We start from the raw sequence: 57,671 nt of genomic DNA on the forward strand, positions 1-57,671 counted from the left end.
TCCCGCCTGACGGCAACACCGACGACACGGCGCTGGTCGTCCTGCGCCTGTGACCCGCACCGACGGACCTGAAGGAGTTCGAGACGGGGCAGAGCACCGTCGCGGAGTTCCAGCGGGCCAAGGAGAAGATTCTCCACTGAACCCGCTCACACGGTGCCTCGCCGCCGGCTCCGGGCGGCGCGGCACCCGGGCAAGGGCATGCGCCCAGGCCCCGTGGATCGGATGCGACGGATCACTCACCCGGGGGTGGGGTGCTGGTGCGGCCGGTGCCGGTCGGCGATGCGTGGGAGGGCGCCGGTCCCGTGTCGAGGAACTCCCGGATGGCGAAGCCGACCAGGACCACGACGACGATCCAGATCACCACCGCCGCGGTCGGGTAGCTCCACGTCGCGAGGACGACGGCCGCCACGGCGAGAATCGCGGCCCCGATCCACCGCTTGTACCGGTTCACGAAGTGGCCGACCGGCCCGAGACGGAGCCCGTGCGCCGTCGAGACCTCGCGAAGCCCGCCGATCGCCGACGCGCAGGCGGTGCGGATCGCGACGGCGACCCTCGACGGGCCGATCAGGAACGCTCCGACGGCCGTCACGAGTGCCGTCACACCGACGGCGCGGATGCTCGCGCGCAGGAAACGGATCAGGGCGTCGTAGATCGAGCCGGCGGCGGCCTGGGACGCTCCCGGTGGCAGATGGTCGAGGTAGAAGGACCGGAAGACCGTCAGGACGACGCCCAGGAGGAGCATGGCGACGGCCACCCCGGCCGCCGCGCCGATCAGGCCGCGCCGCCGGTTCACGGCGGTGAACACGCCGGCGGCGGCGACCAGCACGGCGATGATCGGCAGCCAGGTGCCCATGATCTGCAGGATCCGGAAGTAGGTCTTGACCTTGCCGACGTCCTTCGAGGCGAACACCACGAAGTTGGTGTGCACCTCAGGGATCTTCGCCGCGGGTCCGAAGCCGGAGCTCACCAGCTCGTCCTTCACCTTGGCGACGAACGGCCCGATGTCGATGGCGACCTGGTTGTTCTCCAGCGAGACCGCGCCGCCGCCCTTGCCGGTCAGCGCCTTGTCGAGCGAGGAGTGCACCGCCCGGTTGGCGTCGACCCACAGGGTGGCGAACTGGTCGCTGGTCACCACCTTGTTCACGGTGCTGCTGACCAGCTGGGTGAGGCCGCTGGTGATCGGGCCGGTCAGGTCTCCGATCAGCTTGCCGAGCCGGGGCGGCGCACCCTGCTCGGTGGCGGCCTGGGAGAGCTGGTCCACCACGGCCTTCACGTCGATGTGGGACAGGACCTCCGAGGTGACCCGGCTGGTGACCGCGGCCTGGACATCGGGGTCGCTCGCCAGCGGCGCGACCGTCGCGACGTACCGGTCGGTGTCGCCGACGATCGAGTCGGTCCACACCGCGACGACCGCGAGCAGCGCCAGCACGGAGGAGATGACGATCAGGACGACCGAGCCGGACGTCCGAAGAAGGTGGTGACGTGCCCGGGGCGGTGGCTTCGATGCCTCGAGTGCGGCGAGCCGCTGCCGCAGCTCGTCGAGCTCGGTGCGGTCGCCTGCGGTGAGTGGGGGCTCGGGTGCGGCGTGCGGGGGCCGGCCGGTTCCAGGCGGTTCGCCGTCGGGCCGGCCCTGCTGCGGGCTGTTGTCGCCCGTCGGATCGGAAGCCGGATCGGGCTTGCCGCTCGGCATGGCATCTCCCTGCGTCGGGTCCTCTGACAGAGGCGGGGGCGACGGTCGCACTGACATCGCACCCGCTCCAGGAGATACCGTGAGTGACACCAGTGCCACCGCTTGTGCTCGCCCGGGTGAACCCGCCCTCCGCCCGCTGCGGCCGCCGACCACCGCCCGGAATCGGACAGGAGGCGGCGGCCGGGCGCGTGTGGAGGACCGCTGTGGGTCGCGCCGGTCCGGGAGCGGGGACGACTGTCAGCCGAGTTCGCTCGCGGCTTCCCGGACGGCCTTGTCGATGTCCTTGGAGCTGACGTCGAGCTGCTTGGCGATCTCCTTCTCCGCCTTCAGCCCGGCCTTCTCCACGGCCTGCGCCAGGGTGCTCTCGCCGACGATGACGAGAGCGGCCTGCCCGGCGTCGATGAGCTCTCCGAACTCCTTCACGTCCGCCCGCGACATGCCGCGCCACAGGTGACCGCTCACCCCGCCGACGGCCGCGCCCACGGCGGCGGTGCCGATGATCGCGGGAGGGAAGAGCAGGCCGATGAACGCGCCGACGGCCGCGCCGCCCCACGCCCCGTGCCGGGTGGCCATCTCGTCCTTGTTCACGTGCACCTTGCCACTGTCGTCCTTCGTGACCACCGACGCGTCGTAGGTGCCGACCGCGCCGACCGCGTGGAGGTCCTTGACGATGTCGTAGTCGGCCCTGGCCGCGGCCTCGCTGGGGTAGGTGCCGATGTAGATGAACACTGCTTCGGGCTTCGCCACTGTTCCTGTCCTGTCTGTCCTCACCGCGCCCGGAGGTACGCGGCGACGAGGGATGAGGCCACACCACGAAGCCGCCGGCCGCCGTAGTTGCGGCGGTGCGAGGGCGTGCGGTCCTCACGTGTGAGGCCAGCTTGCGCACCGGCGACCGGCCCGGCATCCGGGAGACGGCCCGGGGCGCCGGGCGACGACCAAGGGTTGATCGCAGACCGCCACCGGGGCAGGGGTATCCGTCTCGGCTCTCCGGTCCGCTTTCGCGTCCTTGGTGGTCCGGCGACGGAGTGAACGGCGTCCGACGCGCACCGCGTGGCAGCAGCCGGCTCGGGCAGCGGTTGACGGGCCGGGTGCAAGCTCCGGCCCTCAGGTGTTGCTGTTGCGGCAGGACACGCCCCGCGCGCATGATCCGCTCGCCTCCGCCGTCTCCCGCCTCCTGGCTGCCAGACTGCGGCCATGAGCGAGGAAGAGGTCAGGGAGGACCGGACCCGGCGTCAGCTGCGCACCTCCCGGATGGAGGCGTTCAGCGACGGGGTCTTCACCATCGCGGGCACGCTGCTCGTCATCGAACTCGCCGTCCCTCCCGGCTCCACGCACCTGTGGGACGCGGTCGTCGAACAGTGGCCCTCCTACCTGGGCTACCTGGTCAGCTTCGCCACCATCGGGGCGATCTGGCTGGCCCACTCGGTGATCACCGAATACCTCGACCACGCGAGCCTGTGGCTGATGCGCGTGAATCTGATCCTGATGCTCACCGTCGCCTTCCTGCCCTTCCCGACCAAGCTGCTGGCGGAGTACGTCCGGGAGAGCGAGTCGGAACGCGTCGCCGCCACCCTCTACGGCGTCAACCTCCTGCTGACCTCCGCGCTGCTCTACCTCTTCTGGCGGTACGCCGTCCGCCACGGACTCGTCCGCGACGACGCGGCCGAATCGGACGTGCAGGTCCTGACCCGGCGCCTCCGACCCGGCCTCGCCGCCTACGTCGCGCTGATCGTCCTCGGCCTCTTCGTCCCCGTCGCCGCGGTGGTGGGCTACCTGGCGATCGCCGTGTACTACCTCGTACCCCTCGGACGGGCCAGGCGCCAACGCCGCATCCGCCAGGCGATGGCGCCACACCGGGACCAAGGCCAGAAGTGACCGGCCGGCCACGCGGGGCTCGCCCCGAGACCTCGACCGCGTCCGACCTGCGACCCGGCCGGCCGGCCACCAGCCCACGCGCTCCGGCCGGGCATCGCGTCAGCAAGCAGTCGGAGGTGGCACGATGACGGCGTGGGACCTGGCGATCGTCACCGGTCTGGTCTTCGCCTGGGGGATGCTCTCGGCGCGACTGGAACGCTTCGACATGACCGCGCCCATCGTGTTCACCGCGGCCGGCGTCCTGCTCACCCACGGCCCGCTGACACCGCTCGGGATCACCCCCAGCCCGGAACTGGTGAAACTCCTGGCCGAGGCGACCCTCGCCATGGTGCTGTTCTCCGACGCCTCCCGGGTCGGACTGCGCCAGCTGCGCCCCGACCTGGGACTGTGCCTGCGGCTGCTCCTCCTCGGACTGCCGCTGTCCATCGCCCTCGGCACCGTGACCGCCTTCATCCTGCCCGGGGTGGGCGTCACCTGGCTCGCCCTGCTCGTCGGCGCCGCGCTCGCTCCCACCGACGCCGCCCTGGGCGCGGCGGTCATGGTCAACCCGTCCGTCCCGGCCAGGATCAGACGGCTCCTCAACATCGAGAGCGGACTCAACGACGGAATCGCGACCCCCGTCGTGCTGATCGGCATCGCGGGGGCGTCCACCGCCGAACACATCGGCGACACCGGACCCGGCAAGGCCGTGGCCGAACTCGCCCTTGGCCTGCTGATCGGCATCGCCGTCGGCGCGGGCGGCGGTCGGCTCATCAAACTGGGCCGGGACCGGGGCTGGGTCGCCGACGGCTTCGCCGGAGCCGCCGTCCTCGGCCTTGCCCTGTGCTGCTACACCACCTCCGTCGCACTGGACGGCAACGGGTTCATCGCGGCGTTCACCGGCGGCCTGGCCTTCACCGCCGCGGGCGGCCCCGCGGCCAAGCTCGTTCCCTTCCTTGAAGAGACCGGCGCACTGCTCTCCCTGCTCGTGTGGCTGCTCTTCGGCGTGATCGCCGTGGTACCGGCCATGGAGGCCCTGACCTGGCAGACCGCGCTGTACGCGGTACTCAGCCTGACAGCGGTCCGGATACTGCCGGTGACGGTCGCCCTCGCCGGCACCCGCCTCGGCCGGCCCGCCGTCCTGTTCGTCGGCTGGTTCGGACCACGCGGCCTGGCTTCCGTCGTCTTCGCACTCCTCGCCCTCGAAGACCTCAGCGGGCCCGCAGCCCGGCCCGCGACCACCGTCATCGCCTTCACCGTGCTGCTCAGCGTCCTCGCCCACGGCCTCACCGCGGACCCCCTGGCCAAACGCTACGGCTCCCGCCTTGCCCCACCACAGGAAGTTCCGGCACCGGCCGCGCCGGCCGACATCCCCGAACGACGCCTCATCCGCCGCACCCCGACACACCACCGACCCAAGGCGTAGGCACCTCTGCTCCTCCCTGTGCCGACGGGTGGTTCGTGCGGGCGTTGTACACGCCGACCGCTTCTCTGGCCCGGCGGTGAGCCGGTTCTGATCACGCGCAGTGCGGAGTGGGCGGTCCACGCAGAAGTGCTGACGGTGTCGACTTGGACCGTGAGCTCTTTCCGAGCCGGCGATGCTGACCGCGAGCCGGACATGTCTGCACAACGACGAAGCTTCTGGTAGACGGGTTCTCGACCAAGATCACCCGTGTCTGCCAGGAGCTTCGCGTGACGGCACCTTGCTGCCGATCGACCGCATCGCCGCCGACACCCCCTATTGCTCCGGGAAGCACAAGCGCCACGGCATGAACGTGCAGGTCCTCACCGATCCGTTCGGACGGCTGCTCTGGGTCTCGCCGGCTCTGCCCGGCTCGACCCACGACCTGACCGCCGCGCGACACCACGGCGACACCACCCACGCCAAGATCCTTCCCCAAGCTCTCGGCTTCGCTCGAGCAGGGGAGGCCCCATCCTCGGCGAGCAGGCCGTGGCCACCCTCAAGGGCTGGCGCCTCTCATGGTCTAGCTCGAAATGAGGGAGGCATGCGGCGTCTTGTTTCAGCTCCGTGAGCGAGGGGTGCGCGATGGCGTCGGTGCTGGGAATGCTGGAGGAGCGGGAGGCGGCTGCCCGTGTGCGGGTGGAAGGGTTGCGGGTGGAAGGGGTGCAGGTGGAAGGGCTGCGGGAGGAAGTCGCCCGGTTGGCCGGCGTGTTGGAGGCTGCGGAGATCGAGATGGACCGGCGGGTGATCGCGCGGGAAGAGCTGGTCGAGGCCCTGGCAGCCTCGGCTGCCGAGACCACCGCCGTGACCGAGCCCGCGGAGAAGCAGGAAACCGCGCCTGCGCCGGTGCTGGGCTCGATCGCGCCACCCTGGCGCGAAGGATTGCCCGTGACGGTGCTTGCGCCGGACCACCAGCGGATTTTGGGCGTGCTGGACGAGCGGCAGCCGGCGGGCAAAGGACCGCTGAAGGCCAGGGAAATCGCGGTGGATCTGGGTCTGGGGACGACGGCGGCGAAGGTCGAGGGCGTGCGCTCGAAGGCCAGGCGTCTGGCGGAGCGCGGGTGGCTCCTGCAGGAGACGTCGGGGATGTTCAGTGCCGGCCGGCGGCCCGTGGCCGTGCCAGGCGCCGCCCCATCCGCGTGACCATCGACCACCGGATCATCGCCTCACTGCTGGCTGGCAACGTCTCGTAGTCCCGGGCCAGCCGGCGCGAATGCTTCAACCACGCGAACGTGCGCTCCACCACCCAGCGTCTCGGAAGCACCACGAATCCCTCCATGGCGTCGGTACGTTTGACGATCTCCAGGGTGAGGGCGAGTTTGTGGTGGCACCGGTCGATGAGGGAGCCGGTGTAGCCGCCGTCGGCCCATACGAGGGTGATGTCGCGGTGCAGGCGACGCAGCCGCGAAAGCAGGCCCGCCGCGGCGTCCCGGTCGCCGATGTTCGCGGCGGTGACGGCGACGGCCAGGAGCAGGCGAGGGTGTCGGTCACGATGTGCCGCTTGCGGCCCGGCACCTTCTTCCCGCCGTCGTAGCCGCGCGAGGCGGCCGGCACCGTCGCGGCGGCCCGCACCGACTGCGCGTCGATGATGCCCGCGCTCGGTTCCGCCTCGCGGCCCTCGCGCTCACGGACCTTCCCGCGCAGCCGGTCGTGGAACTCGGCGATCAGCCCGTGCTCGCGCCGGCGGCGGAAGAACGCGTAGACCCGGGCCCATGTGGGGAAGTCCGCGGGCATCGCCCGCCAGGAGATCCCGCCCGCGACCAGGTAGCGGATCGCGTCCAGCATCTGCCGGTGGCAGTGGCCCTCGGGCTGCCCGCCCCGGCCCTGAAGCCAGGCCGGCACCGGAAACAACGGCCGGATGGCAGCCCATTCCGCGTCCGTCATGTCCGAGGGATGCCGGCGTTCCCGGTCCAGTTGATCGGCCGCGTTGCCGTACGGGTGAGCGAGGCAGTCGCACGACGCGGCGGAGGAGTCGAACTCGGTGGGCGCGGGCGCGTACAGCGACGGCAACAGGGCCTCCCGGCATCGCTCGGTCAGATTCGCACCCCCGAGCTACCGAGAGGCCCTGCCTTCATGCTCGTACGGCCGGAAGATCACCCGACCAGGAACCCTGTTCGGCCTGCACGTTCCGGTGATCGGTTGAGACACGGCTTCTGAGGCTGATCGCAGTGCCGGGTCGCGCTCTGCTCTGGCCGGATTCCGGAGATTTGGGGACAGCTGCCCGAACTCGCGACTCGTTGTAGGGCGTGGAAGCAGCCCTTGACCTGCAAAAACGCAGGCAGGGAGCCTATGTCCAGGAGTAGCTCGATGATGCGAACGATATTCAAGTCCAAGATCCGACTATGCGGCCGGCTGGCATGTCGACAGTTCGATCAATGTGCGTATCGTCCCGCGGCTGGGATCGCGGAAGCTGAACTCGGTCACACTGATGGTGGTCGAGCGGTTCCTGGGCGGGATGGAGAGCGACGGGGTCGGCTGAGGAAACCTGTCGAGGACTCACCCGCCGGAGAGGTGTTCCTGACCCGCAGGACGGCAGAGGTACCTCAGGACGCCACTGCCATCGATCGGCATCACGCCGTACTTGCCTGTCTCCATGTACCGCAGGGCGACCGTCTCGATGAGGTTGCTGTGGTGCGCCTGGGCGAGGTTCCGGGTTTCGGCGACGTCCTGGTCGACGGGGTAGAGCTCCCAGCGGTGGGCGTCGAGGTCATCGAGGCCCGCCATGGCGATCGGGGCGCCGAACGGTCTCCCGGCCTCGGCGAAGTCGAAGTCGAAGTCGGGGTCGGGCCAGGGGCAGACCGCTCGCCATCCGTCGTGGTCGATCGCCCCGTGTCCGAACATCTCGTAGTGCTGGGTGCGGTGTCGGGTCGGCGCGGTGCCGTCGTCGAAGGTGCGCGCCATGTCGATGATGTGCGCGAGCTGGTCGCGGACCTCACCGCGAGCACGGATGGCTTCCGGCCAGTGGACGACGAAGGGGTCGCTGACGGGGGAGCCACTGGTCTTGTGTAATAGATGTTTCATTCGCTGCTTGTGTGTTCTGTATGTAATGAGAGATACTTCGGTGGCGGTCGCTGTAGGGCGGCCATACATGATGTCGAGTTCGTACGGAGGTGCGCGCCGATGAACGTCCGACGCGAAGAGAGCGACCTGATCGGCAGTCGGGACGTACCGCCTGACGTCTACTTCGGCATTCATACGCTGCGGGCGCGGGAGAACTTTCCTCTCACCGGAGTTCCGTTGTCCGCTCACCCTGAGCTCGTGAGGGCGCTGGCGAGCGTCAAGGAGGCGGCTGCCCTGGCTCACCGTGAGCTGGAGACGCTGCCCGCGGCTCGTACCCGGGCCATCGTGGCGGCCTGCCGCGAGATCCGTGCGGGAGGGTTGCGCGACCAGTTCGTCGTCGACGTCTTCCAGGGCGGTGCGGGAACGTCGTCGAACATGAACGTCAACGAGGTGATCGCGAACCGCGCTCTCGAGCTCCTCGGTCATCCGCGTGGCGCCTACGAATATCTGCACCCCAACGACGACGTCAACCGCGGGCAGAGTACGAACGATGTCTATCCGACGGCGGTCAAGCTGGCGCTGCGCGATGCCGCCGGTCGGCTCCTGGACGGGATGAGCGTCCTTGCCAACGCCCTGACCGACCGTGGCGGTGCTTTCGCGAAGACTTACAAGCTCGGCAGAACGCAGCTTCAGGACGCTGTGCCCATGACTTTGGGCCATGAATTCGACGTGTTCGCCCTCACCGTTCGCGACGATGCCGTACTCGTTCAGCGCGCGGCGGAGGCGCTGTGCGAGGTCAACCTCGGCGGCACCGCGATCGGTACCGGCCTCAATGCCGATCCCGGGTTCGGGCGGGCCGTCATCGTGCACCTGGCCGCTGTGACGGGCGCTCCGGTCCATCAGGCCCGCGACCTGATCGAGAGCACACAGGGTATGGGCGCGTTTCTGCAGCTCTCCGGCGCTGTGCGCCAGTTCGCGCTACGGCTCTCCAAGATCTGCAACGACTTGAGGCTGCTCAGTTCGGGGCCGACGGCGGGGCTGGGCGAGATACGGCTGCCCGCCCTCCAGGCCGGGTCCAGCATCATGCCCGGCAAGGTCAACCCGGTAGTGCCGGAGGCGGTCAACCAGGTCTGCTTCGATGTCTTCGGCGCCGACGCCGCGGTGTCCATGGCGGCTCAGGCGGGCCAGCTCCAGCTGAACGCGTTCGAGCCGCTGATCGCCCACCTGCTCCTCAACTCACTCAACCGGCTCGACTCCGCCTGTCGCCTGCTCGCCGAACGCTGCGTCCTCGGGATCGAGGCGAACGAAGGGCACTTGCGTGACCTCGTGGAACGGTCGCCGGGTCTGGCTACGGCTCTGAATCCGGTGCTCGGATACCAGCGGACGACCGATCTGGCTCGCCGGTCCCTCCTCGCCGGCCGTTCCGTGAGGGAGCTGGCCGGCGAGTCGGGGCTGCTGACGGACGAGCAGATCGATGAGCTCCTTGACCACGAACGCTTGGCGCGCCCGGAGCTCTGATCTGCTGTGTCCGGCTGTGGCGCCATGGCCGGGCTCCGCAGCCGGACAGCACGACATGCGGTACGTCCTGGTCGGGATGGGTGCTTGTCAGCTCTTGGTCAGGGTGCAGGTGTAGGTGGAGGAACCGGAGCCGCTGTAGGCCTCGACGTCCACGTAGTACGTGCCCGAACCGGATGCGGTCCTCGTGAAGGTGAGGGCTTCGTCCGTGCCGGCACCGTTGTTGACGGAGCGCTCGAGGGTGCTGCCGGAGGAGTCGAGCCAGTAGAGATCGGCATCGTAGGCACCCGGGACGGCGCACTGCACGGACGCGTTCTGCCCTGACGCGAGGGTGACCTTGAAGTAGTCACGGTCGCTGGTCGACTTCATGGTGCCGCTCAGAGCGGTGGGGGAGGAGAGGCCGGTGGCATCGTTCGCGGTGTCGCGGGTGTCGTTCGGTTCGGTCTCCGTCAGACTGCCGCCGGACGGGGAGCCGCAGTTGGTCACGGGGGTGCCGTTGTAGAGGTTGGGGTCGGGGACGCCGTTGGTGACGCTGCGCAGGTAGTAGCCGCACGTGGGGCGGTTCTTGAAGTCGAACGTCGCACCCGGAGTGAGGCGCCAGATCTTGAAGTTCGAGTACGTCAGCGGCTTACGGTCCGCGGCCTGCTCGGGCTGATGGTCGGCAAGGACGACGTAGGCGTCCTTGCCGTACTCGGTCGCCATGCCGTTGCGGTCGATGAACAGCGAGCCGCCGCCCTCCTCTACGCCGACGGCCCAGGCGGCGCCACCCGTGGTGAGTCCGTCCTTCACCGCCCGGGCGACGAACGCCATGCTGCGGCCCATGCGGTCGCGCGTCACGAAGTGGGAGTCGTTGATGACCCCGCCGTAGTTGGCCCACTGGAACATGCCGGTGGTGAAGCTGATGTAACGGTCGTAGGGATTGGCCAGTGCCTCGCTGGTGGTGACGCTGCCGTTGCAGGCGTCGTACACGAGGGGGCTGTTGATGTGATGGCCCGCGCTGCCTCCGCCCGATCCGCCACCCTTGGCCACCACGGACTCCACGGAGGCTTCGAGCGCGGTTCCCTTCCAGGCGGCGTACCGGCACTGGTCGCCGCCGGCGAAGTACACGAACTCGGCGTTCCGCACGTCGGTGTTCACCTGGCTGTTGTTGCCGTCGGCGGCTGCGGTGAGTGTCCAGGTCGTACAGGAGTTGACCCCTGCCAGGCTCATGACGGTGTCGCATTCGGGTGTCCGGCTGCCCGAGGTCGGCGCCGATCCGGCGAGGACGACGACGTCGATGCTTCCGGTTCCGCCGCGGATCTCCTCGATGGCTCTGTTCATGGAGGCGGGCACGACGGCACCGGCGCCGTTCATCGTGAAGGCGGGGCCGTTCCACGAGGTGCGGCTGACGTCCGCGGCCGAACCGAGCCGGACGCGATCGGCGGCTGCGTGAGCGGGTTGCTGCGTGGTGAGGGACATCGCCAAGGTCAGCAGGGTGACGGCCAGGGCCGGGGCGGATCTGCGGGTGGCGGGTGACGCCATGATGCGCTCCATGGGGGCAGAGGGATGGTGTCGGTGCGGGGGTCGCCGACTGCCGAAGTGACGTATCGGCAGAGTGCCTTCCTGGCATCCGAGTTGGTAGCGGAACTTACAGATAGTTCTGACCTGGCGGAAGATGTACGGCCAGATTTCCCTCTTCGTCGGTTTGCGGCGGCCGGGAGTGCGGCCCGAGCTGCTGAAATGGCCTCGTCGCGCGTGGAGTCGATCGCGTTACATCAAAGTAACGCGCGATACATCTAGCCAAGATGGCCTTTGATCTGTAACTTCCGTGCTGTGACCGGCGGCTTGAATCCGTCGGCTGGAATCCCCGAGAGGTTCGACCCCGATGAACGCTCGTGTTACCCGCTGCCTTGCGGCAGCCGCTGTCACGGCCACAGCCCTGGCGACGCTCGCCGCGTGCGGAGACGCCGATCCCTCCTCCGCCGCAGGCGGAACGGTCACCGTCAACGGCGTCCAGATCAAGAAGGACCCCGCTCTCCACGCGATGCTGCCGGACAACATCAAGAAGGCGGGGAAGGTTCGCGTCGCCACCGACGTGCCGTACCCGCCCTTCGAGATGTTCGTGAAGGAGGGCGAGACCGCCCTGACCGGGCTCGACTACGACCTGGGCCAGGCTCTCGGTGGAAAGCTCGGCGTGGCGTTCGCCTTCACGCCGCAGAAGTTCGACGGCATCGTCCCCGCGATCCAGGCCGGCAAGTTCGACGTCGCCATGTCGGCCATCACCGACAACAAGGAGCGCCAGCAGGTCGTCGACTTCGTCGACTACTCCCAGTCGGGATCCGGCATCCTCGTCGGCAACGACAACCCCGCACAGATCGCCACCCTGGACGATCTGTGCGGCAAGAAGGTAGCCGTCCAGACCGCGACCAACCAGCTCGACCTCCTCAAGGCCCACCAGGCCAAGTGCGCCGGGGCAGGCAAGGGCGCCATGGAGATCCAGACCTTCCCCAAGGACTCCGACGCCCAGCTCGCCCTGCGCTCCGGCAAAGTCGTGGCCCAGGTCCTGACGAAGCCGGCCGCCGGCTGGGTCGCCAAGACGGCCGACGAGGGCAAGGCCTTCGACCTGGTCGAGGACCCGGCCGCGCCCGGCGGCTACAACGCCTCACCCAACGGCATCGCCGTCAGCAAGCAGCAGCCCGAACTGACCGAAGCGATCCAGAAGGCCCTCCAGGCCCTCATCGACGACGGCACCGTCACCAAGATCTACACCAAGTACGGCGTCGCCTCGATAGCGGTCGAGGAAGCCACCAAGAACGCGGCGGTCGACTAAAGATGATCGACACCACGGCCTCCCCCAAGACCACATCCACTCTCGAGCCGGCCGCCCAGGACCTCGAAGTGGTCCCCGTCCGCAACTACGGACGCTGGATTGCCGCGACGGCCTCGATCCTGGCCCTCGTGGGACTCGTAGGCTCCCTGGCGAAGAACGACAACCTGCACTGGGATGTCGTCGCCAAGTACCTCTTCGCCGACCTGATCTTCGACGGCCTCGCCACGACCCTCTGGCTCACCGCCGCCGCCATGGCCCTCGGCCTCGGCCTCGGCACCCTCATCGCGGTGATGCGGCTGTCCACGAGTCCCGTGCTCTACGGACTCGCGAACGCCTTCGTCTGGGTGTTCCGCGGCACCCCGCTCCTCGTCCAGATCATCTTCTGGGGCTACGCCGCCGCCCTGTACAAGTACGTGAAGATCGGTGTCCCCTTCACCGACATCACCTTCTTCCAGGCCGAGACGAACTCCCTCCTCACCCCCGCCATCGCGGCCCTGCTCGCGCTCGGCCTGAACGAGGCCGCCTACGCCTCCGAGATCGTCCGCGCGGGCATCCAGTCCGTCGACCACGGACAGGCCGAGGCAGCGCACTCCCTGGGAATGCGGCCCGCGCTCACCATGCGACGGATCGTCCTGCCCCAGGCCATGCGCGTCATCATCCCGCCGATGGGCAACGAGACCATCAACATGCTCAAGATGACCGCCCTCGTCTCGGTCATCTCCGCCCACGACCTCATGTCGAACATCCAGGACGTGTACGCGCAGAACTACCAGGTCATTCCCATGCTGGTCGTCGCCAGCCTCTGGTACCTCGCGCTCGTGACCTTGCTCAGCATTCCCCAGGCATGGCTGGAACGCCGGTACGGACGCGGCACCGCTCAGGCAGGCCACGTCTCCCCGCTACAGCGGATGCTGGGAGGAGCCACGGGGCTGATCGGCAGGAAGAACAAGGAGACGGGCCGATGAACGCCCCCATGGTGCGCGCCGAGGGCGTGCGCAAGCACTTCGGAAAGCTCGAGGTCCTCCAGGGGATCGACCTCACGGTCGAGCGCGGCCAGGTGTGCTGCCTCCTGGGACCCTCAGGCTCTGGGAAGTCGACCTTTCTACGGTGCATCAACCACCTGGAGAAGGTCGACGGCGGCAAGCTCACCGTCGACGGCGAGCTCGTCGGCTACCGGCAGCACGGCAACAAGCTGCACGAGCTGCGCGAACGGGAGGTCGCAGAGCGCCGCCGCGACATCGGCATGGTCTTCCAGCGCTTCAATCTCTTCCCCCACATGACCGCGCTCGACAACGTCACCGAGGCCCCGGTCAAGGTCGGCGGGGTGCCGAGGGCGGAAGCCCGGGAACAGGCACGCCACCTGCTGGACCAGGTCGGCCTCGGCGACCGCGCCGGGCACTACCCGGCCCAACTGTCCGGTGGCCAGCAGCAGCGCGTGGCCATCGCACGCGCCCTGGCGATGAAGCCCAAACTCATGCTGTTCGACGAGCCCACCTCCGCCCTCGACCCCGAACTCGTCGGCGACGTCCTGGACGTCATGCGCCGCCTCGCCGCCGACGGCATGACCATGGTCGTCGTCACCCACGAGATCGGCTTCGCCCGCGAGGTCGGCGACACCGCCGTCTTCATGGACCAAGGCGTCGTCGTCGAAGCGGGCGATCCGCGACAGGTACTCGTCGACCCGGAGCAGGAGCGCACCCGCGCCTTCCTGTCCAAGGTCCTGTGAACGCGCCCACACGTCCGCCGCTCAGCGCGGAACTGCTGACCCTGGCGCGCGCTCGCCACACCCAGTACCTGACGGATCTTCGCGACCTCGTCTCGATCGACTCCGGCTCCTACAGCCCGAACGGCGTCAACAAGGTCGCCGACTGGGTGCAGCAGCGCCTCCTCCGTACCGGGTTCGACGTCGAGCGGGTCCGTTTCCCGGCCGACCACCGCTACCAGGCCGGCGACGCCGTCATCGGGCGCAAGCGCGGCCGGCTGGGCCCCGCCGCGGACGGCCGCAGGATCCTCCTCGCCGCTCACATGGACACCGTCTTCGACGACGGCACCGCGGACGACCGACCGTTCCACATGAACGGAGCCATCGCCTACGGTCCCGGAGTCAGCGATGACAAGGGGGGACTTCTGGCAGGCCTCGCCGCCCTGGAAATCCTCCAGGAGGCCTCCGTCCAGGATTTCGGCGAGCTCGTGTTCCTCGCCACCCCCGACGAGGAGATCGGCTCCCAGGTCAGCAGGCCGCTCATCGAGCGGACCGCGCGGGGCATGCACTACGGCCTCGGCCTCGAGTGCGCCCGGGAGAACGGCGACCTCGTCGTCGCCCGCAAGGGTGTCGCCGACTTCCGGCTGACGGTCACCGGCCGCGCCGCGCACGCCGGCATCGAGCCGGAACGTGGTGCCAACGCGGCCCTCGCCGCCGCCCATCTCACCGTGGAACTGCAAGGACTCAACGGACACTGGGACGACGTCACCATCAACGTCGGAGTCGTCCGCGCGGGCACCCGCCCCAACATCGTGTGCGCCGAAGCCGAACTGCACATCGAAGTCCGCGCCGCCACCACGGCCGACATGAAGCGTGTCACCCGAGCCATCCATCAGGCCGCTGCCTGCCCCGCCGTACCCGGCACCGCCGTCACCGTCGAGCAGATCGACCTGTGCCCCCCGATGGAGGACACCCCCGCCTCACGACGGGTCTTCGAAGCGGCACGCAAGGCCGCCTCCACCTACGGTGTGCAGCTGGGAGCGGCCGCTACCGGGGGAGTCGGCGACGCCAACCTCATCGCCGGTTCGGGCGTGCCCACGCTCGACGGCCTCGGCCCTGTGGGAGGGGCCGACCACACCCCCGGTGAATGGCTCGACACCTCCAGCGTCCCCCACCGCGTCGCGATGCTGGCCTCTCTGATCGCCTCGCTCGGCAGCGCCGGCAACGACTCCTGACCCGTACGACACGCCGGGCCGAGCACTGTCCTCCGCCTCGCGGACGGCCCCGGCGGATTTCCCCGTCGCCCTGCCGGGGCACCGACCAGGGCCTCCCGGCCGACCGCCGCGAGGCCCTGATCCCACCCCACTCACACCGCCCACGGAGGCATCATGCGCGCACGTACCCGACCCGCCCGCCGCGTCATCGTCGCCGGCAGCACCGCACTCGTCCTCGGCCTCCTCACTGCCGCTCCCGCGGCGCAGGCCACGTCCTTCGGCCCCCGCCACGCCGGCTCGCTCGTCCTGGTGGGTGGTGGGCTCAGGGACGACAACAGCCAGGTCTACGGCGAGATCATCAAGCGCGCCGGCGGCCCGAAGGCCCGCATCGGCGTCATCACGGCCGCCTCCGTGCCCGAGAGTCAGGACCCCGATGCCGCTGACCCGGACCGGTGCAGCAACTCCGCCTGCAACGGCGGCTACTACGCGAATCTCTTCAAGAAGCACGGCGCCGCCGACGCCCAGTGGGTCCCCATCGACCTCGACCACCTCGCGAACGCCGACTCCGACACCGTCGTCGCCCAGGTCAACGCCATGACCGGCTTCTTCTTCGGAGGCGGCGACCAGTACCGCTACGTCACCACCCTTCTGAACGGTGACAGGCACACCGACTCCAAGGTCCTCGCCGCCATCCGCGCCAAGCTCGCCGGAGGAGCCGTCGTCGCCGGATCCTCCGCAGGCGCACAGATCGCCTCCGGACCCGACATGGTCAGCGGCGGCGAGTCCTACGAGGCTCTCCGCGACGGCAGCAGCCCCGGCTACTTCGACGACGCGACCCGGCTCGGGTACATACCCAGGGGCGGCTTCGGCTTCCTGCGCTCCGGGCTCATCGACACCCACACAGGCGCCTACGGCCGTGAGGGACGTGCCCTGCGGCTGGCCAGTGACACCCGCCACGACCGGGTCTACGCCCTTGAGGAGAACACCGCCCTCGTCGTCGACAACCCCGGCAGCACCGACGAACGCCTGTCCGTCCTCGGCCCCAACGGCGTCGCCGTCCTGGACCTTCGCCGCGCGCACCCCCGCACCACCACGGCCGGCTGGTCTCTCAGCAACGCCCGCTACACCTACCTCACCCACGGAGACCGTTACACCGCCCGCACCGGGACCCCCCTGCCCGCGCCCGGCAAGAAGCCCGTGATCCCCGGCGACACCACCCCCGTTCCGGTCAACAGCGACGTCTTCTACTCGGCCGCCAACCCCGAAGGCAGGCCCTACGCGTTCCGGACCACCGCCCGCGAACTCGCCGCCCGCCTCCAGACCCGGGCCACGGCGACGACGTACGAGACCCAGCCCGGCTTCACCGTCACCTTCACCGAGCCGCGTGGCTTCACGGCCTGGTCCGACACCGCCGGCAGTCCGCAGACCCTGATCGGACTGCGTATCGACATCGCGCCCGAGTAGCCGCCGCCGCGCTCCGTGGGAACGGCCGTGCCGATCCCACGGAGCACTCCCCGCCGCGCGGCCCGGCGCGCCGGCGCACACGACCCCCGGGCTTTGAACGCCCAGACGTCACCCCGCATGAAACGGACGACATTCCGCATGGCTCAACGCCCGCTCGCCGACGACATCCGGCTGAAACTCGGCACTCTCAGCCCGGCGGAACGCCGAGTGGCCCGAGTGCTCCTTGCCGCCTACCCCTCCGCCGGCTTCGAGACCGTCTCCGCGATCGCCGAAAGAGCGGGCGTCAGCGCGCCCACCGTCCTCCGATTCGTCGGCCGCCTCGGCTTCACCGGCTTCCCCGACTTCCAGGGCGCCCTCCGCCGCGAGCTCGACGCACGTAACGCCTCGCCCATCTCGCTCTACGAGACCGCGGGAGAGCCCTCTTCCACGGACTCCACCGACGGATTGATCAGCCGTACCAGCGAGCTCCTGAGCGCTGCTCTCGTCAAGACCCTCGCCGAGGTACCACCCCACGACCTGCAGAGCGCCGTCGCGCTCCTGTCCGACAGGAAGCGCCGTATCACCCTGCTCGGCGGCCGCTTCACCCACCTGCTGGCCCAGTACCTGGGCCTGCACCTCATGCAGCTCCGCCGAGACGTCCGTTTCCTGCCCGACCGCGACGTCGAGCGAACGGCCGCCCTCGCCGCCCTGAGCCGAAGAGATGTCGTCGTCGTCTTCGACTACCGGCGCTACGAGGAGACCAACCTGGCTGTCGCCCGGCTGACGCAGGAGAGCGGCGGCAAGGTCATCGTCTTCACCGATACGTGGCTGTCGCCGGCCACCACCCACGCCGAGGTCGTCCTCTCCAGCCGGGTCGACAGCCCCTCTCCCTACGACAGCCTCGTTCCCACGCTTGCTGTCATCGAGGCGATCGTCGCCGGACTCGTCGGCACCCTCGGCACCGACGCTCACGAGCACATGAAGCACAGCGAAGACGTCGCCCGCCGGATCAACCTGGTCTGACGCAGGCGGCGTGTGAACCCGTACCTACCCACTGCCCCGCTCACCAGGAGAATCCGCATGTCAGCACGCCGATTGCCCCTCGCCCTTGTCCTGGCCACTGTGACGCTCGGCGCGTGTACCGACGGCGGAGCCCCACGAGACGAATCTCCCGCCAAGGCCGGCCCCGTCACGGTGATCCCCGGACTCACCGTCACGCCCGACCCCACTCTCCACGCGGAACTGCCCGCGGACATCCGCTCCTCCGGAGTCGTCCGGGTCGCGACCGATGTTCCCTACCCTCCCTTCGAGATGTTCGAGAGCGAGGGCAGCAAGCAGATCACCGGAATCGACTTCGACCTCGGCCAGGCTCTCGGAGCCCGACTTGGCGTCAGGTTCGACTTCCAGGCGCAGAAGTTCGACGGCATCCTGCCCGCCGTCGAGGCCGGCAAGTTCGACGCCGTGATGTCCGCCATGACCGACAAGAAGGCCAGGCAGCGGTCGGTCGATTTCGTGGACTACCTCAACGCCGGTCCCGGATGGCTGGTCAAGAAGGGGAACCCCGAGGGAATCACCGTCGTCACCGATGTCTGCGGGAAGGCAGTGGGGGTCCAGACGGGCATGAATCACCAGAAGCTGCTCGAACAGCGGCAGGACCTGTGCAAGTCCAAGAACCTTCCCCTGATCAAGATCCTCTCGTTCTCCAAGGACTCGGAAGCACAGCTCGCTCTGCGCAGCGGCAAGGTCGTGGCCGACTACCTCGACGAGGTCACCGCCGGTTACGTCGCCGCCAAGGCCGACGACGGGGCCGCTTTCTCCACCGTCACCGGACGAGCCGCGGTCGGCGAGTACAGTGCGTCGCCCATGGGAATCGGAGTGTCCAAGAACAGCCCGGGACTCAAGGAGGCCATCCAGGCCGCCCTCCAGTCCCTGATGGACGACGGCTCCTACGAGAAGATCCTGAGGAAGTACAACGTTCCCGGGATCGCCATACCCAAGGCCACCGTCAACGGCTCGCTGGACTGACTCCCCCGTACCGCCGTCGCCCTGGGGGCATCCGCTCGCGGTCACTGCCCCGTCGCCGCTGGTTCGTGCGGCACGTCGTCGGGAGGTATGTCTCCCGACGACGTGCCGCACGCCCCTCGACCAGGAGAGCGTTACCGGGGCGTGGCTTCTATACGCTGGTGGGGTGACCCATGGGCAGCAAGGCGGCGCCGAAGCGAGCGACATCAGAGCGGTCGACCTGCAGAGTTTCGCCGTCGCGCTGCGCCGGACCATCTCGGAGATCAGTCGCCTCGTCCACGGCTTCGCCGCCGCGCAGGGATTGCACCCCACCGATGTGCAGGCGCTCTCGCTCGTACTCGACCACCCGGATCCGCCCACGCCTGGTCTGTTGCGAGACCGTCTCGGCCTCACCTCGGGTGCGGTGACTGCCTGCCTCGACCGACTTGAGAAGGCCGGCCACATCTACCGCAGCAGGGACGACGTCGATCGCCGGGTCGTTCGCATCCACTACGCGGAAGGAGCCCGGGCGGCGGCGCGCTCGTACTTCATGCCGCTCGCGCAGGCGACCGAACGGGCACGCGGGCGGTTCACCGACGACGAACTCGCGGTGGTGTTGCGGTACCTCGGCGCTCTGAACGCCGAACTGGCCGAGCTTCGGGTCCCGAGGCGCTGACTCCCGGGGCGGCGTGAACCATCTTTTCGTGAATCGGGTGCATCCACGGAACGGCCCCGCACAGAAGCCCTACCGATCCAGAAGCTTCCGCCACTCGTGGGCAGTTGCAGGTACGGGTCATGGTTCAATCTATCTCAATCGTTGAGATTGTTTGTTGTCGAGAGATCCTTTCCGGGAGTTTTCATGTCCACACCCCTGCGGTGGGCCGGCCGACTGCTGCCGCTCCTCATGCTCGTCGTCTGGCTCGCCATCGGAGGAGGGCTGGGCCCCTACGCGGGCAAACTCGGAGAGGTCGCCACAAACGATCAAGCGGCCTTCCTTCCTCGCAGCGCCGAATCCACCCAGGTCCTGCTGGAGCAGGAAGCCTTCCGTCAGGAAGAGACCCTGCCCGCCCTGATCGTCTGGACAGCCCCGGGAGGTGGGCGACTGGACCCCGCGGTGCAAGCGGCGGCGACGCAATCGCTCGCATCGCTGAAGGGCGCGCCAGGGGTGATCGGCGTACCTTCTCCGGCGCTGCCGTCCACGGACGGCGAAGCCCTGCGGGGGGTCGTCCAACTCCGACCCGACCTGGGCGACGAACTTCCGGCGACGATCGAGAAGATCGATGCCACGGCGTCCGCCGTTCCGAACACGGAGGCATGGCTCGGCGGACCTGCCGCCACGCAGGCCGACCTCACCGACGCCTTCGCCGGCATCGACGGCCTTCTGCTGGCGGTCGCCCTGGTGACAGTCCTGGTGATCCTGCTCCTCGTCTATCGAAGTGTCCTGCTCCCGCTGATGATCATCATCGGAGCCGTGTTCGCTCTCGGACTGGCCTGCGCCGTCGTCTACTTCCTGGCCGACCATGACATCGTGCGCGTGGACGGCCAGGTGCAGGGCATCCTGTCCATCCTCGTCATCGGGGCCGCCACCGACTACGCGCTGCTGCTGGCCGCCCGCTACCGAGAGGAGCTCGGAGCTCGGGACGGGGACCGCATGCCCGCCATGCGGGCCGCGCTGCGGCAGTCCATCGGGCCGATCACGGCCAGCGCGGCCACCGTCGCACTCGGTCTTCTCGCGCTCCTCTTCAGCGACCTGACCAACAACCGCGCACTGGGGCCGGTCGGAGCGATCGGCATCGTGTGTGCCGTGTTGAGCGCTGTGACGTTCCTTCCCGCGGTCCTGGTTCTGCTCGGCCGTGCCGCCTACTGGCCCGCACGCCCCAAGGCGACACCCGCCGACGACGCGCACCCGATCTGGCGCAGGATCGCCGCCCTCGTCGACCGGGCACCCCGCAAGGTATGGGGAGGATCCCTCGCCGCCCTCCTGGTCTGCGCCGCCTTCTCTTTCACCCTCGACTCCAAGGGCGTGCCGCTCGACGAGATCTTCGTCAAGGACGCCCCGTCCGTCGCGGCCCAGGAGCGACTTGGCGAACACTTCCCCGGTGGTGCCGGTAATCCTGCCGTCGTCATCGCTGACGCAGGCGCCGCAGAGAAGATCCGATCGACCGCGGAGGGGGTCGAAGGAGTCGACTCCGCCACCGTCTTCACAGCCCCCGGGGCTTCCGGAACGACCAAGCCGCTCGTCGCGGACGGGCGTGTGCGTATCGACGTCACCCTCGCGGATGCCGCGGACACCGATGCGGCGAAGGGCACGATCGCCGACCTCCGATCGGCCCTCCATGCCCTACCGGACGCCGACGCCCTGGTCGGCGGGTACACCGCACAGCAGTACGACACTCAGGTCACCGCAGAACGGGACCGCAAGCTCATCGTTCCCGTGGTGCTCGCGATCATTCTGGTGATTCTCTTCGGCCTGCTGCGCTCGATCCTGCTTCCCCTGCTCCTGGTGGCGACGGTCGCGCTCAACTTCGCCGCCACCCTCGGGGTGTCCTCTCTCGTGTTCGAGCATGTCTTCGGATTCACCGGAACAGACTCGGCCGTGCCCTTGTACGGCTTCGTCTTCCTGGTGGCACTCGGCGTTGACTACAACATCTTCCTCATGTCCCGCGTCCGCGAGGAGACCGTCCAGCACGGTACGCGGGAGGGAATGCGGCGGGGCTTGATCGCCACCGGCGGTGTCATCACCTCGGCCGGTGTCGTCCTGGCCGCCACCTTCGCGGCCCTGGGCGTCATCCCGCTTGCCTTCCTGGTGCAGATCGCGTTCATCGTCGCCTTCGGCGTCCTTCTCGACACCCTGGTCGTCCGGTCGCTGCTTGTCCCCGCCTTGGTGCGTGACATCGGCCCCGCAGTGTGGTGGCCGGGCGCACTCCGGCACCGCCCTTGACGGCCGGCACGCGCGCCCGGCACTTACCTGCCTCCCCTCGCACCGCCCCCTTGGTTCTCGAGTCCGTGAACGAAGGGGGCGTTGTGGTCCGTGCCGCTCCATGCGCGCGTGCGTGGCCCGGCACGCGGGGTTCGACCCCATGTACTCCGTGCGACCCACCAAGACGGAGAATTCTCCGCACAGAACCTCCCGGAACGCGCGGGAACTCAACTCCAGGCGAGCGGGCTGCGCCGCCATCGCAGAGGCACGCCTCGCCGTCCCTGGTGGCTACTCACCGACTTCACCTCTCGCCCTCTCGCGACGGTCTCCCGACGAGTGGAGAGCGGCAGGGGAGCCTCCCCCGATCCGTGTGTCGTTCGCCGGCGGGATTCCCCTGCGTACCCAGCGCCGCACCGTCCGCGCGGTGAGAGCCCTCGCCAGACCCGACAGGGCCACCGATGCCCTGCGTCGTCTGCCGACGACGGCCCTTCGGTGAACAACGGCCTAGCCCTCCGCCTCGATCACGTCCAGGATGTCCCGGTACAGCACGAAGGCCGTGCGGATGCAAGGCGAGGACGTGGGATCGAGCAGCGCGATTCCGGGTTCCGCCTCTCGGCAGACGCGACGTGTGACGTCCGCGGCAGCTCTCATGGCGGACGTGATGCGCGAGTCCCGGCTCCCGGTCAGACGGCTCCACCGCAGGCGGTCCCGGTCCACGCCGTAGGCAGCGAGCAGGTCGGACGGCAGGTAGACCCTTCCGCGGTCCAGGTCCTCTCCGACGTCCCTGAGGAAGTTGGTCAGCTGGAAGGCGATGCCCAGGGCGGCCGCATGGGGTTCGGCTTCCTCTTGGGGCAGACGGTCCCCAGGACGGGGACCGTCTGCAGCCCGATGACGGCTGCCGAACCGTACATGTACGTGCTCAGCTCGTCGTGCGTCGCGTACGAGCGCACCGAAAGATCGCTGCGCATCGAGGCCAGGAAGGCGCTGAAGCTGTCTGGCGGAATGTCATAGCGGGCGCGGGTGTACGCCGCGGCCGCCACTGCCGGTTCACTGACCGCTTCCCCGCGGAGCGCCCTGCCCACTGTGCTTCGAGGTCGTCCAGGGCCGTCGACCGCTGAGCTTGCGAGGAGCGTCCGTCCATGTCGTCGTCGGCGTACCGGGCGAAGCCGTACAACGCGTGCACGGTGCTCCGCCGTTCCACGGAGAGGGGACGGGTGGCGAGAAAGTACGTCCTGCCGTGGCGCGCGTTGAGTCGTCGGCATCGGGTGTACGCGGCGCGAAGGAACAGATCGGTCACTCCTGCGGCGTCGAGCTCCCGGGCGGTCAACGTGAGGGCCTTCCGGCGCGAGGGGCGGTGGACAACGGAGGCGTCCGCTTGCCCCGCAGGCGGCTGCCCGCGCGCCGGACCTGCTGCCCTGCGATCCGCTGGGCAGCCCGCTTCCCCGGGATCAGCACAGGCGGAACACCTACACCCGGAGTGGTCCCGCATCCGGCGAGGACGACGTTCTCGGTGCCACGTACGAGGTTGCGAGGTCGGAACGGGCCGGTCTGGGCGAACGTGTGGGACACCGAGAAAGGTGTGCGCGCGCTGTGCCCCTGAGCCGTCCAGTGCGCGGGGTCACCAGGCACTCCTCGTCGATGGACCGATCCAGCCCGTGCAGGCCCCTGCGCTCCAGCTCGGCGAACAGCGAGTCGCGGTACCTCGGCCCGAGCTCGCTCCAGTGAGCGGTACTGGGGCGATGTCCGTGTTCGGGCAAGGAGGAGGACGTGGTGGAGGTGCTTGCCGGGTGGCGCCGGCATGGCGTCCGTCGCGGTCGGGCGGGTGATGAGGAACGACGGATCGCTCATGAGCGTTCCCGTACGCGTGAGCTCACGGAAGGTCGTCGACCAGCCTTCGCCGAAGGAGAGTGTGTGGTGACTGGGCACCGGCCACGTGCGGTCGATGCCCACGTGCAGGACCACCGCACTGAGGAAGTGCTGCAGCCCGGCAGGGCGACGGGGTTCGCGCCCGAGGAGTCGGTAGGTCACGGGAAGATCAGGGGTGAGTCATGGACCGCGGGCTGTGGAGCCGGACCCGTCACCCCGACTACTTCGGCGACTTCCTCGTCTGGTGGGGCCTCTACCTGACGGCCGCCGCAACCTGGCAGACCGCGGTTCTTTCGCTCGTCTCCCCGCTCGTCATGAGTGCCCTGCTCATCTGGGGCAGTGGCAAGCGCCTCCTCGAAGCCCACATGGCGGACCGCCCCGGACACGCCGCCTACCGGGCCCGCACCAGCGGGTTCTTCCCCCGTCCGCCACGTGGGCGGACGGACGCGCCGGCCCCCAGCCGGTACTGACCGGAAGAACGCCCTACGAGCAATCGCGAGTGCGCCCCGGGTCAGATCAGCCCCGTGCGCTTTGCCACGCTTTCAGACATCTTCATCCTCTCGTGTCCCTCGTCGCCGATCCGGTCCAGGACCGCGGCGACCAAGGACTCCACGAGAGCCAGGGCAGGCGTAAGGCTGTCGTACGGAGAGTCGGACGTCACCTGAGTGGTGAGGACGACGTCCGCGTGGGCCGCGGCCGGCGACAGCCACGGGTCGGTGAAGACGATGACTTTCCCACCACGTTCGCGGGCCAGTTCGGCCATGACGGTCTTGTCGGGTTCGTAGCGCCGGTAGTCGAACACCACGGTGACGTCGCGGCGCGCGAGCTGCGTGAGGAAGGAAGCCCGTTCCACATCCCTGTCGGGCAGGAAATGCACCTGGTCACGAAACTGCGTGAGATGCAGACCCAGGTACTGGGCCAGAAGGTGAGTGAACCTGCCGCCGGCAACGTGTACGCGGCGGCGGGGATCGCTCAACAGATTCACCGCGTCGTAGAACTCGTGTGGAGCGATCTCGTCGAACGTCTGCGACACGGCCTGCCGCACGAGCGACAGAGCTGCCCCGAGCCGGGCATCGGATGTTCCCTCGGGCCGTGCCGACGCGCTGTGCTCCGATGATCCGGAGTTCTCGTACAGGGTGATGGGTGAGGCCGTGCGCGCGTCGAGTTCGGAGCGCAGCGCCGCCTGCAGGTCGGGGAAGCCCTTGAAGCCCAGACGGGAAGCACAGCGCAGGACCGTGGGAGCGGATACCGATGCTCGCTCTGCGATCGTGGCGACCGTCTCGAAGACCGTCGCCGGATAGCCGGCCAGCAAGACCCGCGCGACCTTGCGTTCGGCCGGACTCAGATCTCCCAGTCGCCTGCGAATCTCGTCGGCCAGCGTATGGCTCATCGGCTTTCCTCCCTGGTGTGGTCTGATCGCGGCGATCTGCCGCTGCCACCAGCCGCGACCAGGCCATGCTCACTTCTCAGCCAAATGTACCGTGTGTTACGTGTGGGACGCCGGGGCCTGCTCGGTGTACGTGGGGACTGCTTGTGCTGGGCACGGGGGCCCTGCGTTCCGGGTCCGCCCGCGTCCGCACGAGGCGGTGCCTGCGCCGGGGCGGGTCGAGCGTCTGGCTGCTGGGCCCATGGGCTCGGAACGGCTTCCCCTCTGTGTCTTCAGCCTCCGAAAGGTCGCCCCCATGCCTCGTGAAGCCCGCGATGTCTGCGTAGCCGCCGACGCGCTGCTCCAGGGGCTCGGCGACGGTCGTGGAGCCGGAGCTGCTGATGCACACAGCGTGGTGGAAGCCAGGGCGAGTTCGAGGGTCGCCTCGGAGGCGCGTAGTCCGGTGGCACCGATCTCTGTTCGCGGGATGTCGGTGCGGCCGGGGAGGCCGTGGCGGGTGCCGGTGTCGCGGATGAGGGGGCGACCCTCGTGGCGAAGGTGGTGGCGTAGGTCGAGGCCGGTCAGGAGTTTTTGGGCGAAGCCGAGTTCGTGGTCGGCGAGAGCGGGGTTGGTGAAGGCGAGGGCGAAGGCGCACTGCGCTTGGGAGGTGATGCGTTCGTCGGCGACGCCGTGCTGTTCGGCCTCGGTGCGGGCGGTCTCGTAAGGGGGGACGGTGCGTTGCATGTCGCTGTGGGGTCACCGGATGTCGCCGTCGACGTGATGCTGCCGTTGCAGCAGTTTGACTGCGGCTACAGCAAGCTTTCGGGCGGTGATTCGTGGTTCGGCGGTAGGCAGGATGAGATGGCTGATCGTCATACGGACGATGACGTCCGCTGTCATCTCAAGAGTCTCCGTGTGCTGCTCCGGGTACCGTGTGCCCAACCACTCCTGCACCAGGCTTCGGCCCGCGTCGAAGATTGGGTCCGCCCGGGCGGTGAGGTAGGGGAGCAGGCTGTCGGAGCCGTGGCGGGCGGCTGCGATGACAGCCCGTATGACGGGCTGGTTGTCGGCTTCTTCGAGCACGTACAGGATGGCAGCCTCGAGACAGGCCTGAGACTCGGGCAGGCCGGGATAGAACGCGTCGGCTACCCCGGCGAGGAACTGCCGGGTCTCACGGACCACCAGTGCGCGTCCCAGATCGGCTCTACTGCCGAACTCCTTGTAGACGGAGGGGCGGGAGACCTGGGCGCGTGCCGCGACGGCCGAAAGGCTGACCTGGTCCCACCCGGCTTCGCAGGTCAGGTCGTGCGCGGCATCGAGGACGCTTGCCCTCATCCGCTTGCGCCAGGCGATGCGTGGGGGATCGGGTGATTCTGCACCTGCGAGGTAGTTCGTTCTGCGTCGTTGTTCGTCTGCCATGACACACGTCTGTCCGCGGGTTGAGCCGCCGGATCGCGAGGAGGCCCGCGAGCATGCGGCCGGATGAGCATGCGGTGGTGCCGGCCCCTTGATACGGGGGATGGGGCCGACACCACGCCAGGGAGTCCGGGGGAACCGGACTGTCAGGAACGCTTGCGACGGGCGACCAAGACGAGACCGCCACCGAGGGCGAGAACGGCCGCTGCCATGCCGAGGGGGACCAGGGGATCGGAGCCGCCGGTCTGTGCAAGCGGACCGTTCTCGCCGTCCGCGTCAAGGCTGGAACCGCCGTCACCCTTACTGGCACTCAGCCCTTCCGCGCTGGGCGAGGCGGTGGTTCCGCTTGTGCCGGGCGAGGTCCCTGTGCCGGTCTCGCCGGGCTGCTCTTCCCCGGGCTGGGCCTCATCCTGCCGACCGTTGGAGCCGGAATCGTCGAGGTCGGAATCGGAAGCCCCCTGCGTCATGTCACCGGTGCCGAATCCGTAGGCGCCACGGTCAGGCGCGCCGCCGGCCCGGCGGGTGCCGGTGGTGACGGCGGTGAACGGAGTGCCCGAACCGACGGCTGGGGAGCTGTCACGCAGCCGGAAGGCTGTGTCCGCCGTGGTGCCGGCGTCGACGAACTTCGGGTCGGCGACAATGTCGTGCGGACCCTTGACCTCAGGAGCTTTGCCGCCGAAGTAGACGTTGTAGTCGTAGGTCACGTCCACGTTGCGGGACTTGCTGTTCGTCGCCTGGCCGGGCCGGCCGTACGCGATGTTGTTGAGCAGCCGGACGTCGGTGCTGTCGTGGGCGTAGATGTTGGCGTAGCTCTTCATGCGCGTGCTTCGGCCGTTCAGGTACGCCGTGTTGTGGACGATGTCGACGTGCTGGCTCTTGTAGGCGTGGATTCCCGAGCCGCCGTTGTCGTAGGAGAGGTTGCCGGCGACCAGGACGCGTCCTCCGTAGGCGGGGTGGTCCGCGTCGCCCTTGAGCGTGTCGATGATGATGCCGTTGCCGTCGGAGTAGCAGCGGCACTTCTCCCACTTGATCTTGGTCTCGTTGTCGTGGACGCGGTTGCCGGTGATGCGGATCTTGTACGTCCTGGCGTCGGAGCTCCCCACATCGCGCGGAGTGAGGACGGAGATGCCACTGGTGGCATAGACCGTGTACCACGAGTTGGAGTACACGTGGTTCGCGGAGATGGTCACGTGGTCGGATTCGATCGCCGAGATGCCGCCGCCTGCGCACGCGTGCACCTTGTTGCCGGTCACCTCGATGTGGTGCGACGCGGCACCCGTGGATCTGTCTCGTTCGATCGAGATGCAGTTGGTGTTGTAGGTGGGGTCGCCCTTCTTCGATCCGCGTTCGGCCCCGGCCAGGTTCAGGGCGGCGTTGTTGCCCCTGATCTCCAGATTCTTGATGGAGATGTAGGACGCGCCGTAGACGCTGATGCCGTTCCACGCCTGCACCGGGTGGATCACCGGCTGGTGACCGGGGTGCGCGGTGAAGGTGATCGGTGCGCCGGGGCGGCCCGAGCGCTTGATGGTCAGCACATTGGATCCTGCGGAGCGCTCCGAGTACGTGCCGTTCATGATCGAGACGGTGTCGCCCGGGCCGGCGCTGTCGGCGGCCTTCTGGAGGGTGCGGAAGGGCGCCCCGGTCGAGGTTCCCGGATTGTTGTCGCTGCCTTCGGGGCTCACGAAGTAGGTGCGGTTCGCGGCGTGGGCTGTACCGGCTCCCACGGTGACGATGCCGAGTGGGGCGGACGACGCGAGCAGTGCTGCGGTCACGGCGAAGGTGCGCGTGCGTTTCATTGGTGCCTGGTCTCCGAAGTCATCCGGACTGAAGCGGGCCGTGTCTCCCTCGGTCGAGACCGTGCACAGGAAGGAGTGTGCCGGGAAGGACAGGGCAAGGGCGTCACGCCATGTCAGAGCGCTGCCCCGGGCGGTGCGCGACCCATGGCTGCGCTCCGAAGTCCGCTGTGGGGGTGGGGTGTTGCGTGAACGACAGTTACAGAAGTGGAAAATGAGCGCAACCCTGTACCACCTGTAAACATTCTGACGTTCAGTCAGTTCGGTTGGGCGGTGTCGACTGCCGGCAGGGGCCATGTCGAAGAACCTCTGCACGGGGGTTGCGAGTTGGCATGCTGGTATATCAGCATGCCGCCATGCCACAGATCGACTATCCAGTGAACAGCGCCGAAGCCCTGCCTCCCGGATCACTGCCGCCGCTGCGCCAGGCCGTCTCCCGAACCGACCGGGTGCGGGAGGCGCTACGGCAGGCGATCCTCGAAGGTGCGCTTCAGCCCGGAAAGGCCCTGGTCGAGCGGGAACTCGCGGAGGTGTACGGGGTGTCCAAGACACCGGTGCGCGAGGCCCTGAAGCAGCTCCACTCCACCGGCCTGGTGGAGATCAACGCCTACCAGGGAGTCAGCGTCCGCCGCCCCGACAACCGTCTGGTGCAAGAGCTGTACGCCGCCCGCTGTGCAGCGGAACCCGAGGCCGTGCGCCTGGGCGCGGTCCGTCTCGGTGCGACCGCCCACGCGGCCGCCCGCCGGGCGCTCCAGGACGCGACCACGCTGATCGGCTCGGGCGAGACGCGTGGTCTGGGCATCGCCAACCGGCGTTTCCACCGCGAGCTCTACAGCGCCTGCGGCAACAGCTTCCTCTGCGGCTTCCTGGACCAGCTCCAGGACCTCACGGCCTTCGTGGCCGGCCTCGGCTGGCGGCTGCGTGCCACCTGGGAGGAAGAGGCCGCCGAACACGCGGCGATCCTGGAGGCGATGGAGCAGGGCGACGGTCCGCTCGTGGAACGGTTGACCCGCGCGCACATCGAGAAGGCCAAGCAGACCATCTCCCGCGCGCTCGGCGACGGCCTCGGCGACGGCCTCGGCGACGGCCGATGAACGTCGAGCTGTTCGCCCACCCGCTCTCCTTCCGCCGGCAGCCGCAAGCCCAGGCGGACCGACTGGCCGCCCATGGCGTCGACGGTGTGTGCCTGGCGTTCAGTTATCACGGTGGGCGGTGGCTGCTGACGACCAGCGACCCGTGTGCCGTGGCCGACTTCCGGGCCGGGCAGTGGTTCCGCGACGAAGCCGTCCCCGCCAACGGGAACGACCTCGCCCTGCCGGTTCTCGGTGACGACGCGACAACCGCCACGACCGCCTTGCTGCGGGCCGGCCTCGGCGTGACCGCCTGGCTCGTCGGGCTCCACCAGTCCGGCCCCGCTACCCGCCGTCCCGAATCGGCGCTGCGTAATGCCTTCGGCCACCACTACCGGCACGCACTGTGCCCGGCAAGGCCCGAGGTCCGCGCCTATGCCACCGACCTCGTCGCCCGAACCGCCCGTCGGCCCGGTGTCACCGGCCTCGAACTCGAAGCCTTCGGCTACCTCGGCTGGCAGCACCAGAGCGCCCATGACAAACTCGGCGCGGCCCTGCGTCCGGTGGACCGCTGGCTGCTCTCACTGTGCTTCTGCTCCGCCTGCACGGAACGCTTCACCGACGCGGGCATCGGCGTGCCCGCCCTGGCCGAAACCGTCCGCGCGACGCTGCTCGCCCAACTCGCCGAGCCGCGCGAAGCCGGCGACCTCGATGCCGACGCACGCACCGCCCTGGGCTCCGACCTGCACGACACCGTCCTCGCCGTGCGCTCGCGAACCACCGTGGCCCTCGTGCGGGACGCCGTCGCCGCAGCCGACGGGCTGCCCGTCTCCCTACGCACCACCAGTGACCCGTATGCCTGTGACGGCAAGTCCGCCGCCGACACGAGCGCCCTCGCCGCAGCAGCGGGCGCCCTCACCGTCACCGACCTGTCGGGGAATCATGACGCGCTGCGCCGCGAACTCGCCGCAGCAGCCCGGACCGGCGCACAGGTGACCGTGGGATGGAACCTGGCCGTAGGCCGGACCACCGGCGAGCAGCAACTCACGGATGTCGCCCAGGACGCGTACGCGGCCGGAGCCCGCTCCCTGGCCCTGTACGCCTACGACCTGGCCCCAGCACAGCGCCTCGCGTGGCTGAGTGGCCTCTCCCGCCTCACCGGCTGTCCTGACACGGCCAAGCCCGCACCCTCGCCCCCTATGCCGGAGCCGGTGAGATGACCGGATACCTCGTACGCAGACTCTTCCAACTGATTCCGGTCGCCCTCGTCGTCTCCCTGGTGCTCTTCATGCTCCTGCGGCTGATGCCGGGCGACCCCACCCTCGCCATCCTCGGCCAGGAGGCCACCGAGCAGGACCGAGCGGTACTCCGAGAGGACCTCGGCCTCGATGCACCGCTGTGGCAGCAGTTCACCCAGTGGCTCGGCGATCTGGTCCGCGGCGACCTGGGCAGCTCATGGCTCACCGACGAGAAGGTGGGCACGGTCATCTCCGACCGGTTCGCCGCCACGGTCGAGCTCGGAGTCATCGCGTTGGTCTTCGCCGTCCTCGTCGGGATCCCCGCGGGCATCCTCGCCGCCGTCCGCCGTCGCACCCGCACGGACACCGCGCTGAACTCCGTCGGTCTGCTCGCCCTGTCCGCCCCTCACTTCTACCTCGCCGCACTGCTCATCCTCGTCTTCGCCCTGTGGCTCAAGGTCCTCCCGCCCTCGGGATACGTTCCCTTCACCGAGGACCCCGTCGAGAACCTGCGACGCATGGTCCTCCCAGCCGTCACGATCGGCTCCACCATCGCCGCGGTCACCATGCGCCAGACCCGCGCTGCTCTCCTCGCCGCGTTCAACGAGGACTACATCCGCACAGCCGAGGCATCAGGTCTCTCACGCGGCCGGATCGTGGGCGTCTACGCCCTGCGGAACGCCATCGTGCCGGTCGTGACCGTGATCGCTCTCCAGATCGGGGCGCTGATGAGTGCCACCGTCGTCACCGAGACCGTCTTCACCGTCCCCGGCATGGGCACCTTGATCGTCAACGGCATCTTCAGCCGGGATCTCCCCGTCGTCCAGGGCGCCGTGCTGATGGTCGTGGTCCTCGTCCTCCTGGTGAACCTTCTGGCCGACCTGGTCTACGCCTGGCTCGACCCGCGCATCACGTACTGACTCGGCCCTCGCCCACAGAGTCACCCGATCCGCGCCTCCCCGCGCGCCGATCAGCACGTCCCGCACCGCACGTCCCGCACGCACCTCCTGGAGCGCTGATGGCCATAGACCTCGCGCCGAAAGTCTCCCGCAGACCGGTTCTGGACCGGCTGCGCCGTGACCGCCGCGCCCACATCGCCGTACCCCTGCTGTTCCTCCTGCTCGTGGCCGCCGCCGCCGCACCCTTCATGTCGGACTCGGTCGGCGCCACGGACACCGGCCGGCTTCTGACCGGCCCCAGCTCCCGGCATCTGCTCGGCACCGACGAGATCGGGCGGGACGTCCTGGCCCGGATCGTCGCCGGCGCCGTGGTCACCGTAGGGGTGGCCACCATCACCGTGGGCGCCGCCCTGATCGCCGGCACGGTGCTCGGTCTGATCGCCGGATACCGCGGCGGCTGGGTGGACACCCTCGTCATGCGCGTCTCCGACGGACTGCTCGCCTTTCCCCTCCTCGTCCTCGCCCTCACCGTGGTCGCGGCCCTCGGCCCCGGGCTGCGCAACGCCCTGATCGCGATCGCCGTCGTCACCACCCCGCGTTTCGCCCGTGTGGTCCGGGGCGAGGTGCTCTCCCTGCGCACCCGCGAATGGGTGTCCGCCGCACGTATCGTGGGCGTCACACGGACCACGATCATGCGCCGCCACCTGCTGCCCCACCTCGCCGGCACCCTGCTGGTCTTCGCCGCCCTCCAGGTGTCCACCGCGATCATGGCCGAGGCCGCGCTGAGCTTCCTGGGGCTGAGCGTCCAGCCCCCGCAACCGAGTTGGGGCGCGATCGTCGCCAGTGGCACCGACCACCTGAGCGCGAGCTGGTCGCTCAGCGTCTTCCCCGGGCTCGCGATCCTCCTCACCGTCGCCGCGTTCAACCTGCTCGCCGACGCCCTGCGCGACGCACTGGACGCCCACCGCCCGGACCTCGCACCCGCGCGCTGAGCCGTCTCCCGGCCCTTCACCCCGTTCCCCCCCCGTACAGAGGAAGTACTTCGTCATGCCCAACTCCACGCCGCCCCGGATACCACGTCGCACCGTCCTGGCCGGTGCCGCAGCCACCGCGGCCCTCGCCACCCTGGCCGGATGCGGCTCCTCGGACTCCTCCGACGGAGCCTCCGGGGGAACGCTCACCGCCGGCTTCGACAACGAGCCCGTCACCCTCGACCCGGCGCTGAGCTCCGCCATCTCCTCCGACCGCAACGTCCTGAACCTGTTCTTCGACACCCTGCTGCGTCAGCGCCGCGACGGAACCTTCGAGCCGGCCCTCGCCACCCAATGGACCGACACGGGCACCGAGATCACCTTCGAGCTCCGCCAGGGTGTGAAGTTCCACGACGGAACCCCCTTCGACGCCGATGCGGTCGTCCTCAACCTGAAGCGGATATCCGATCCCGCGACCCGCTCCACCAAGAAGGCCGCACTGGCCTCCATCCGCGAAGTGAAGGCAACCGGCCCGCGGACCGTCACGGTCACCCTGAAGGCGGCCGATCCGCTGCTGCTCACCCAGCTCGCCCACGAGCCCGGAATGATCGCCTCGCCCACCGCGCTCGCCAAGGGGACCGAGGGGTTCGGCCGCAGGCCGGTGGGAACCGGACCCTTCACCCTCCGCCAGTGGAGGACCAAGGTCCAGCTGACCGCCGAGCGCAACAAGACGTACTGGGCCAAGACCGAGGAAGGCGACGCGCTTCCGCTCCTCGACAAGGTGGTCCTGCGCTTCGTCACCGAGGCCAAGGTACTGCGCGCCGAACTGTCCACCGGAGGGGTGCAGCTGGTGCGCGCCCTGCCCCCGGAGGAGTACAAGCAGCTGGCCGACGCCCCACGGATCACCATCAAGGACGAGGGCGTGCGCCGCAACTACTACGCCTCGCTCAACGTCACCAAGGGACCCTTCCGCGACCCGCAGGTACGCGCGGCCTTCGCGATGGCCGTCGAGCGCAGGTCCGTCGGCAAGGCCGCCGCCGGCGGCGACTTCGACATCGCCCCCTCCTTCGCCACCTCCGACGACTGGTTCTACGACGACGCCCTCGCCCCCCTGCCGTACGACCCCGAGAAGGCCCGTGCCACCCTGGACAAGGCGGGACTGCGCGGAAAGATACCCATCACCCTCGTCGCCCGCCGTCGCGCCCCCGACCCCACCGTCGCGGAGCTGCTCCAGAGCCAGCTCACCGCGGTGGGATTCGCCCCCAAGGTGGAGATCCTCGAATTCCAGACCCAGCTGGAGCGCATGCGGAAGCAGGACTTCGACGCGGCGATCCTCGTCGTCGACATCCCCCGTCTGGACCCCTCCCTCACCTTCGACCCGTACTTCGCCAGTGACGGCCCGAGCAACTGGTCGGGCCTGAAGGACTCCACCCTCGACGCCCTGCTCGACAAGGGGCTGAGCACGGACGACCGTGCCGTGCGCAAGCGGGCGTACGTCGACGTGCAGCGCCGCATCCTGGAGAACAACTACTGGGTCTTCCTGCACCAGGCCAAGTCGCCGCTGATCCAGAGCAGCAACCTCAAGGGCGTCGGTCTCGACGTCGACGGTCAGTGGCGCCTCGAGCGTGCCCGGCTCGGCTCCTGAGGGGCCTGCGATGACCCTCCTCGACATCAGCCGGCTCGGCGTCACCTTCCACACCGATTCCGACGAGCCGCCCGTGCGCGCTGTGGACGAGGTCAACCTGCACCTCGACACCGGTGAGACCCTCGCCATCGTGGGCGAGTCCGGTTCGGGCAAGACCGTCACCGCCCTGAGCCTGCTCGGCCTCAACCCGCCCCCACCCCTGTGCGAGACCACCGGGTCGATCCTGCTGGACGGCACCGACCTGCGAGGCCTGGACCGGCGCTTCTGGCGGGAGGTACGCGGCAAACGGGTCGCCATGGTCTTCCAGGACCCCGGCACCGCCCTCAACCCGCTGCTGACCATCGGCACACAGATCATGGACGCCGTCCGCGCGCACGAACGCATGAGCCGCGAGCAGGCGCGCAAACGGGCGGTCGAGGCGCTGACGCAGGCCCGCATGCCCGAGCCCGAGAAGCGCCTGACCCAGTACGTCCACGAACTGTCCGGAGGCATGCGCCAGCGCGCCGCCATCGCCCTGGCGATCGCCGCCCGCCCACGACTCCTCATCGCCGACGAACCCACCACCGCCCTCGACGCCGCCGTCCAGGCCGAGATCATGACCATGCTCCGCTCGCTGTGCGACGACCTCGGCATGGGCCTGATCCTCATCACCCACGACCTCGGCGTGGTCGCCGAACAGACCGACCGGATCGCGGTCATGTACGCCGGGCGGATCGTCGAGAGCGGACCCACCGCCCAGGTCCTGGCCGATCCGCGCATGCCCTACACCCAGGCACTCCTGGCAGCGACCCCGCGTCTGGACGCACCCGCCCGCACCCGCCTCGCCTCCATCGAGGGCCGGCCACCCCGGCTCAGCGATCGCCCCCCGGGCTGCTCCTTCGCAGCACGCTGCCCGGTTCGCACGGACGGCTGCGAAAGTGTCGTGCCCCCGCTGCTCACCGTCGGCGAAAACCATGCGGCGGCATGCCTGTTCGCCGACGCACCACGCGAACGGCCCCTGCCGCTGCCCGTGACGACCGACGACCTGCCCCAGGACGCCGAACAGGAGGGCGGCACGCCGCTCGTCGAGTTCGACGCCACCGACCTGCGCTATCCGGTCCGCACCGGAGCGCTGCGCCGTATCACCGGGCACGTCGACGCCGTCCAGCAGGTGAGCCTGAAGGTCGAGCCGGGACGGACGCTCGCTCTTGTGGGGGAGTCCGGCTCGGGCAAGACCAGCCTGACCAAGATGCTGCTGAGGCTGGAGACCCCCTCCGGGGGGACCGTCCGCTACGACGGCATCGACGTCCGACGGCCGTCCGCGTCGGAGCTGCGGCGGCTCCAGCGGGAGATCCAGGTCGTCTTCCAGAACCCGTACGCCAGCCTCGATCCCCGTATGACGGTCCGCGAGATCCTCGCCGAGCCGATGCGGGTCCACGGACTGGACACCGCGGAACCCGAGCTCGTACGCCTCCTCCAGGATGTCGGCCTCGACGCGTACGCGCTGGACCGCTTCCCCTCCGCCTTCTCCGGCGGACAGCGCCAGCGCATCGCGATCGCCCGGGCGCTGTCCCTGCAGCCGCGACTGATCGTCTGCGACGAGGCCGTCAGCGCCCTGGACGTCTCCGTCCAGGCCCAGATCCTCAACCTGCTCGCCGACCTCCAGGCCGCCCACGGCATGGCCTACCTCTTCATCACCCACGACCTCGCCGTCGTCAGATCGGTCGCCCACCGCATCGCCGTCATGCGGCAGGGCCGGATCGTCGAGGAAGGCCCGGCGGACCGGATCTACGAGACCCCCTCCCACCCGTACACCCGCGAACTGCTCTCGATGGCTCCGGGGCGCACCGCGCCCCGCCTCGCCGGCGCGGAGAGCACTGCCGGCACCGACAAGGAACGGAGCATCACATGGCCAAAGTGACCCGAGTCCGCCTGACCTCGATCAACACGCCGCGGCACAACAGCATCACCTGCGGACACATCCTGGTCGAACTCCTCACCGACGACGACGCACTGACGGGCATCGGTGAGATGTCCGACCTCCAGCACCTCCCGCGCTACCACCTCGACGTACCGGACCTGGAAGCCACCCTCAACGAGATCCTCGTGGGCCTCGACGCACTCCAGATCACCGAGATGGAACGCCGCCTGGAAGCGAACTTCCCACAGGCCGGATACATCTACGACAAGAGCCGCGCCATCAAGTGCGGGGTCGACATCGCCTTCTGGGACCTGGCCGCGAAACAGCTCGGTGTCCGGGTGTGCGACCTGCTCGGCGGCGCGGTCCGCGAGTCCGTGCCCATCGCGTATCCGATCTTCCGCCAGCAGCACGAGGAGGACGTCGAACGCAATCTCGCCATGGTGGGACAGCGTCTGGAGGAGGGCTTCACCTTCTTCCGCGTGTATGTCGGACGCCGCCTCGACCTGGACGAGCGATTCCTGCGCACCGCCCGCGAACGCTTCGGCGACCGCATCACCATCAAGTCCCTGGACTTCTCCAACCTCCTCGACGCCAAGGCGGCCTGCGCCTTCGCCGAGCGGGTGGCCGACGTCGGCTACGACCTCGTCGAGTCGCCCGCCCCGCACCACGACATCCGCGGTCTGGTCCGGGCCCGCGACCGGCTCGCCGTCCCGATCAGCGAGCACGTCTACGGCTTCCGGTGGGCGCTCGACCTCGTCGCCGCGGACGCGGTGGACGTGTTCAACGTCAGCGTCATCGCCATCGGCGGGATCACACCGGCCCGCCGGATCTTCGCGATAGCCGACGCCGCCGGCAAGGCGTGCCTGGTCGGTACCACGCAGGAGCTGTCCATCGGCACGGCGGCCGCCGCCCACATCGCGATGGCGATGTCGGCCGTCACCGTCCCGAGCGACCCGGTCGGACCGCTCCTCTACACACGGGACGTCGTCACCGACCCCGTCCGTTACACCGGCGGCCTGCTGTCCGTGCCGCAGGGCCCCGGCCTCGGCATGACTCTCGACCCGCAGCGGGTGTCGGCTTCCGCCGGACCGCTGAGCTGGGCGGCCACCAGCGCCGCCGCTGTCGTCGACCGGCAGGTGGCCGCCACGTGAGCGACGCACCGCAGCCGGCGAGTGACGCCCGTGCCGAAGGCCGCTTCACCGGCCGGGTCGCGCTGGTCACCGGCGGCGCACGCAACATCGGTCTGGCCATCGCATGGAGGCTTGCCCAGGAAGGCGCGGCGGTGGCCCTCAACGGCCCCGACCCGACCGAGACCGAAGCCGCGGCCGCAGCCATGCGCGACAGGGGCATGTCCGCGGTGGCCTGCCCCGGCGACGTATCCGACGCCCGTCAGGTCGACGCCTGCCTCAACCGTACGGTCGATGTCCTCGGCGGACTCGACCTGCTGGTCAACAACGCGGCCGCCCCCATGCTGGGTCGTGGTCCGCTGCTCGACATCGACGTCGCCGACTGGGACCGCAGTTTCGCCGTCAACGCGCGCGGGGTGTTCCTGTGCACGGTGGCAGCCGCCCGGGTGATGCCGGCCGGCTCCTCGATCGTGAACATCTCCTCGGTCGGGGCCACCCGCGCCCACCGGGCCGCCGTCGCCTACGACGCCAGCAAGGGCGCCGTCGACGCGGCGACCCGTGCGATGGCCCTGGAGCTCGCGCCCCGAGGGATCCGCGTCAACGCGGTCGCCCCCGGCCCTGTCATCAACGACCGCTTCGCCCTCCTCGATCCGGCCCAGCGGCAGACCCGCGCGCAGCCGGTCCCACTGGGCCGGGTCGGCGACGGATCCGATGTCGCCGGGGCGGTCGCGTTCCTCGCCTCGGCGGACGCGTCCTTCATCACCGGACAGGTGCTGAACGTCGACGGGGGACTGAGCGCGCAGTTGAGGCCGCCGGGTGCCGACCCCGCTCTCGACCGTCCCGTCCCCTGACCGGCCCCACCACCCTCCCGGCCCGTACTCGCCAGCCGTTCTGCCGCACCGAAGGAAGCTCGACATGACCCAGACCCCCCGGCAGCCCCTCGACCCCGATGATCTGGCCGCCCTGGGCGAGGCAAGCACCGCCACCATCACCACCCAACTCTTCAAGCACGGCCTGCGCAACACCTTCCTGGCGGGCCTGACCTGTGTCACGCCCGACGCCAGGCGCATGGTCGGCGAGGCTTTCACCCTGCGCTACATCCCGGCCCGCGAGGACATCGACACCCTTGAGGTCTACGACGACTACGACCACCCGCAGCGCCTGGCGGTCGAGCAGGCCGGCCCCGGCCAGGTTCTCGTCGTGGACTGCCGCGGCCAGGGACGCGCCGCCGCCGCGGGCAACATCCTGCTGACCCGCATGGCGGTCAACGGCGCCGCGGGCGTGGTCACCGACGGCACCCTGCGCGACATCGAGGAGATCAGCCGCCTGCCCCTGCCCGTCTTCGCCACCGGGGCGGCCGCCATGACCAACCTCGCCCAGCACCACGCGGTCGACCTGCAAGTACCCATCGGGTGCGCCGGTGTCGCCGTCTACCCCGGGGACGTCATGGTCGGCGACACCGACGGTGTGGTCTGTGTACCCCGCCACCTCGTTCCGGTCATCGCCAGGGCGGCCCGCGAACAGGAACTGCAGGAGGCGTTCATCGTCGCCCGCGTCGCAGGCGGCGCCCCCTTGCGCGGCACCTACCCCCCGGACGAGGCGACCCGCCGCGCCTACGACGAGTCGCGCGGCGCGCTGCCGGCGACCGACTGACCCCCCGTCCGCCCGGCGACCCCCTGACCGCGCCGGCGGCCCAGTCTCCGGAGCGCCGGAACCGGCGCGCCGGCAGCACGGCTCACATCCCGTTCACCGATCGATTCGCCCTCCCCCGCAGAAGGCAGGAATCATGGTCAACCCCGCCCCATCCGGCTCTGTACGTTCCCGTACGGGAAGGACTGTCCCGCTCCTCCTCTCCGGCGCTCTGGTCGGCTCCCTGTTCTCCGTCGCCTCGGCAGGCCCGGCCGCCGCGGCAAACCTCTCCAGCACCTTCGACACCGTCGCCCCCGGCTCTCCCGCTCCCGGCTGGACGACCAGCGGCGACGTCACCGTGCAGGACGTGACCGGCACCGTCGACCGCAGCCTTCGCCTGCGAGACGCCTCCACGACCGCCAACACCACCGCCACCGCCACGTTCGGAACCACGACATCGACCGTCGTCGCCGGATTCCGGCTGCGAGCCGCCCAGCCCACCGCCACGGTCGGCGTACACCTCGACGGCTCGGGCGGCCACAGCGTCACGGTGGCCATGAGCCCCACCGGCCGTCTCTACACCTACGACGGCGCCACCCAGGTCGATCTCGGCGCCTATGTCCCCAACCGCTGGTACGACATCCGTCTCGTCGCCCGGCCCGGCACCGCCAGTGCCGACCTCCACATCGACGGCGAGCGCCGTGCCGCCGGGCTGGACTTCCGCACCTCCACCACCGATCTGGGCAGCCTGCAGGCCGGGGTATCCGTAGGCGACACCGGCACCGCTTACCTCGACGACGTCCGTACCACCGTCGAGGCGTCACCGACGGGCTGGCCGCACCTCGGCACGATCGCGCCCCGCACGGCCGCGCAGGTGGGTGCCTCCAAACTGCTCGTCGGAGCGGAGACCCTCGACCGCGACTACACGAACTACCAGGCGTACGCCCCCTACCTGGGGCGGCTGGGGGCGACCGGGGTCCGTCTGCAGGGCGGCTGGGCCAAGACCGAGAAGACGAAGGGGGTCTACGACTGGACATGGCTCGACCGCATCGTCGACGACGCCACGGCTCGCGGCGTCAGGCCCTGGCTCCAACTCTCCTACGGCAACGGCATCTACACGGGCGGCGGGGGCGCCGGCCTCGGCGGGCAGATCCCGACGTCCACCGAGGCCCTGGCCGCCTGGGACGCCTGGGTGACCGCCATGGTCAAGCGGTACGAGAACAGGGTCACCGAGTGGGAGATCTGGAACGAGCCCAACCTCGCCGGCATCCCGGCAGCCACGTACGCCGACTTCTTCGCCCGCACCGCGGCCCGCGTCCGCGCCGAACAGCCCGACTCCGTCATCTACGGGCCGGGCGAGGCCGGCATCGACGTCCCGTACACCAACGACTTCCTCGTCCGGCTCTCCGGACAGGGCAACAGCCACCTGCTCGACGGCATCAGCTACCACCCCTACAACCCCAACCCCGACGACGTCTGGACCTATCAGCAGGTCGACAGGATCCGAGCCCTGATCGACCAGTACGCCCCCGGAGCCGTACTGAGGCAGGGCGAGAACGGTGCCCCCAGCGCGCCCAACAGCTTCGGCGCGCTCGGCGACCTCGACTGGACCGAACTGAGCCAGACCAAGTGGTTCCTGCGCCGCCTGACACACGACCTCGGCCAGGGCATCAGCACCAGCGCCTTCAGCGTCTCCGACCTCCACTACCCCTCGAAGATCAACAGCAAGGGCCTGCTCCAGACCAACAGCGACAAGTCGATCCGCTACGCCAAGCCGTCCTACTACGCGGTCCAGACCCTCGCCTCCGTCGTCGACAGCACGGTGACGGCGCTGCCGGCCTACGCGTTCACCACCGACTCCGCCACCACCCTGACCGTCCAGGGCTTCGCCAAGCTCGACACCGGACGTCAGATCGTCGGCGTCTGGAACGGCACCACCACGCCGGGCGACAGCACCACCCGCACCCCGGTCCGTCTGACCCTCCCCGACGGCGACTTCACCGACCCCGTCTACGTCGACGTACGGACCGGCGCCGTCTTCGACATCCCCGCCGCCGACTGGACGGTATCGGGGAGCACCCACACCTTCCGCAACGTGCCGGTGTACGACTCGCCCGTCCTCATCGCCGACCGCTCCGCGATCAGGCTCTAGAACCGCCGGGCCCCGCCCCCTCCCCCGGGCGGGGCCCGGCTCCGAGGAGACACCCATGCACGCCACCGCACGAGCGGCCCTGCGGTCGGTCGTCGGACCCGGTCACTTCCGGGAGACGGACGGCGAACTCGTCCCCTACAGCCGGGACGCGACCCCGTTGTTCCAGGCCCGGCCCGACGCCGTCGTCTTTCCCGCGGACACCGCCGAGGTCGGCGCCGTCCTCGACATCGCCACCCGCTACGCCGTCCCCGTGATCCCACGCGGCGCCGGCTCCAACCTGTGCGCCGCCACCGTCGCCTCCCGAGGAGGCATCGTCCTGGTCCTGACCCGTCTGAACCGGATCCTCGAAATCGCTCCGGCCGAACTCCTGGCCCGGGTCCAGCCCGGCGTCACCAGCGCGACCCTGGCCGAAGCCGCCTCCCGCGACGGCCTCTTGTGGGCCCCCGACCCCGGCAGCCGCACGGTGGCCACCGTCGGCGGCACGATCGCCACCAACGCCGGCGGTCTGCGCGGCCTCAAATACGGCGTCACCCGCGACTACGTCCTCGGCCTGGAGGCGGTCCTGCCCACGGGAGAGGTGATCCGCACGGGAGGCCGCCTCCACAAGGACGTTGCGGGATACGACCTCACCCGGCTCCTCACCGGCTCCGAAGGCACCCTCGCCGTCATCACCGAAGCCACCCTCGCCCTGCGGCCCGCTCCCACGACGACCGGTACAGGAATCGCCTACTTCTCTGACCTGGCCGCCGCGGGCCGGGCCGTCACTGCGATCATCGCTGCCGGCATCCTGCCCGCCACGCTCGAATTCCTGGACCGGTCCTGCATCCGGGCGGTGGAGGACTTCGCCCGTCTCGGGCTGCGCACCGACGCCGGCGCACTGCTCCTCTTCGGCGACGACGGCGAAAGCGACGCGGTCGCCCACGCCCTGGAGCGCATGAGCGACGTCTGCACGGCCCACCACGCCCTCGACGTCACGACCGCCGCCGAAGTGGCGCAGGCCGAGGCGCTGCTCGCCGCCCGGCGATGCGCTCTTCCCGCCCTCTCCCGGCTGGGTGAGCTGACCATCCTGGAGGACGCCACCGTGCCCCGGCCCCGCATCGCGGAGATGGTCGACCGCATCGACGCGATCGGAGCCCGACACGGCGTCACGATCGCCACCTTCGGCCACGCCGGCGACGGCAACCTCCACCCCACCTGCGTGGTGAAGTCCCAGGACGACACGGACACCGTCACCCGCGCGGAACGTGCCTTCGCCGAGATCTTCGCCGCCGCGATCGACCTGGGCGGCACCATCACCGGCGAGCACGGCGTCGGCGCGGCCAAGCTCCCCTACCTGTCCACGCAGCTGGGCGCCGACCAGATCGACCTCCTGCGCCGACTGAAGACGGCCTTCGACCCGGCCGGCATCCTCAACCCCGGAAAGCTGGGTTCATGACCGACCACCCAGGAGTGCCCCTGCCGAAGCCCGTCTTCGACCCGGACCTCCTCTCCCGCTGCATCTCCTGCGGCTTCTGCCTCCCCGCCTGTCCCACCTACGCCGAGACCGGTGACGAGGCGTCCTCGCCCCGGGGCCGTATCAACCTCATGCGGGCCCTGCAGAACGGCGATCTCGCACCCGACGACCCCACTCTGAAGGAACAGTCCTCGCAGTGCCTGGGATGCCGCGCCTGCGAACCGGTCTGTCCGGCCGGCGTCGAGTACGGGCAGCTTCTGGAGCAGTGGCGCGACCACCAGTGGCGCGGACGCCGGATGCCCGTTCTCGCCCGGGCCCTCATGCTCGCCGCCGGCCGGCGGGTCCCCTTCCGCCTGCTGGGACGACTGCGAGGAACCCCGCGCACGACCGTCGTCGAGACCTCGGCCCTCGCGTCCGGCGGGGCTTCACTCATGCTCGGATGTTTCGAGCGCGTCCTCTTCCCGCGCGTCGGCCGCGCCGCTCTCGCTCTCGTTCCCGGACTGACCGTCCCCGCTTCCCAGAGCTGCTGCGGCGCGCTGCACGCCCACAACGGCGACACCGCCACCGGCGAACGCCTCGCCCACCGGATGGGCGAGGACCTTCCCGGCACCATCGTCACCACCTCCGGCGGCTGCGCCGCCCACCTCGCCTCGGTCCTCGGCAGGGCTCGCGTCCGCGAACTCTCCGACCATCTGGCCACCGGCTCCGCGTACCGCCCCCTCGGGGAACTCCGGGTCGACGGCCGCCGAGCCCGTGTCGCACTCCAGGACTCCTGCCACCTGCGCAACGGCCTCGGAGTACGGACCGCCCCCCGTGATCTGCTCGCCGAGATCGCCCACTACGTCGAACTTCCCTCGGCGGGCACCTGCTGCGGTGCCGCCGGCACCTATTCCCTGCTGCGCCCCCGGGAATCGCGCCGCATCCTCACCACCAAGATCGACGAGGTCGAGGCCGCCGGCGTCGACTTCGTCGCCGCGGTCAATCCGGGGTGTCTGCGTCAGCTCCGCACCGGCCTGCGCCGCAGACGCTCACAGGTCAAGGCCGTGCACCTGGCCGAACTCCTGCTCATGGCAGGAGAGAGCAGGTTTCCGGTCGCCTAGGGCCGCCCAGTACTCCGCCCGGGAAACCGACTTCAGCACACCCCTCGCCACACCACTGAGAGAAGACATGCCTTCCCGCTCTCCGCTCGACCCCCTGGCCATCGAAGCCGCCCGCGCCGCCGCTCCCACTCTCGCCGCACTCACCCCGTCCGAGGTCGGCACACTCCTCCGAGACCTCGCCGACGTGCTCCGCGAGCACACCGACGAACTGGTCGGCCTCGCGGAGGAGGAGACCCGCCTCGGCGACGTCAGACTGCGGAGCGAGGTAGTGCGTACCCGCGCACAGCTGGAGATGTTCGCCGAGATCACCGAAGACGGCGCGCACCTCGGCGTCATGATCGACCAGGCGGACGACACCGCCGTCCCCGCCCCACGCCCGGACGTACGGCGCATGCTCGTCCCGCTCGGCCCGGTCGCCGTCTTCACCGCTTCCAACTTCCCCTTCGCCTTCTCCGTCCTCGGCGGTGACACGGCCAGCGCGCTCGCCGCCGGCTGCCCGGTCGTGGTCAAGGCCCACGAGGGCCACCCCCGTCTCACCGACCGCACCGCCGCCCTCGCGGCCGAAGTCCTGCCACCGGGAGCGCTTTCCGTCGTCCACGGCCGCGAGGCGGGTCGCGCCCTGGTCACCGACCCCGTCGTCCAGGCCGTCGGCTTCACCGGCTCCACCACAGGCGGCCGCGCGCTGTTCGACCTCGCCTCCGGCCGCCCCGACCCGATCCCGTTCTACGGAGAACTGGGCTCCCTGAACCCCGTGGTGGTCACCCCCCGCGCCCTCGCCGCACGCGGGCCCGCCCTGGTGAGCGAGTACATCGCATCCGTCACCCGCAGCCAGGGCCAGCTGTGCACCAAGCCGGGCCTGCTCTTCCTGCCCGAGCACCACGGCCTGGACGGACTTCTCCGCCTGGCCGTCACGCAGAGCTCTCCCGCGCCGATGCTGGGGGCCTGGATCACCGAGGCCTACCGTACGACCCTTGACGAGCTGGCCATGCACCCCGCCGTCCGACGGATCGCGGCCGCACCGGCCGGAAGCCACCACACAGGGCGACCCACCGAGGGTCCCTCGGCGACGCTCCTCACCGTCACGGCCCACGACCTGCGCGCCCACCCTGAACTCCTCCGGGAATGCTTCGGCCCGGCATCGACCGTCGTCACCTATGCCTCCACCGAGGAACTGCTCACCACCCTCGGGGAGCTCCCGGGCAGCCTCACGGCCACGGTGCACGGCCAGGAGGACACAGACGGGCAACTGGCCCGCACCATCTGGTCCGTCCTGCGCGCAGGACGCCTGATCTGGAACGACTGGCCGACAGGAGTGGCGGTCACCCGCGCCATGCACCACGGCGGCCCCTGGCCGGCCACGACCAACCCGCTGCACACCAGCGTGGGCGGCACCGCCATCGCACGGTGGCTGCGCCCGGTCGCCTACCAGAACATGCCTGAGGCCCTCTTGCCGTCACCTCTGCGGACCTCCAACCCGTGGCGGATACCGCAGCGGACAGGGGCCTGACGAACTCGTGCACGGTAAGCGGTGAGACGTCGAGCCTCGGATGGTCGATCATGGTCGGGGCGGAGAGCGTGACTCATGCAATGTCGTCAGCAATCACCGGATCACGGGCTGTCTGCCGACGTAATCGCTGAACTCGGCTCCGAATGCGGTTCGTTATGGAATGAGTGTCCCGAACCAGAGCTTCGCATCGGCGCCCACGGCCCGCTCCCTCACGCGAGTGGCAAGCCTCGCCTGGTGAGGCTCCTCCCACAACGGTCCTATTTCTTCGATGGGTTCAAAGAGCCTCTTTCATCCTGAATAGTCGCAGGTCAGTAGCATGTGGACGACCTGGACGATGGTGCCGATGCGGCGGGTGGAACATCTGGCTCGCCGAAGTAGCCGCCAGGACTTCAACTGCGCGAAGGCGCGTTCTCCTGGAGCCCTCAGCCGGGCATGGTTGCGATTGAACCGGACAGTAAACAGACGGCACTTCGGTTCCGCACTCACAGCGGCAGCGCCACTGGTCGGTGGTCTTGCCGGGAGGGGTTTCCAGGGGCTCGAACCCGGCCTGGCGCACCTCTGCAGCGGCGTTTGCCACAGCATCGCGGCGGTGTGCTTGGCCTCGCGGTCTGCGCGCCGCCGGCCTGGGTTGGTTCGTACCGCACCTCCGGATCCCGGGGTGCCGGGTGCGAAGCCGTCATTCGCGAGTTCCACGCTGCCGGGGTCTCGGGCGGGCGGCTGGCGGCGATCCGGCTTCCGGGGCGGCCCGGCGTCGACCGGCCGACGGCCAGAGGGACCGTTCTCCACGAAGCGGAGTGGCGTCGGTGCCCGACAGGTCGGTGACGCGTGCACGCACGTCGTCAGTGTGTGCGGAAGGGTTTCCCGCAGGGTTGATGGCTCATCAGGTAAGTCGGCATTCGGTCAGCGTGAGTCGCCGGGCGTTCCCAAGGGATTGACTGAACAAGCGTCGATGACGGCGGGAGAGCCCAGGTGGGGACCCGAATCGCCGGACCGGAGCGATGCTCCTCACAAACATCGGACGGGGACGTCGGTGTAAGGTTGAGCCCGCCCTTGACCTGCACAAAGCAGGCAGGGAGCCGTCTCAGAGGAGTCCGATTCCGGGACGCGCTCGGCAAGCAGCGCGAAGAGTCCGGTTACGGCACTCAGGACGACGCGATCGAACGCCTCACGCAGCTCTACGCGGAGAAGAAGACCACTGCGCCGTCTGCGGCGGCGGCCCGCCGGGAGCTGGGGCAGCAGACGGTCGAGGAGTACGCGAAGCAGGGGCGTCCCCGGCAGCGCAGGATGACGGACTGCTCCACGGGGGAGCACGTCGACAGCTCGATGAACGTGCACATCGTCCCGCGCTTGGGAGCGCGGAAACCGAACTCGGTCACACCGATGGTGGTCGAACGCTTCCTGGACGAGATGGAGAACGACGGAGTCGGCCGGGGAAACCAATGGCGCGCACCCCGGAACGTGCGGTGGCCACCCACACGGGGCGTCAGGTGTCCTTGGTGCCCTTGCGTACCTGGACGGATTCGGCGATGTGACACGGACCGTTGAGGCGCTCAACGTCCACCCGAACACTCTGCGCTACCGGGTCCGCAAGGCGGTCGCCCTGAGTGGGATCAGCATCGACGACCCCGATCAGCGGCTCGTCGCCATGCTGCAGCTGCGCTTGGCCGTGAACGGCGAGCCCATCGCGAAGGCCCCCTTCCCGGCCGACATTCCGTTGCCCCGGCTCGGTGGACCGGTCGGTGGACAGCCGCTGCCCATGACGGGGCCGACAACGACGACGGCCGGCGCCGCGGTCGGTCGCACCGCCACAGTCCGGCGCCGGCCGGTTCGTTCAGGAGCTGGGTACGGAGTCCTTGAAGACGGTCCCGGACGTGCGGAAGCCGGCGACCTTCGCCGCCACTTCGGCGGGGGTGAGGACTTGGTCCTTCACGTGGAGCATGTAGTCGACCTGCTCCTCGTAGGCGCGAGGGGTCGTGGAGGTCTGCCCGGCGAGGTCGATCAGCCACTGGTTGAAGTGGATCGACATGGGCCGCTCGGGCAGGTAGCGGGCCTCGTGCCGGGCGAACTCCTTGCCGTCGAGGTAGTAGACGAGTGTCGTTTCGTCGATGGTCAGGACGAGGTCGTGCCAGCCGGCCTGGCTCGTGCGGGCTTCCGTGTGCTGGTTGACCGCCTCCCAGGGGTCGGGGCGGAAGGTCTCCCAGGAGGTCGTGTAGAGGACGTTCGCCGTCTCGCCCCAGCCGCCGTTGGGGAGGTACTCGAAGTCGTACTCGGCGTAGTCGTCCGCCATCGGTGCGGTGAGGTCGTTGATGGTGAAGAAGCTCTGGACCAGGTGGTCACCGTCCGGGCCGCTGGTCGGGGTGTCCGCGAAGCGCACCCGGGCGGCGTAGGTGCCGTTCTTGAACTTCCGTGCAGCGGTGTGCACTTCGGTCTGCCGGGTCGACGTGCCGGATCCCGCGGTCGACGTGCGCAGCGTCATGACGGAGTTCGTGCCCTCTTTGGCGAAGGTGACGTTCTCGGGCGCCCAGGTCGCGTCGCCGACGCCGGGGCCGCCTCCGCCGGAGCGGATGGTCCAGCCGTGTGCGGTGATCGCAGGGTCGGTGTGACCGGTGTAGTCGAAGTCGTCGAAGAGGAGCCTCTGTTCGGCCGGGGGAGTGGTCGGGGCCGTGGGGGAGGGATCAGTGGGTGTCGGGGTCGGCGTCGGGGTTGACTCGTTGCCGGCCGGGGCGGTGCCCCAGACCTGGACTCCGCCGATGGTGGCGGTGACCTTGGCCCAGTTCCCGTACGTGGTCTGCGCGGGTCCGAACGAGTAGTCGTCGGACTGGTCGAGCGGTTGCCAATCGGAACGGTGGAAGCGCAGCTGTACGTCCCCGGTGTCGGCGCCCGGCGCCAGGGAGCCTGCCCCCGCCGTGAACCCGACCTCCAGGTACCGGTCCGCTGTGGCGGTGGGGGCGGTTGGTGTGCCGAACGTGCCCGTGAGGTGCGTACAGCCCTTTACGGCCCAGTCACAGGCGTAGGTGTACGAGGCGCCGGGGTCGGACTTGAAGTAGTAGCGCACCTTGACCTGGCTCAACGGGACGCTTGTCGTCCCGGTGTTGACCACGGTGAACCAGGGCGCCGCCTGGTCGCTGCCCGTGCCGCCGTGCCGGTATTGGACGGCGATGCTCTCGTCCGCGGCGGCGGCAGGGAGGGCGGTCAGCGCGGTGGCGCCGAGGCCGATCGCCGCGGCGGCGGCGAGCGCGGTGCGCATGCCGGGCTTCCGGCGGTGCGTTCCGTTGCGCATGGGGGTTCCTCTCGGGGAGGTGATGGGGGGAAGGCAGCACGGTGCCGCGGGCGAAGTCCGATGCTTCAACACCCGTGTGGGGAAAGGCTGATCATGCGCCGAGGAGAAGTTGGCATAGACCAATGTCGACGTCAACCCCGGGCACTGGAAGGTCGCTGGGGGCCGCGTCGGCTCCGCAGGGCGGTGCAGATGGCGGTGCGTGCCGCTCTGCCTTCGGGGATCGGCAGGAGGGGGTAGACGTGCAGCATCTCCGGCGCCTCGTGGAAGTCCAGCTCGACGCCCGCGGCCGTGGCGCGGGCGGCCAGCCGCCGGGCGTCGGCGTTGACGATGTCGCGGGTTCCGCTGAACAGCGTGATCGGGTTCAACCCCGTCAAGTCGGCGAGGAGGGGGCTGACATGAGGGTGGTCGGCGGGGAGCGCGCCGCGGTAGAGGTCCCCGGCGTAGCGTGCGCCGGGGACGGCGAGCCAGGGGTCGCGTTCTTCGAGCAGTGCGATGCGCGGGTCGGTCAGGCTGATGTCCAGCCACGGGGAGATGAGGATGGTGCGGGCGGGTGCGGGCAGTCCTCGGTCCCGCAGGTGGACGGCGACGGCGAGGGCCATGCCGCCGCCGGCGGAGTCTCCGATGAGAGTGACGGCTGTGGTGGCCGCGTCGTCGAGGAGTTGGGTGGCCAGGTCGGTGACGGCCGGCACCACCTCGGCTGCGGTCGCCAGGGGAGCCAGGGGGTAGATCGGCACCGTGACCTGGGTGCCGGTCTCGGCGGCCACGTGGGCGATCAGCTTCCAGTGCTGGGGCGCTATCTCGTTGATGTACGCGCCGCCGTGCAGATAGATGGCCCGCCGTCGGGGGTCGAGAGTGCCGCGCGGGGTGACCTCGTAGACGGGCCATCCGGCCACCCGGCGTACGGCGAGGTCGACCGTGCGCCCCAGTCCGGCCGGAGGCGCGTACCCGGTCGGCCGCAGGGAACGGGTGAGGACCTGTTCGCGGACGGCTTCCGCCGAGCTGAACACTTTCTTGGCCCCACGGAGCCGCACCATGGTCGGCATCGCTCTGCTGGTCAGGCTCGGCACGGTACGGCTCCGTTCCCACAGTCCGTGTTCTTCGGTGTCACGTCAGGTCGGTGTTCTTCGTCTCGGGCATCCGGTGCACCACGGCCAGAGCGAGGAGCAGCAGGACCACCGTGTAGCCGAGGAAGAGGTCGCCCTGCCCGTTGCTGGTCAGCCACGTCTGAAGATACGGGGCGCTGCCGCCGCAGACGGCCACGGCGATCGCGTACGGGAAGCCCACACCCGTCGTGCGCAGCCGGGTGGGGAACATCTCCGCGAACACCGCGGGGGTGATCGCCGCGCCGGCGGACATGAAGAGCATGGCCGTCGTCATCGACACGGCCAGCTGCCACACCTGGTCCTGGATGAACCAGTTCAGCGGGAAGGCCAGGACGGCTCCGCCGATGTACGAGCCGTACAGGACGGGCTTGCGTCCGACGCGGTCGGACAGGGCGCCGAACAGGGGCAGCGTCACGAGGAAGACGAGGTTGGCGAGGACCCCCGCCCACAGCGCGGAGGAGGCATCGATGCCCTTGAGGGAGATGGCCTGGGCGGGGGCGGAGACGGCCCAGGTGTAGTAGACGACCGTGCCGCCCAGGGTGAGGCCGATCACCCGCAGGCACGCCGCCCGGTTCTCCCAGAAGCCGCGCCACACGGAGGTGCGCGGTTCGTGGTCCGGTGTGTCGGCCTGCTTCTCGAAGGCTTCGGTCTCCTCCATGCGGAGCCGCATGATCAGCGCGTACAGACCGAGGAGTCCACCGACGACGAAGGGCACCCGCCAGCCCCACGCGTGCAGCTGATCCTCGCTCAGGAATGAGGCCAGGACCGCCGCGAGCACGGTGGCGACCATGATGCCGCAGGTGCCGGATATGTAGATCAGGCTCGACCAGAGCCCTCGCCGTTCGCGGGGGGCCATCTCCGCCACGTACGTCTGGGCCGCGGGAAGCTCCCCGCCGTGGGCCAGGCCCTGGACGAGCCGCGCGAACACCAGCAGGGCCGAGGCTCCCACGCCGATCGTGGCGTACGTCGGCGCGAGGCCGATCAGCAGGCTTCCGGCGGCCGCCAGCGCGATGGAGCCGACCATCGCCGCACGCCGCCCCCTGCGGTCGCTGAGCCGGCCGAAGACAAGCCCACCCAGGGGACGCATGAGGAAGCCCACGGCGAAGATCGCCAGAGTGCTCAGCAGGGCCGAGGTCGGATCGGCGGAGGGGAAGAACTGCGAGGCGAAGAACGGGGTGAAGATCGCGTAGACGTTCCAGTCGTACCACTCCAGCGCGTTTCCCACGCCGGTGCCGATGACGGTGCGCAGCCGGGACGGGGCGGGTGTGCTCCTGGTCGTGGCGCTCGTGATCGAGGCGTCGGACGCGGCGGATCTGGTGGCCGGGGATGCGGGGTCGGGCACGGGGTTCTCCTGGGGGACGAGAAGCAGTCTGGAAGGGCTGCGTCCGGGGGTGTTGCGGGTGTGGGGCGGTCAGACGGTCGGGACGGGGGCGAGCTTCGCCCGTGCCAGGCGCCGAAGGGCGAGTTCGGCGTAGAGCGCGGCTCCGTCCCCGAGCACGCTGTCGTCGAAGACGGCCAGGGGAGAGTGGTTGTACGGGGCTTGCTGGAGGTCCCGGTCCGGCGGGCAGGCGCCCAGGACCACGAACGCGCCGGGGACCTCGTCGAGCACCCGGGAGAAGTCCTCCGAGCCGGTGGCCGGGCGAGGCGCCCACGCGAAACGTTCCTCTCCGTGCACCTCCGCCACCACGTCGGCGACGAACTCGGCCTCGGCCGGGTCGTTGACGGTGAGGGGGTACTGCTCGACGAAGTCCACCTCGACGTCGAGGCCGTGGGCGGCCGCGATACCCCGGCACAGCTGCACGGCGCCGTCCTTGATCCGGCCGTGCGACGAGGCGGAGAACGACCGTACGGTCGCCGTGAACCGGGCCTCGTCGGGGATGACGTTGGCGGCCGTGCCCGCGTGGAAGGCGCCCACGGTCAGCACCACGGGGTCGAACGGGTCGAACCTGCGGCTGATGAACGTCTGCAGCGCGGTGACCATCTCGCACGCCGCCGGTACGGGGTCATTGGCCAGGTGCGGCATCGAACCGTGACCACCCGCACCACGTACGGTCACACGAAGACTGTCGGACGAGGCCAGGACCGGGCCCCGACGACTCGCGAACAGCCCGCTCGGGTAGCCCGCCGACGTCACGTGCAGGGCGTAGGCGGCCACCGGCCGCTCACCGGAGGCGTCCAGGACCCCCTCGCCCAGCATGTGGCCGGCCCCGTCCTGCCCCTCCTCGCCAGGCTGGAACATGAAGACCACATCGCCGGCGAGCTCGTCCCGGCGAGCGGAGAGCAGCTGGGCCGCGCCGGCGAGCATGGACGTGTGCAGGTCGTGACCGCACGCGTGCATCACACCCTCCGTGCGGGAGACGTACGTGAGATCCGCGCGTTCCGTGACGGGCAGCGCGTCCATGTCTGCTCGCAGGAGCACCGTGGGACCGGGCCGCGAGCCCCGCAGGACCGCGGTGACGGAGGTCAGCCGGTTCCCCGTGGTGACCTCCAACGGCAGCCCGTCCAGGGCGGCCAGGACCTTGTCCCGCGTACGCGGCAACTCCAGTCCCAGCTCGGGCTCGGCGTGCAGCGCCCGCCGCAGGCGAACCAGATCGCCCTGCACACTCCGTGCGTCCTCGCGCACCGACACCCTCGTCCCCTTTCACTGACGTTCACCTAGCTGTCGCTCGGTTGCCAGTGATGATGGATACTCGGCACCCACACTCATCAGAAACGCAGGATCTTTTTCCCATGGCTGATCGTTTGCAGGAATCTGCGCCCTTGGACGAACTCGACCTCAGCCTGGTCAACACCCTGCAGATCGACCCCCGAGCCCCCTGGTCGCGCATCGGACGGGCACTCGACCTCGACCCCGTCACCGTGGCCCGCCGCTGGTCCCGGCTGACAGAGACGGGCGTCGCGTGGATCACGGCACAGCCCGGGCGCGCTCAGATCTCCCAGGGCTGCCTGGCCTTCGTCGAAGTGGACTGCCAGGCCGGCCGTGCCCTCGAAGTCGCCAACACCCTTGCGCAGTGGCCGCACGTCCTGACCGTGGAGCACACCAGCGGCGGCAGGGACCTGCTGCTCACGGTGTCGACGCCCACGCTTCCGGCCCTCTCCTGCTACCTGCTCGAACGCCTCGGGGCACTCCCGGGAATCAGCGCCACCCGCACCCAGCTCGGCACGCATGTCTTCACGCACGCCACCGACTGGCGCTTGCGTGCCCTCGATCCCCGCCAGCGGGCGCACATCACCGCCGAGCGGCCGACCCGGTCGCCATCGACGCCCCAGACGCTCACCGCGAGGGACCGACTCCTCATCGTGCGCCTCGGGGCCGACGGACGTACGTCGCTCACGGACCTCGCGGAGGAGCTGGGCGTCGGGATCACCACCGTACGCAAGCGTCTCGGCCTTCTCGTCGCCAACGAGGACTTGGAGTTGCGCTGCGAAGTGGCTCAACCCCTGTGCGGCTGGCCGATCTCCACCTCGATCTGGGCCCAGGCCGAGATCGATGACCGCGACGCCTTGAACAGACTGCTTGCCGCCGTCCCCGAGATCCGGGCGTGCATCGGCCTTGCCGGGGGCGCGGCGAACCTCCTCATCAGCGTCTGGCTCCGTTCTCTCCCCGACATCCGCGGCCTCGAAGCCCGCCTCGCCGGCGCACTGCCTCAGCTGAAGGTGCTCGACCAAGCGGTCTCGCTGCGCTTCGTCAAGCGCATGGGCCGCATCCTCGATCCGGCCGGCCGCAGCGTGAGCACCGTCCCCATGGACATCTGGTCCGATCCTTCCTGAAGCGTCGGATCAGGCGTGTACTCGGCAGTCGCGGACGGCCAGGTTGAACTATCCGGCCAGAGCCGCCTGTCGCCGGCTCTCGAGGGCCTGCTGGACGCGGGCTACGTCGGCGGCGTAGGTGCGGTAGAGAAGGGTGAGGAAGGCGCCGTTGACGGTCATGAGGCCGACGAGGACCCACAGGAACACCGAGCGCAGTCCGAAGGCGTCGCCGAGGAAGCCGGCTCCGGGGCTGAACGCGGCGATGGCGACGGCCTCGAAGACGCTGAGGTAGATGGCGAAGGCCGCGCCGCGGAGCTCGGGAAGGGTCACGGCCATGATCATGGGCCGGTTGACCACCGGGTTGACGCCCTGGGTGAGGCCCATGAGGGCGAAGAAGACGGCGAACAGGCCGATTCCGCCCCAGTCGATCTGGGTGCCGAAGTAGGCGATGACCGCGAAGGCGAACTGGGCGGTCTGGAGGATGGCCACGGGCCCGTTGCGCAGGTTGCGGCGGACGGTCCAGCCGGTGAGGAAGCCGCCGAGCAGGGTGCCGGTGAAGAAGCCGATGCCCATGGGGAAGAGGATGGCGGAGGCGACCTGGGTGCTGAATCCGTAGACGTCCACGAGGAAGATCACGCCGAACGCCGCGGCGAGGAGATGTCCGGACAGGAGTCGGGAGACGAGCAGGATCACGGGGCTCGGGATCCGGAGGAGTGCGGTCACCTGCTTCATGGTGACCTGGGCGTGCGCCTCGCGGGTCTGTCGGTCGAGGCCGGCGAGCTGCTGCTCGGACGCGCCTCTGCCCGGGTCGCGCATCCGGATCGACAGGGCGACGCCGCAAAGGACGTTGAGGGCGCCGATGCTCCACAGGCCCCAGCGCCAGCCGTCGTCGAACGCGGCGAGCTGTCCCTTCAGGGTGGCGAAGAGGGAGGCGACGAGGTTGATGGCGCCGTACAGCATCTCCGACGGCGCGGCCCCGGGACTCGCTGTCGAAGAGGTCACCCAGGATTTCCGTGGTGACGGGACCGGAGGCGGCGTACCCGGCGGCGAGGATGGTGATCAGGACGAGGAGTTGGGTGAAGTTCTGGGCGAAGCCGGCGGCTATGCCCCACACTGCCCAGAATCCGGTGGCCGGGACGAGGACGCCCTTGCGGGACCAGCGCTGGGCGACCCACACCCAGAACGGGCCGGCGAACACGCCGACGATCCGGCCCGCGGCGGTCAGGACGCCGAGGGCGCCGAGAGACTCCGAGCGAGTGACGGATCACCGGGAAGAGCCCGCTGATCAGACTCGCCTCGGTGTTCTCGACGAGCATGGTGTCGCCGAGCTCCCGACCGCGGTCCTCGGCTGTGCTTCCACCTCAAGCCCGGCAGCTACGACACCCTCGGGCTCATCGAGGTCCTGGAGCAGATGAAGGCGTTTTACGACGGCGAGCGGGTGGTCCTGGTCTGGGACGGACTGTCCGCCCACTGGAGCCGGGTGATGCGGGCCTGGCTCGCCGAGCAGGACCGGCTCACCCTGGAGCGATTACTCGCCTACGCGCCCGAGCTCAACCCGGTGGAACTGCTGTGGTCCTCGCTCAAGAAACGCGAGCTCGCCAGCCTTGCCGGCGACCACCTCGCGGACGTCGCCGACGCCACCGAACAGGGCATCCACCGCATCAACGACAACCCTCAACTGCCCTGGTCCTTCCTCGCCCACACAGGCCTCACTCTCCACCCACCCACCCCACAGAACTAACGAAAAGATCAGTAGTGGTCTGCGTCGTACGTCCTTCGGGGGTTGACTTCGAAGCTGGGCGTCGGCGGGCTTGTGGCCAGGTGACGGGGTGGATCTGGCGTGCGACGCCGAGGGCATTCTCGGGGTGCCGATGGGAATGCCGGCGTACAGGAGGCGTCTGATCGGGGCAGGCTGGCTCGCCCGGGCCCGCCTTGTCCCGGTCGCGCCTGGGGCGAGGCGACGGAGGGATGTGGCGTCAGGGGTCAGGCCTTGGGCTGTGCTTCGAGGAAGGCGAGGGCTCTGGCCACGAACTCGTTGTGGAACTGGAAGATCCCGCCGTGTCCGGCGTCCGGGTAGAGGGGGACGAGTTCGCTCCGGGGCAGGCGGGCGGCGAGGTCGAGGGTGTTCTCGCTCGGCACCATCCTGTCGCTCTCGCCGTTGGCCACCAGGACTGGCTGGTGGATGCGCGACAGGTCCGCGGGCGACTGCAGGCCCCATCGGTGGATGGCCTTGAGCTGGGCGCGGAACGACGTCAGCGAGATGGCCCTGTCGCGGTCGCTGGTGCGTTCCTTCAGCCGTTCGAGGAAGGCGTGTGCTTCGCGTCGGCCGTGTTCGGTGTCGGTGAAGAAGAGGAACCGCTTGGGGTCCTTGCGGGTCAGGAAGCCCTTCAGGATGTCCCGGAGGGTGAGTGCGGTGACCTTGTCGATGCCGGGGCCTCCGGCGGGGCCGGTGCCCGCGAGGACGACCCTGCGCACCAGCTGCGGTTCCTCGGCTGCGATGACCTGGGCGATGAAGCCGCCCATCGACAGGCCGAGCAGGTCGACCTGCTCGAAGCCCAGGGCTCGGATGAACAGCACCGCGTCGCGGGCCATCGCTTCGATGGTGTCGGGGGTGGAGCCGCCCGACGCGCCGACTCCGCGGTTGTCGAAGGCGATCACCTGGCGCCGGGCGGCGAGTCCGTCGACGACGCGGGGGTCCCAGTTGTCCAGGACAGCGGTCAGGTGGTGGAGCAGGATCAGTGGTACGCCGTCTCCTTCCGGGCCGAGCCGGCGGTAGACGAAGTCGACGCCACGCACGGACACCGAACGGGTCGGTGCATCTTTGTACGACGACGACGAGGCGGGCGTGGGGGTGGGGGAACTGCGCGGTGCGCTCATGATCGGTTCCTGGGGGTGTGGAGGGTAGGGGTGGTGGGGGCGGGATCCTCTCGCTGCCCGGGGCCTGGCGGTGGTGCGGCGGGGGCTGGTGCTCACACCGTCGCGATGACGACCTTGCCGGCCTTGGCGTGGCCCTTCTCGGCGTACTCCATGGCTTCGCGGGTCTGCTCGAAGGGGAAGACACGGTCGACGACGGGGCGGATCTTCCCGGCGTCGACGAGCCGGGTGATCTCGCGCAGCTGCTCGCCGTCGGCCTTCATGAACAGGAAGGAGTACGTCACGCCCCGGCGCTTGGCGTGGCGCCGGGTCGTGAAGCTCAGCGCGTTCATCGCCTGGCGCAGGACCGGGTTCGCGCCCAGCTCGCGGGCGAAGTCCGCGTCGGGGGGCCCGGCGATGCTGATGACCTTCCCGCCGGGCTTGAGGATGCGCAGGGACTTCTCCAGGGTCTTGCCGCCGAGGGTGTCCAGGACGACGTCGTAGCCGTCCAGGAGCTCCTCGAAGTCCTGGGTGCGGTAGTCGATGACGACGTCCGCGCCGAGTTCCTTGACCAGGGCGGTATTGGCCGCGCTCGCGGTAGTGGCCACGTGTGCGCCCAGGTGCCGGGCCAGTTGGAGGGCGATGGTGCCCACCCCGCCGGAGCCCGCGTGGATGAGGACCTTCTGGCCCGGCCGGACCCGCGCCTTCTCGACCAGCGCCTGCCATGAGGTGAGTGCGACCAGGGGAAGCGAGGCGGCCTCCGCCATGGTGAGGGTGGCCGGCTTGTGGGCCAGGTCGTCCTGGTGGACGGCGATGAGTTCGGCAAAGGTGCCGATCCGGTCCTTGTCGGGCCGGGCGTAGACCTCGTCGCCCACCGCGAAGCGGGTGACGGCCGAGCCGACCTCGACCACCACTCCTGCGAGATCGTTGCCCAGGATGAGAGGCAGGCGGTACGGGAGGATCCGCTTGAAGGCACCCTCGCGGATCTTGAAGTCCAGCGGGTTGACGCTCGCCGCGTGGATCTTGACCAGCACGTCGTCGGCGCCCGGCTTCGGATCGGGCAACTCGGCGGCGCGCACCGCGGACTGGTCACCGTACTTCTCGATCAGATATGCCTTCATTGTCATCTCCGTTTTCCGCCCGCAGGGGGACGGGGTCTCCGCTCGCTCCAGGCTTGCCCCGGTACGAGATACTTTCTGCTCCGCACTGCTGGTTCAGAGGGCTCCGCGCCGATGCGGCGGGGGCGCCTCACCCCGCATTCGGCGCGGCGGCCAGGCTCTGCTTCACGTGCCGGGTGACGTCGTCGGCGAGGATCTCGGGCAGGCCCCTCTCGATGCCCGAGAGGGCCTGGGCGGCGACCTCGGCGGGGTCGGTCTTCTGGTCGGCGGGAACGCCGGCGGCCATGTCGGTGTCCATGTATCCGACGTGCAGTGCCGTGACGGTGATGCGGCGGGGCGCCAGTTCCTCTCGGGTCGCGCCGGTCAGCGCCCAGGCGGCGGCCTTCGCCGCGGCGTAGGCGCCGAGGCCGGCCGGGTGCAGCCAGGACAGGACGGACAACACGTTGAGCACGGTGCCGCCGCCGTTGGACTCGATGACCGGGGCGAAGGCCCGGGTCACGGCGAGCGGGCCGAAGAAGTTCACCTCCATCTCCAAGCGCACCGCGTCCGGGCTGCCCGTCATCAGGGGCGTTCCGGTGGAGATGCCCGCGTTGTTGACCAGCAGCGTCGCGTCGGAGGCGGTGCGGGCCGCCTCCCGGATCGACTCCGCGTCCGTCACGTCGAGCCGCAGCGGGATGACACCCGGAAGGTCCACCGTTTCGGGGCGGCGGGCCGCCGCGTACACCTTGGCCCCGCGCGCCATGAGCTGGGCGGCCAGATGCCGCCCGAGCCCCCGGTTGGCGCCGGTGACCACCGCGACCGCGTCCTTCAGTTCCATGAGCACTC

The 57,671-nt window shown here is 69.6% G+C and carries 45 protein-coding genes and 8 pseudogenes; 31 read left to right on the plus strand and 22 right to left on the minus strand.

The features are described 5' to 3' along the window. Positions 1-232: 232 nt before the first annotated feature. Positions 233-1,690 (minus strand): hypothetical protein, encoded by a 1,458-nt coding sequence (locus tag OO54_RS13035; protein WP_234439372.1) that lies wholly within the window; start codon positions 1,688-1,690, stop codon positions 233-235. A gap of 237 nt (positions 1,691-1,927) precedes the next feature. Continuing rightward, entirely contained in the window at positions 1,928-2,437 is a 510-nt protein-coding gene (locus OO54_RS13040; RefSeq protein WP_051786900.1) for a DUF1269 domain-containing protein, read from the minus strand. Positions 2,438-2,884: 447 nt separating this feature from the next. Here OO54_RS13040 and OO54_RS13045 point away from each other — a divergent pair, with 447 nt between their 5' ends. The 4 genes and pseudogenes from OO54_RS13045 (at position 2,885) to OO54_RS13055 (ending at position 6,149) form a co-directional block, all read left to right on the plus strand. Further along, entirely contained in the window at positions 2,885-3,565 is a 681-nt protein-coding gene (locus OO54_RS13045) for a TMEM175 family protein (protein ID WP_051786901.1), read from the plus strand. A 124-nt stretch (positions 3,566-3,689) separates the two neighbouring features. Beyond that, a complete protein-coding gene (locus tag OO54_RS13050) occupies positions 3,690-4,970 on the plus strand; it encodes a cation:proton antiporter domain-containing protein (RefSeq protein WP_033203021.1) in 1,281 nt (426 codons plus the stop codon). Positions 4,971-5,238: 268 nt separating this feature from the next. After that, positions 5,239-5,415: pseudogene (locus OO54_RS43510) on the plus strand (transposase family protein); the annotation flags it as partial. 176 nt (positions 5,416-5,591) lie between these two features. Further along, on the plus strand, positions 5,592-6,149 hold the full coding sequence (locus tag OO54_RS13055) for a hypothetical protein (RefSeq protein WP_033203105.1): 558 nt from the start codon (positions 5,592-5,594) through the stop codon (positions 6,147-6,149). Here OO54_RS13055 and OO54_RS41500 read toward each other — a convergent pair. After that, positions 6,097-6,890, minus strand: a pseudogene (locus tag OO54_RS41500) (IS5 family transposase). The gene OO54_RS13055 and the pseudogene OO54_RS41500 sit on opposite strands and share 53 nt — an antisense overlap. 612 nt (positions 6,891-7,502) lie before the next feature. Continuing rightward, a complete protein-coding gene (locus OO54_RS13065) occupies positions 7,503-8,027 on the minus strand; it encodes an alkaline phosphatase family protein (RefSeq protein WP_200146775.1) in 525 nt (174 codons plus the stop codon). Between the two features lie 99 nt (positions 8,028-8,126). Between OO54_RS13065 and OO54_RS13070 the strand changes: the two genes are divergently transcribed. Further along, on the plus strand, positions 8,127-9,524 hold the full coding sequence (locus tag OO54_RS13070; protein ID WP_033203023.1) for an aspartate ammonia-lyase: 1,398 nt from the start codon (positions 8,127-8,129) through the stop codon (positions 9,522-9,524). Between the two features lie 87 nt (positions 9,525-9,611). Here OO54_RS13070 and OO54_RS13075 read toward each other — a convergent pair whose 3' ends face one another. Continuing rightward, complete coding sequence (locus tag OO54_RS13075; protein ID WP_234439592.1) at positions 9,612-11,042, minus strand: pre-peptidase C-terminal domain-containing protein; 1,431 nt, start codon at positions 11,040-11,042, stop codon at positions 9,612-9,614. Between the two features lie 343 nt (positions 11,043-11,385). Here OO54_RS13075 and OO54_RS13080 point away from each other — a divergent pair, with 343 nt between their 5' ends. From OO54_RS13080 to OO54_RS13120, 9 genes are all read left to right on the plus strand, one after another. Continuing rightward, a complete protein-coding gene (locus tag OO54_RS13080; protein WP_051786903.1) occupies positions 11,386-12,330 on the plus strand; it encodes an ABC transporter substrate-binding protein in 945 nt (314 codons plus the stop codon). A 2-nt stretch (positions 12,331-12,332) separates the two neighbouring features. Next, complete coding sequence (locus tag OO54_RS13085) at positions 12,333-13,295, plus strand: amino acid ABC transporter permease (protein ID WP_033203024.1); 963 nt, start codon at positions 12,333-12,335, stop codon at positions 13,293-13,295. 8 nt (positions 13,296-13,303) lie between these two features. After that, a complete protein-coding gene (locus OO54_RS13090; RefSeq protein ID WP_033203108.1) occupies positions 13,304-14,056 on the plus strand; it encodes an amino acid ABC transporter ATP-binding protein in 753 nt (250 codons plus the stop codon). Continuing rightward, positions 14,053-15,267 (plus strand): M20 family metallopeptidase, encoded by a 1,215-nt coding sequence (locus OO54_RS13095; RefSeq protein ID WP_033203025.1) that lies wholly within the window; start codon positions 14,053-14,055, stop codon positions 15,265-15,267. The genes OO54_RS13090 and OO54_RS13095 overlap by 4 nt, the downstream gene beginning before the upstream one ends. Positions 15,268-15,420: 153 nt before the next feature. Continuing rightward, positions 15,421-16,710, plus strand: coding sequence for a cyanophycinase (locus OO54_RS13100; RefSeq protein WP_033203026.1), 1,290 nt, complete (start codon positions 15,421-15,423; stop codon positions 16,708-16,710). Positions 16,711-16,848: 138 nt separating this feature from the next. Beyond that, positions 16,849-17,712, plus strand: a complete 864-nt coding sequence (locus tag OO54_RS13105; protein ID WP_033203027.1) for a MurR/RpiR family transcriptional regulator — start codon at positions 16,849-16,851, stop codon at positions 17,710-17,712. A gap of 57 nt (positions 17,713-17,769) precedes the next feature. Then, complete coding sequence (locus OO54_RS13110) at positions 17,770-18,714, plus strand: ABC transporter substrate-binding protein (protein ID WP_033203028.1); 945 nt, start codon at positions 17,770-17,772, stop codon at positions 18,712-18,714. 163 nt (positions 18,715-18,877) lie between these two features. Further along, a complete protein-coding gene (locus tag OO54_RS13115; protein ID WP_033203029.1) occupies positions 18,878-19,366 on the plus strand; it encodes a MarR family winged helix-turn-helix transcriptional regulator in 489 nt (162 codons plus the stop codon). Between the two features lie 183 nt (positions 19,367-19,549). Next, positions 19,550-21,631 carry an MMPL family transporter gene (locus OO54_RS13120; protein WP_033203030.1) on the plus strand — a complete coding sequence of 694 codons (2,082 nt, stop codon included), beginning with the start codon at positions 19,550-19,552 and terminating at the stop codon, positions 21,629-21,631. Positions 21,632-22,114: 483 nt separating this feature from the next. Here OO54_RS13120 and OO54_RS48755 read toward each other — a convergent pair whose 3' ends face one another. From OO54_RS48755 to OO54_RS43520, 3 genes and pseudogenes are all read right to left on the minus strand, one after another. Then, the gene (locus tag OO54_RS48755) at positions 22,115-22,465 is read right to left on the minus strand and encodes a phytoene/squalene synthase family protein (RefSeq protein WP_425348018.1); all 351 of its coding nucleotides are present in this window, start codon (positions 22,463-22,465) and stop codon (positions 22,115-22,117) included. Further along, a pseudogene (locus OO54_RS48760) lies at positions 22,408-22,907 on the minus strand (phytoene/squalene synthase family protein). The gene OO54_RS48755 and the pseudogene OO54_RS48760 overlap by 58 nt, the downstream one beginning before the upstream one ends. A gap of 26 nt (positions 22,908-22,933) precedes the next feature. Next, positions 22,934-23,656, minus strand: a pseudogene (locus tag OO54_RS43520) (phytoene desaturase family protein); the annotation flags it as partial. Between OO54_RS43520 and OO54_RS41510 the strand changes: the two are divergent. Next, a pseudogene (locus tag OO54_RS41510) lies at positions 23,656-23,946 on the plus strand (DUF1295 domain-containing protein); the annotation flags it as partial. The pseudogenes OO54_RS43520 and OO54_RS41510 sit on opposite strands and share 1 nt — an antisense overlap. Positions 23,947-23,987: 41 nt before the next feature. Here OO54_RS41510 and OO54_RS13135 read toward each other — a convergent pair. The 3 genes from OO54_RS13135 to OO54_RS13145 all read right to left on the minus strand — a co-directional run bounded on the left by OO54_RS13135 (position 23,988) and on the right by OO54_RS13145 (position 28,348). Further along, complete coding sequence (locus OO54_RS13135) at positions 23,988-24,866, minus strand: MurR/RpiR family transcriptional regulator (RefSeq protein ID WP_033203031.1); 879 nt, start codon at positions 24,864-24,866, stop codon at positions 23,988-23,990. 732 nt (positions 24,867-25,598) lie between these two features. Further along, positions 25,599-26,261, minus strand: a complete 663-nt coding sequence (locus OO54_RS13140) for a TetR/AcrR family transcriptional regulator (RefSeq protein ID WP_078905176.1) — start codon at positions 26,259-26,261, stop codon at positions 25,599-25,601. Between the two features lie 143 nt (positions 26,262-26,404). Beyond that, the gene (locus tag OO54_RS13145; RefSeq protein ID WP_157856470.1) at positions 26,405-28,348 is read right to left on the minus strand and encodes a right-handed parallel beta-helix repeat-containing protein; all 1,944 of its coding nucleotides are present in this window, start codon (positions 28,346-28,348) and stop codon (positions 26,405-26,407) included. Between the two features lie 59 nt (positions 28,349-28,407). On the opposite strand from OO54_RS13145, the gene OO54_RS13150 reads away from it, so the two are divergent. From OO54_RS13150 to OO54_RS13210, 13 genes are all read left to right on the plus strand, one after another. Further along, entirely contained in the window at positions 28,408-29,145 is a 738-nt protein-coding gene (locus tag OO54_RS13150) for a GntR family transcriptional regulator (RefSeq protein ID WP_078905179.1), read from the plus strand. Further along, entirely contained in the window at positions 29,142-30,341 is a 1,200-nt protein-coding gene (locus OO54_RS13155) for a hypothetical protein (RefSeq protein ID WP_033203032.1), read from the plus strand. Before OO54_RS13150 ends, OO54_RS13155 begins: the two co-directional genes overlap by 4 nt. Next, a complete protein-coding gene (locus OO54_RS13160) occupies positions 30,338-31,279 on the plus strand; it encodes an ABC transporter permease (RefSeq protein WP_033203033.1) in 942 nt (313 codons plus the stop codon). Before OO54_RS13155 ends, OO54_RS13160 begins: the two co-directional genes overlap by 4 nt. A 98-nt stretch (positions 31,280-31,377) precedes the next feature. Beyond that, positions 31,378-32,250 carry an ABC transporter permease gene (locus OO54_RS13165; RefSeq protein ID WP_033203034.1) on the plus strand — a complete coding sequence of 291 codons (873 nt, stop codon included), beginning with the start codon at positions 31,378-31,380 and terminating at the stop codon, positions 32,248-32,250. 55 nt (positions 32,251-32,305) lie between these two features. Then, positions 32,306-33,874, plus strand: a complete 1,569-nt coding sequence (locus tag OO54_RS13170) for an ABC transporter substrate-binding protein (RefSeq protein WP_033203035.1) — start codon at positions 32,306-32,308, stop codon at positions 33,872-33,874. 10 nt (positions 33,875-33,884) lie between these two features. Beyond that, positions 33,885-35,774: a dipeptide ABC transporter ATP-binding protein gene (locus OO54_RS13175; protein WP_063738274.1), complete on the plus strand. Its 1,890-nt coding sequence runs from the start codon at positions 33,885-33,887 to the stop codon at positions 35,772-35,774. Continuing rightward, a complete protein-coding gene (locus OO54_RS13180; protein WP_063738275.1) occupies positions 35,762-36,925 on the plus strand; it encodes a mandelate racemase/muconate lactonizing enzyme family protein in 1,164 nt (387 codons plus the stop codon). The genes OO54_RS13175 and OO54_RS13180 overlap by 13 nt, the downstream gene beginning before the upstream one ends. Then, positions 36,922-37,752, plus strand: a complete 831-nt coding sequence (locus OO54_RS13185; RefSeq protein WP_051786911.1) for an SDR family NAD(P)-dependent oxidoreductase — start codon at positions 36,922-36,924, stop codon at positions 37,750-37,752. The genes OO54_RS13180 and OO54_RS13185 overlap by 4 nt, the downstream gene beginning before the upstream one ends. Before the next feature lie 64 nt (positions 37,753-37,816). Next, positions 37,817-38,554: a ribonuclease activity regulator RraA gene (locus OO54_RS13190; protein ID WP_033203036.1), complete on the plus strand. Its 738-nt coding sequence runs from the start codon at positions 37,817-37,819 to the stop codon at positions 38,552-38,554. A 133-nt stretch (positions 38,555-38,687) separates the two neighbouring features. Then, the gene (locus OO54_RS13195) at positions 38,688-40,682 is read left to right on the plus strand and encodes a GH39 family glycosyl hydrolase (RefSeq protein ID WP_051786912.1); all 1,995 of its coding nucleotides are present in this window, start codon (positions 38,688-38,690) and stop codon (positions 40,680-40,682) included. Between the two features lie 55 nt (positions 40,683-40,737). Beyond that, complete coding sequence (locus OO54_RS13200) at positions 40,738-42,117, plus strand: FAD-binding oxidoreductase (protein ID WP_033203037.1); 1,380 nt, start codon at positions 40,738-40,740, stop codon at positions 42,115-42,117. Continuing rightward, the gene (locus tag OO54_RS13205) at positions 42,114-43,235 is read left to right on the plus strand and encodes a (Fe-S)-binding protein (RefSeq protein ID WP_033203038.1); all 1,122 of its coding nucleotides are present in this window, start codon (positions 42,114-42,116) and stop codon (positions 43,233-43,235) included. Before OO54_RS13200 ends, OO54_RS13205 begins: the two co-directional genes overlap by 4 nt. Positions 43,236-43,302: 67 nt before the next feature. Beyond that, positions 43,303-44,742: an aldehyde dehydrogenase (NADP(+)) gene (locus OO54_RS13210; protein WP_033203039.1), complete on the plus strand. Its 1,440-nt coding sequence runs from the start codon at positions 43,303-43,305 to the stop codon at positions 44,740-44,742. Between the two features lie 288 nt (positions 44,743-45,030). Here OO54_RS13210 and OO54_RS43525 read toward each other — a convergent pair. After that, positions 45,031-45,186 (minus strand): annotated as a pseudogene (locus OO54_RS43525) (IS5/IS1182 family transposase); the annotation flags it as partial. A gap of 731 nt (positions 45,187-45,917) precedes the next feature. Beyond that, a complete protein-coding gene (locus tag OO54_RS46375) occupies positions 45,918-46,118 on the minus strand; it encodes a hypothetical protein (protein ID WP_033203040.1) in 201 nt (66 codons plus the stop codon). Positions 46,119-46,252: 134 nt separating this feature from the next. Between OO54_RS46375 and OO54_RS48300 the strand changes: the two are divergent. Continuing rightward, positions 46,253-46,393: pseudogene (locus OO54_RS48300) on the plus strand (helix-turn-helix domain-containing protein); the annotation flags it as partial. Positions 46,394-46,573: 180 nt separating this feature from the next. Here the strand turns inward: OO54_RS48300 and OO54_RS13220 are convergent. The 4 genes from OO54_RS13220 to OO54_RS13235 form a co-directional block, all read right to left on the minus strand. Further along, positions 46,574-48,022: a cellulose binding domain-containing protein gene (locus tag OO54_RS13220; RefSeq protein ID WP_033203041.1), complete on the minus strand. Its 1,449-nt coding sequence runs from the start codon at positions 48,020-48,022 to the stop codon at positions 46,574-46,576. 131 nt (positions 48,023-48,153) lie between these two features. Then, positions 48,154-49,089, minus strand: coding sequence for an alpha/beta hydrolase fold domain-containing protein (locus OO54_RS13225; protein ID WP_051786913.1), 936 nt, complete (start codon positions 49,087-49,089; stop codon positions 48,154-48,156). Between the two features lie 37 nt (positions 49,090-49,126). Continuing rightward, on the minus strand, positions 49,127-50,467 hold the full coding sequence (locus tag OO54_RS13230) for an MFS transporter (protein WP_234439591.1): 1,341 nt from the start codon (positions 50,465-50,467) through the stop codon (positions 49,127-49,129). Positions 50,468-50,536: 69 nt separating this feature from the next. Beyond that, positions 50,537-51,754: a M20 metallopeptidase family protein gene (locus tag OO54_RS13235; protein ID WP_033203042.1), complete on the minus strand. Its 1,218-nt coding sequence runs from the start codon at positions 51,752-51,754 to the stop codon at positions 50,537-50,539. 101 nt (positions 51,755-51,855) lie between these two features. On the opposite strand from OO54_RS13235, the gene OO54_RS13240 reads away from it, so the two are divergent. After that, positions 51,856-52,896 carry an Lrp/AsnC family transcriptional regulator gene (locus OO54_RS13240; RefSeq protein ID WP_033203043.1) on the plus strand — a complete coding sequence of 347 codons (1,041 nt, stop codon included), beginning with the start codon at positions 51,856-51,858 and terminating at the stop codon, positions 52,894-52,896. 48 nt (positions 52,897-52,944) lie between these two features. Here the strand turns inward: OO54_RS13240 and OO54_RS13245 are convergent, their stop codons facing one another. Together OO54_RS13245 and OO54_RS48765 are read right to left on the minus strand one after the other, a co-directional pair. Next, positions 52,945-53,877, minus strand: coding sequence for an MFS transporter (locus OO54_RS13245; RefSeq protein WP_234439590.1), 933 nt, complete (start codon positions 53,875-53,877; stop codon positions 52,945-52,947). Between the two features lie 19 nt (positions 53,878-53,896). Next, a pseudogene (locus OO54_RS48765) lies at positions 53,897-54,073 on the minus strand (MFS transporter); the annotation flags it as partial. A 195-nt stretch (positions 54,074-54,268) separates the two neighbouring features. Here OO54_RS48765 and OO54_RS13250 point away from each other — a divergent pair. Continuing rightward, entirely contained in the window at positions 54,269-54,616 is a 348-nt protein-coding gene (locus tag OO54_RS13250; RefSeq protein WP_245236723.1) for a transposase, read from the plus strand. A gap of 242 nt (positions 54,617-54,858) precedes the next feature. Here the strand turns inward: OO54_RS13250 and OO54_RS13255 are convergent, their stop codons facing one another. From OO54_RS13255 to OO54_RS13265, 3 genes are all read right to left on the minus strand, one after another. Next, positions 54,859-55,752, minus strand: coding sequence for an alpha/beta fold hydrolase (locus OO54_RS13255; protein WP_033203045.1), 894 nt, complete (start codon positions 55,750-55,752; stop codon positions 54,859-54,861). A gap of 92 nt (positions 55,753-55,844) precedes the next feature. Continuing rightward, entirely contained in the window at positions 55,845-56,849 is a 1,005-nt protein-coding gene (locus OO54_RS13260) for an NADP-dependent oxidoreductase (protein WP_033203046.1), read from the minus strand. A gap of 127 nt (positions 56,850-56,976) precedes the next feature. After that, positions 56,977-57,663, minus strand: a complete 687-nt coding sequence (locus OO54_RS13265; protein WP_033203047.1) for an SDR family oxidoreductase — start codon at positions 57,661-57,663, stop codon at positions 56,977-56,979. Between the last annotated feature and the right edge of the window lie 8 nt (positions 57,664-57,671).

Source organism: Streptomyces wedmorensis (genome assembly GCF_000716445.1).
GTDB lineage: Bacteria > Actinomycetota > Actinomycetes > Streptomycetales > Streptomycetaceae > Streptomyces > Streptomyces wedmorensis.

Coding starts and splice junctions, on each gene's coding strand:
- OO54_RS13160 (WP_033203033.1), top strand. CDS start 30,338: ATGACCGGATACCTCGTACGCAGACTCTTCCAACTGATTCCGGTCGCC.
- OO54_RS13050 (WP_033203021.1), top strand. CDS start 3,690: ATGACGGCGTGGGACCTGGCGATCGTCACCGGTCTGGTCTTCGCCTGG.
- OO54_RS13045 (WP_051786901.1), top strand. CDS start 2,885: ATGAGCGAGGAAGAGGTCAGGGAGGACCGGACCCGGCGTCAGCTGCGC.
- OO54_RS13260 (WP_033203046.1), bottom strand. CDS start 56,849: ATGAAGGCATATCTGATCGAGAAGTACGGTGACCAGTCCGCGGTGCGC.
- OO54_RS13035 (WP_234439372.1), bottom strand. CDS start 1,690: ATGCCGAGCGGCAAGCCCGATCCGGCTTCCGATCCGACGGGCGACAAC.
- OO54_RS13080 (WP_051786903.1), top strand. CDS start 11,386: ATGAACGCTCGTGTTACCCGCTGCCTTGCGGCAGCCGCTGTCACGGCC.
- OO54_RS13075 (WP_234439592.1), bottom strand. CDS start 11,042: ATGGCGTCACCCGCCACCCGCAGATCCGCCCCGGCCCTGGCCGTCACC.
- OO54_RS13135 (WP_033203031.1), bottom strand. CDS start 24,866: ATGAGCCATACGCTGGCCGACGAGATTCGCAGGCGACTGGGAGATCTG.
- OO54_RS13205 (WP_033203038.1), top strand. CDS start 42,114: ATGACCGACCACCCAGGAGTGCCCCTGCCGAAGCCCGTCTTCGACCCG.
- OO54_RS13065 (WP_200146775.1), bottom strand. CDS start 8,027: ATGAAACATCTATTACACAAGACCAGTGGCTCCCCCGTCAGCGACCCC.
- OO54_RS13220 (WP_033203041.1), bottom strand. CDS start 48,022: ATGCGCAACGGAACGCACCGCCGGAAGCCCGGCATGCGCACCGCGCTC.
- OO54_RS13110 (WP_033203028.1), top strand. CDS start 17,770: ATGTCAGCACGCCGATTGCCCCTCGCCCTTGTCCTGGCCACTGTGACG.
- OO54_RS13090 (WP_033203108.1), top strand. CDS start 13,304: ATGGTGCGCGCCGAGGGCGTGCGCAAGCACTTCGGAAAGCTCGAGGTC.
- OO54_RS13165 (WP_033203034.1), top strand. CDS start 31,378: ATGGCCATAGACCTCGCGCCGAAAGTCTCCCGCAGACCGGTTCTGGAC.
- OO54_RS13195 (WP_051786912.1), top strand. CDS start 38,688: ATGGTCAACCCCGCCCCATCCGGCTCTGTACGTTCCCGTACGGGAAGG.
- OO54_RS13100 (WP_033203026.1), top strand. CDS start 15,421: ATGCGCGCACGTACCCGACCCGCCCGCCGCGTCATCGTCGCCGGCAGC.
- OO54_RS13170 (WP_033203035.1), top strand. CDS start 32,306: ATGCCCAACTCCACGCCGCCCCGGATACCACGTCGCACCGTCCTGGCC.
- OO54_RS13200 (WP_033203037.1), top strand. CDS start 40,738: ATGCACGCCACCGCACGAGCGGCCCTGCGGTCGGTCGTCGGACCCGGT.
- OO54_RS13180 (WP_063738275.1), top strand. CDS start 35,762: ATGGCCAAAGTGACCCGAGTCCGCCTGACCTCGATCAACACGCCGCGG.
- OO54_RS13070 (WP_033203023.1), top strand. CDS start 8,127: ATGAACGTCCGACGCGAAGAGAGCGACCTGATCGGCAGTCGGGACGTA.
- OO54_RS13140 (WP_078905176.1), bottom strand. CDS start 26,261: ATGGCAGACGAACAACGACGCAGAACGAACTACCTCGCAGGTGCAGAA.
- OO54_RS13265 (WP_033203047.1), bottom strand. CDS start 57,663: ATGGAACTGAAGGACGCGGTCGCGGTGGTCACCGGCGCCAACCGGGGG.
- OO54_RS13175 (WP_063738274.1), top strand. CDS start 33,885: ATGACCCTCCTCGACATCAGCCGGCTCGGCGTCACCTTCCACACCGAT.
- OO54_RS13210 (WP_033203039.1), top strand. CDS start 43,303: ATGCCTTCCCGCTCTCCGCTCGACCCCCTGGCCATCGAAGCCGCCCGC.
- OO54_RS13240 (WP_033203043.1), top strand. CDS start 51,856: ATGGCTGATCGTTTGCAGGAATCTGCGCCCTTGGACGAACTCGACCTC.
- OO54_RS13150 (WP_078905179.1), top strand. CDS start 28,408: ATGCCACAGATCGACTATCCAGTGAACAGCGCCGAAGCCCTGCCTCCC.
- OO54_RS13120 (WP_033203030.1), top strand. CDS start 19,550: ATGTCCACACCCCTGCGGTGGGCCGGCCGACTGCTGCCGCTCCTCATG.
- OO54_RS13155 (WP_033203032.1), top strand. CDS start 29,142: ATGAACGTCGAGCTGTTCGCCCACCCGCTCTCCTTCCGCCGGCAGCCG.
- OO54_RS13190 (WP_033203036.1), top strand. CDS start 37,817: ATGACCCAGACCCCCCGGCAGCCCCTCGACCCCGATGATCTGGCCGCC.
- OO54_RS13055 (WP_033203105.1), top strand. CDS start 5,592: ATGGCGTCGGTGCTGGGAATGCTGGAGGAGCGGGAGGCGGCTGCCCGT.
- OO54_RS13105 (WP_033203027.1), top strand. CDS start 16,849: ATGGCTCAACGCCCGCTCGCCGACGACATCCGGCTGAAACTCGGCACT.
- OO54_RS13085 (WP_033203024.1), top strand. CDS start 12,333: ATGATCGACACCACGGCCTCCCCCAAGACCACATCCACTCTCGAGCCG.
- OO54_RS13145 (WP_157856470.1), bottom strand. CDS start 28,348: ATGGCCCCTGCCGGCAGTCGACACCGCCCAACCGAACTGACTGAACGT.
- OO54_RS13255 (WP_033203045.1), bottom strand. CDS start 55,752: ATGAGCGCACCGCGCAGTTCCCCCACCCCCACGCCCGCCTCGTCGTCG.